We start from the raw sequence: 57,671 nt of genomic DNA, 5'->3' as shown, positions 1-57,671 counted from the left end.
GCTGTCGATCAGCCCGCTGATGACGCTGATTGCCGTGCTGACGCTGCCGCTCAGCGTGCTGGCGATCACCCAGGTCGCCAAACGCTCGCAGAAGCAGTTCGTCCGCCAGCAGGCGGAGCTGGGCAAACTTAACGGCCATGTAGAGGAAATGTATACCGGCCACAAAATCATTAAGGCGTTCGGCCGCGAGAAAACGTCGCTTGAGCAGTTTGACGACATTAATGAGCGGCTGTACACGGCAGGCTGGAAGGCGCAGTTCATTTCCGGCGTCATCATGCCGATCATGAGCTTTATCGGGAACATCGGCTATGTGCTCGTGTCCGTGGTCGGCGGCATCCTCGTCACCAAACGGACGATCGAGATCGGCGATGTGCAGGCCTTCATCCAATATGCGCGGCAGTTTACGATGCCGATCACGCAAACGGCGAACATCGCCAACATCATTCAATCGACGGTCGCTTCGGCGGAACGCGTATTCGAAATTTTGGACGAAGAAGAGGAAGTGCCGGAATCGGCCCGGCCGAAGGTACTCAAAGAGCCGCGCGGCGATGTGGCCTTCAATCACGTGAAGTTCGGATACGATCCTCAGCATCCGCTGATCGAGGATATGAACATTAATGTATCGCAGGGGCAAACGATCGCGATCGTCGGACCTACCGGGGCCGGCAAAACAACGCTGATCAACCTGCTGATGCGGTTTTATGAAGTGGGCGACGGGGCGATTAGCGTGGACGGCGTCAACATCGCGGAGATGAAGCGCGGCGACCTGCGCAGCATGTTCGGCATGGTGCTGCAGGATACGTGGCTGTTCAACGGCACGATCCGCGACAATATCGCCTACGGACGCGAAGGCGCGACCGAGGAGGAAGTGGTGCGGGCAGCCAAAATGGCCTACGCCGATCACTTTATCCGCACGCTGCCGGACGGATATGATACGATCCTGAACGAAGAGGCCTCCAACATCTCGCAGGGTCAGAAACAGCTGCTGACGATCGCGCGGGCGATTTTGGCCGACCCGGCCATTCTCATTTTGGATGAAGCCACGAGCAGCGTCGACACCCGGACCGAGGTGCAGATCCAGAAAGCGATGAACGAACTGATGAAGGGCAGAACAAGCTTTGTCATCGCCCACCGCCTTTCGACGATCAAGGACGCCGATCTGATCCTGGTCATGAATCACGGTTCGGTGATCGAAAAAGGCACGCATGAACAATTGCTGGCTGCAAAAGGCTTCTACGCCGATCTGTACAACAGCCAGTTTACGAAAGGCAGCTTCGAGCCGGAGGCGGTGTAAAAGAGGCAATCATTTAAATATCCTATAAACTAGTAGACGATTCTGGAAATAACGTTAGCATGATGGCAAGTGAAGACATGAGAAAAGGGCAAAACTAGTCTGTTGAAGATCTCGGGTGACAGCATAAAGGAAAAAAAGGGTGCTATTTCAGCCGATACCCCCATGTTGCGTGCAATAGAGGAATTTTATGGCGCTATTTTCACGATTTAGTGGCGAAAGGCCGCTTTTAGACCTGTTCATCGAAAAATAAGACCCAAAAGTTCCCCTATTGGTGATAAATAGGCTCAAATTGGAAAATAAGACCCGAAAGTTCCGCTATTTTATAGGGGCGATACTGAGCACAAGACTAATATAGAACAAAGCGATCCATGACCCCCGTCCGCAGATAAGCCATATTATTTCCGGATCCTTCTACTAGCAAAAGCCGGGCGCACCGCAAAGCAGTGCGTACCGGCTTTTTATAATTTAAGCTGCGGACCTGAAAGGCTTTAGGTGCAGCCCCTTTTTCTTCGTGTTTTCCTCAGGCGGTTTTATGAGCGCCGCGATGACGACTGCGGCCAGGCAGAGCAGGCCGATGACGATGAACGCCGGCTTGAAGCCGCCCAGCATCACGGCGATGAACGAGCCGGATAGCGCGCCGATGCCGAAGCCCTGATAGATGAGACCGTAGTTTTTGCTGTGGTTGGCCAGGCCGAAGAAGTCGCCGACAATCGCCGGAAAGATCGTGATATTGCCGCCGAAGCAAAAGGCGATAGCCGCCACGCAGGCGAAGAACAGACCGAAATTCAGCTGAGCAAAGCTCAGGGTGAACACCGCCGCCGCCGTTACCGCCAGCGCTCCGCCGATCAGGCCCAGCCGGCTTATCTTATCGGACAGCGCGCCCAGCACCAGCCTGCCCGACGTGTTGAACAAAGCGATCAACGCGACCGCGTTGGCCGCGGCGGCCTCGTTAAGCCCGGCAAGCTGAATGCCGATGTCCTTCACGATGCCGATCAGATAAAGCCCGCTCATACAGGCGGTAAAAAAGATCGCGAACAGCATGTAAGCCTCTTTCGTACGCAGCATTTCACCCACGGAGTAATTGCGCGGCTCCATATCTGCGGCCTTGTCCGCGCCGTACGGGCGCGATTCGGCTGCCGGGACGGCGGGCGAATGCTGCGCCTCGCGCACCAGCAAGGAACCGGTGGCAATCAGCGCCATGACGATCAAACCCCAATAAAGAAAAGCTCCGGAAACGCCGGCAGTTTCAAGCAAAGCCCCGTTGACATACTTGAACAGCAGGCTGCCCGTACCGTAAGCCCCGACGGAAACGCCGGAGATAAGACCCTTGCGGCCGGGGAACCATTTCAGCAGATTGGACAGTGAGGTGATATAAGCCGTCCCGTCCGCATAGCCGACCATCACGCCGGCGAGCAGGTACAGCATCGGAAGGGAACTTGCCTGCGAGCTTAACATCAGGCCGAGTCCCAACAAAATGCCTGCCGCCATCGTCAGCCTGCGCAGACCGAAGCGGTCCTGCAGCTTGCCCGCAAACAATGTGGCCAAGGCGAGCGCGAAACTTGTGATGGAGAAGGTTGTAGAAACGGAGCCAAGATCCCACCCGAATTTGTTCGCCAATGGCTGGTTAAACAGACTCCAGGTATAGATGGTGCCGAGACCCATCTGCATAATAATGGTGCCCAATACGATCGGCCACCGCTTTCCGGATTTGCCGTTCATAGCCATTCCTTCTTTCTCTCTCGATTCCGCAAGAGCTCTCTGCACTCTTATTGTAAACGAATACGCGCAGCGCTTGACGGGAACGGGAACGAAATGACGCGAATACGGAATGAATTGCGGCTACAGACGCATGAGCTGCCGGAATTCCTTCGCTTTACCGCGGCTGACCGGCACTTCAAAGTCCAGATCGCGCAGCCGCAGCAAATAGGTATTGTTGAACCACGGAATAATTTCCTTGATTTTGCCGAGATTAACGATGTAGGAGCGGTGACAGCGAAAAAAATGCTCCTGCGGCAGACGTGCCTGGAAGTCGCTGATGCTGAGCGCCATCGTGTATTCCCCGCTCTTCGTCATCACGCTGGTGCTCTTCTCCCGGGCGGCCGCATAATAAATGTCGTCGATTTCCACGACAATAATTTTTTCGTTTTTCCACAGATTGATCTTGCCGAAGGCGCCTCTTCCTTCTCCCGTGCCTCCGCTTCGCGCCGTGTGGGCCGCCTCCAATTTGCCAAGCATATTCTGAATCCGCGACTCGCTGTAAGGCTTGAGAATATAATCAAAGGCCTCCAGTTCGAACGCATCCGCGGCATGCTCCTTGTACGCCGTAGTGAACACGATAAAAGGTCTGGCGGAAAATTTGCTGATCGTCTGAGCCAACAGCAAGCCGTCAATCGAGGGAATATTGATATCCAGAAACAGTACATCAACCTCCCGGTTTTGCAAGAACTTCAACGCCTCCAGCCCGTCCTCGAAGCAGGCTTCGACCGCAATCGCGCTGTAGCGCTCGATCAAGTAAGCCAATTCCCGGCGGGCCAGTTCTTCATCTTCGATGATGATCGCTTTCATCGATAACGTAAAGGATACTTGAGATTTTAGTCATGAGAGGAATTTACGCCTCACTGACAAGCTATATTCCTTTACTTCCTCCCTTCAAAATATTGAAAAGACATTGTTATCGCTTTAAACGAGAACGAATGTTTGGTATAATGGAATGAGATAGATGTTGCTTCCTTGTGTTGACTTCACCTTTCTTTGAAGTGTGGTGACAGGTTTGAAACTTACTTTAACAGCGAAAGTGAAAATACTGCCTAATGAGCAACAAGCGGATTGGTTACGACAAACCCTAGCGCGCATACCGCGAAGCGAGCAACCACTTGTCTGTACTTGTACATAAAGACAAGATCCTCTCGAAGACTTTACTCCACAACATGATGTATCGAGAATAGCGCTATGCTTTTTCGCTCCGGTCGCAAATGGCCCAGTCCGTTATGAGTACCGTCATCGCCAGATACAAGTCGTTACTCAGCAACAAACACCCTTGGACACGGTCCTTTTCAAGAAACCCGAGTACGACCTGGTATGGAATCGGGACTATTCGCTCTCCAAACAAATCATTTCCATCAACACGCTGTATGGTCGGATTAAAGTACCCTACATGACGAAAGGTATGGATTCTTACTTTGACGGATCTTGGTCATACGGCACTGCAAAGTTGGTCCACAAGAAGGGGAAATTCTTCCTCTATATTCCAGTATCCAAAGAAATCGCCGAAATCGAAACAGGAGCCATCCATCAAGTCGTCGGTATTGATCTCGGGATCAACTTTATCGCCACCAGTTATGATTCGCAGGGCAAGTGTACGTTCTTCCACGGTCGACCGATCAAAGATAAGCGATCGAGGTATAAGCATATGCGAAAACAACTGCAACAAGTCGGCACAGCCTCCGCCAGAAGGAAACTAAAGCGGATTGGAGGACGAGAAAACCGTTGGATGTATGATGTCAATCATTGTGTATCGAAGGCACTCGTCCGTAAGTATGGTGCAACCTTGATGGTGGTGGAGAATTTAAAAGGTGTTCGTAGTAAAACAGAAAAGATTCAACTTAACGAACGTTATGAATCGGTATCTTGGTCGTTCTATCAACTAAGAAAGATGATCGAGTACAAAGCCGCATTACATGGAGGAAAAGTGATTGCTGTAGATCCCAAGTACACCTCACAGACCTGCCGAAGTGCGGCCGTAAAAACAAAGGGAACCGGGACAAGAAGAAGCATCACTTCAAATGTAAAGAATGCGGGTATAGCTCAAGTGATGATCGAGTTGCCGCCATGAACCTTCAGCGTATTGGAATGAAGTACATCACTAAAGGGATTGTATAAGGTATACCTATACAATTGGGCAGATGTCAACCTGCCTATAGTAACGCCATGTTAAGGAAGGAGACTTTTTGTCGCATTCACTTCCGGGCAGTTACAAGCTCATGACTTTAGTCATGAGTAATTGATGAGATCTCCTTCTTGAGGTTAAAATAAATCGCCGTTCCTTTGTCCAGCCTGTGGATCCTAAGCCCTTCCCCGTAGATCAGCTTTACTCTGCGGTGTACATTGTAAAGCCCGATCCGGTTGTCTTCCATGGAGCCTTCGTATACCTTACGTATCGTTTCCGGCTCGATGCCGGCGCCCGTGTCGACAATGCCGATACGCACGGTGTCTCCGCGGTCTTTGACCGATATCGTGACCGTACCCTTGCCTTTTCCCTTCAAAATTCCGTGGACGATCGCATTCTCCACCAGCGGCTGAATGATCAGACTCGGAATTCGCACCTGCGTATCGTCGATATCGTAGCGCACCTCCAGCCGGCTGCCGAAACGGGCCTGCTCGATCTCCACATACTGCCGCACCTGCTGCAGCTCCTTGCTGAGATCGATCATCTCGTCCGTCAGCTCTAGATTGTAGCGCATGTATCCGGACAAATTGACGATCAGTTCGCGCGCCTTTTCCGGGTCGACACGGATGGAGGAAGCGATCGCGTTGAGCGCGTTGAACAGGAAATGCGGGTGAATCCGCGTCTGCAGCGCCTTGAGCTCGGCCTTGTTGGCCATCTGCTTAAGGTCCTCAATGCGCGAAACCTCCATTAGCGTGGAGATCATCTGAGACAGTCCAACGGCCATCGCCTGCAGCGAGTAAGTGATTTTATGCGCCTTGGCATAATAAATTTTCAGCGCGCCCGTTACCTCCCCCTTTTCCTTGAGCGGAATAATGATCTGAGACTTGATCCGGGGGTCGATATGGGCGGCCTCATTATTGCGGATCGTAATTTCCCCGTTGGCCAGCGAACTCTTTGTCTCATCGCTCACGATTTCATGCCGGTTCGCATAATGTTCCTCCCCCAAGCCCACGTAAGCGAGAATATACCGGGTATCGGTGAGCGCCACGGCGTCCGCGCCGATTTCGGCCTGGATGATGCGGCAGATCTTCCGCAGCGATTCGGGCGTGATGGAGCGAAAATAAGGCAGCGTCTTGTTGGCGATATCGAGCGCCAGCTTGGCCTGCCTGGCGGCGATCCGCTCCTTCTCTCCTTCCACGCTCTGCACCAGCATCACGATCAATCCCACGCAGACCTGGCTGGCAATCATCGGCAGGGCGATCTGCGAAACGATGTTCAGCCCCAGCGAGTACGGCTCGGCCATCCAGAGAATCAGCAGCATCGTCAGCGCTTCACAGCCCATGCCGGCGGCGATGCCGACCGCCCATTTCCGTTCCGCCGGCGTGCGGACGTATATGATGCTTGCAACAACGCCCGCAATCATGCTCGTTATGAGGCAGGGCAGCGAGGTCACCCCGCCGATGTCGATCAAGAAGCGGTGCGCGCCCGACAGGAGCCCGGTGATCAGGCCGACCGCCGGGCCGAAGAGTATGCCTCCCGCCATGATGGCGATAATCCGCACGTTGACCAGCGAGCCTTCAACGTTGATGCCGCTGTAGGTTCCGAAGATGGCGAACAGACTGAAAATGGCCGTAGCCAGCGCCAGCTCCTGACGGTTGTATTCTTTCTTCTGAAAAAGCTCCTTGAAGCGGGGCAGACGGGTCAGCACAAACAAACACATTTGCAGCAGCGCCGCCCGCTCCAGCAGCTGCAGCAAAATAAACAAAGTGTGTTGCATCATTCATCCCTCCACCCGGAATCGAGACGATCTTGTTTTTACCCTATCAAGGATATGCGTCATATTTCGTGATATATATCACATTTATAGCTGTGCATTTTTGATCTCAGTCAAGGAAATGAATTGCGTTTTATGGCAAATTAAAAATATAACCAACGAGGAAAAGGGGAATGAGCCATGACAAGCTTTACGTTTGAGGATCTGCAGCGGATCAATCGCGTCCGTCTGGGAGACGAGGTGCCGCTGGAGCTGTTTCGGGCGATCCGCTTGATCGGTATGCAGCAGGGTCTGCCATTGGAAGGCAAAGGAACGACGGCGTCGATCGGCCGCAAAATCGGCGAGAGCCTCCCGGTAGGGACGCTGGAGGAATTGTTGGAGTTGTTCGCCAAGCTGCGGATAGGACTGCCGCGCGTTTTGCAGCGGGATGAGCGGCTGATCCGGATTGCGGTAGACGATTGCTTCTGCAAAGGACTGCCTGTGATCGAAGAGAAAAAGGTATGCGACTTGGAGGGGGCAATTCTGGAAGGGGCGCTCGGCCGTATATTGAACCGCAAGGTGAGCGTCCGTGAGACCCAATGCAACGTATCCGGCGACGAGCATTGCGAATATGAGATCAGAATTTACGGGTGAGGACAGGAGGAGTGGGTTGGGTTCCGGGACCGCATGGTAAGAGGGAGCAAGGCGCGGGCGTAGGGGCTAACGGACACTGATGACGCTCAACTGGCGAAAATTCGAGCAGAAAAATTGTAACGGACCGAGGAGACCTTATTTTGGTCAACTCCGCCCCGATCGCCTTATTTCCAGCCCAATAACGCCTTTGGAGTCCGTTACAGCGGGAAATAACCGGGAAATGAGCGAATAAGGTCATCTCAGTCCGTTAGAGGTGGAAGGGGCTGCGGGCGACGGGGGGAGCATCGGATCGGGATCAATTACGCAAGCGCCCGCCTCTTTGTCACCGTTTAGCAAACGCCAAAGGATAACGCCCAATCATAGGTGTTTACAGCGCTCTTCGAAGGTTTCGCCGGAATCGACGTGACCTTGATTGATCGCTTCCCATAAATACAGGGAAGCGATCGATCCATAGGGGGACCATGGCGCGGCCACCTGCTGCAAATATTTGCGGTCGTCCCGGTCCTCCATGGCGTACAGCCATTTGGCGGCCCGCTGCAAGCCGGCATCGCCGAACGACACGACGTCCTCCCGGCCCAAGGCGAAGATCAGGAACATTTCCGCCGACCATTTGCCGATGCCTTTCACGGATACGAGCGCGCCTACGACTTCTTCGTCGCTCATGTCCTCCAGCTTTTCCAGCTGGAGTTCGCCGGATAAAACCTTGCCGCATAAATCGCGGATATAAGCGACCTTGGAGGCGGAGAGGCCGGCGGCTCGTAAGCCGGCGTCCGTTTGCGCCGAGAGAGCGGCCGGGGATAGTTCCCCGGCAAGCTCGATGACCCGGCCGCGGATCGTCGCCGCCGCCCTGACCGAAATTTGCTGGCTGATAATGGAGCGGGCCAGTTCGGCAAAATAAGCTCCCTGCGGTTTGGTCGCCAGGCCGCCGATCAAGGCCGTCAGGCGCCCCATTCGCGGGTCGGCGGCGGCCAGCGCCCGGACGCGGGGGTCTTCGGGGTGAAGCTGGAATTTGGGGGGATTCATCGTTATCGCTCTCCTTTTATTCGGCGGATTCATCCAGCAAGGCAAAATACTCTTCCATCATCTCGTCAAGCCGCCCCTGCAGCGCATCCCGCTCCTGCTGCAGCGCGATCAGACGCGTCGCGTCGCAAGCCGTTTCCGGGTCGAGCATGGCGTTGTCGATCTTCGCCAGCTCGGCTTCCGCGGCGGCGATATCGGCCTCCAGCTTGCGCAGATAGGCCGGATTTGCCCGGGGCTTGCGGGCGGCTTTCACCGCTTCTGCCGAAGCTCTTCCCGAGGCTCCCCCAGAGGCTCCTCGCGAGGCTCCATCTGAAGCCGAAGCCTCATAGGTCCCATCCGCTCTATCGGCGGATTTTGTCCGTTCCGCAGCGTCCGCTTGGGCGGAGAGGGCGGGGGACACCCCGGCCGCTGAAGCCGAAGAGGAGGACGGAGCCGGGGCCGGACCGCCGATGTGAACCTCCGCGGCGGCCGATCTTCGGGACAGTTCCTCCCGGTAATCTTCATAGTTGCCATGGGTAACGTGCATCCGTCCGCCCTCCAGCGCCCAGATCTGACTCGCCACCTTGTTGATGAAGTAGCGGTCGTGGGAGACGACGAGCAGGGTGCCCGCATACTCTTCCAGCGCTTCTTCCAGCGCTTCGCGCGAATCGATGTCGAGATGGTTGGTCGGTTCGTCAAGCACCAGCAAATTCGGCTTGCGATGCATCAGCACGGCCAGCCGCAGCCGGGTCCATTCTCCGCCCGAGAGGCTGCGCACCTTCTTGAACACGTCCGCGCCGTAGAACAGGAAACGGGCCAGCTGATGCCGCGCCTCTCCGGCTTCGATGCCGATCTCGTCGCGGAAATACTGCAGCACCGTTTCCTCGTGATCGGCGGGGGCCGATTGCTGCGCCAGATAACCGGCGTCGATCCGGGTGCCGAGACGGGCTTCCCCCTCCTCCGGCGGCTCAAGGCCGAGCGCGTTTTTGAGCAAGGTGCTTTTGCCGGTCCCGTTCGGTCCGATCAGCACGGCGGCTTCGCCGTAGCGCAGCGTGTGCGTCAGTCCGGAATACAGCCGCCGGGCTCCGCGGACGCAGCCGACCTCTTGCAGCACGACCGCGTCATTGCCGGAACGGTCGGCCTGCTGCAGCTGGAGGCCGATCTTTTTGCGCTCCAGGATCGGCCTTTTCAGCTTCACCATGCGGTCCAGCGCTTTTTGCATCGAAGCGGCGCGCCGGTGGAACGAGGGGTTCGGCGGATTGGAACGGTTGCCCCATTCGATCAGCTGCTTGATCGTTTCCTGCATCTTTTTGATCTTCTTCTGCTGCTCCTGGTAGTCGGCAAATTGCTGGAGCAGGCGGCGTTCTTTTTCTTCCTTGTACGTGCTGTAGTTCCCATAGTAGGTGAAGGCTTCGCCGTCTTCCAATTCGACGATTTTCTCCGCCACCGCGTCGAGAAAATAACGGTCGTGGGAAATAATGACGACGGTTCCGGCAAAAGTCCGGATATACGTTTCCAGCCATTCGATCGCGGCCATGTCCAAATGGTTCGTCGGTTCGTCGAGAAGCAGCAGATCCGGCTGCTGCAGCAGGATGACCGCCAAGCCGACCTTGGTTTTTTCCCCGCCGGAAAGCGAAGAAAAGGGGCGGGAAAACTGCTCCGCCGGGATGCCAAGCCCGCCGGCCACCCGGTCGATGGAGGCGTCGATTTCATAACCTCCTCCGCGCTCGAAGGACTCCTGCAGCTCGCCGTACCGGCGGAGCAAGCTATCCATGTTGCCTGCAGTCTCGGCATGGCCTCCGGCCGCGGACATTTCGTTCTCTAGTTGCTTCATTTCCGCCTGCACCCGGCGTAGCCCGGCAAAAGCCTCCAGCAGCACGCCGCGAACGGTTTCGCCGTTTTGATAATCGGGAATCTGCGCCAGCGCGCCGATGCGGGCGTTTTTGCGGATATGCAGCTGTCCGCGGTCGGGCTGTTCTTTGCCTGTCAGCAGCTTCATCAAGGTTGTTTTGCCCGTGCCGTTGCGGCCGATCAGGCCGACGGTCTCGCCCGTTTTGATTTCAAACGTAACATCGCTTAGCACCATTTCGGCGCCGTAATATTTCTGTATATTTTGACATTGGATCATCATGGGTTATTTAATCTCCTTCGTCCCATGCCGTCCGCTGCCTTAAGCCCGTAAATCCAAAAAAAAGAAGGCAGCAGGAAATCCTGCTGCCTTCGGTACGCACGTTTAACGTGAGGTTAAGGTAGGAGCGGCATTTCGCAATTGGGTATGGATATCGAATCGTTAAAAATGGACAGACCTATCCCGTTAACGGCTGTGCCAAAGATAATGCCAGACATTGCCAATGGCAGCTGGCTAATCCGATTCCATACAAGCTTGCGATCCACTCTACCCACCTCCTTAAATGTTAGTTATGTGAATTATATAATTAATGATCTGAAAAATCAAGGAGGTTACCGAATCCGGATATCGCCGGACGTTGTCCGCACCTTGACGACGTCTTCCGATTGCTGCGGCGACTCGGGGGCCGTGATGCTGCCGGATTTCGTCCTTAGGTCGTAAACTCCCCGGAACTGCGGGTCTATGGACAGCTTTACGCTGCCGGATTGCACAGCGATGTCCAGGCTGTCCGAACGTTGATTTTCCAAAGTGATGTTGCCGGAGGTCGACTTAAGCTTGCCGTTCCCTGTGAAGTCGGTGAATTTGATATTTCCGGAACCCAGCGAAGCCTCGACGGGTCCTTCCACACCGCTCGCCGTAATATTCCCGGAAGTCGCTTTTGCCGTCAAAGCTCCCTGCAGCTCATTGATTTTGATGTTGCCGGAACCTAGCTTGATTTCCGCATTTCCCTGAACCTCAACCCGTTCGGCGGTAATATTCCCGGTGGTGGCGGTAAACTTCAGGGTTTCCGCTTGGACGGCATCGGCGCGGATGTTGCCCGAGGAAACGGAAAGCTCGATATTCTCAGCCTTTAAACCAGCGAAGCTGCCGTTCCCGTCGACCGACTTGTAGCTGATCGCCTTCAGTCCGCTGTCCTTGGCCAGGGCCACGGTAATATGCTGTTTGGTTGATTGGAAATTCATGCTGAAGAAGGACCAGTCCCATGGCTCCTCAAATTCCAGCTTAAGCGTTTGGCCGGATATCGCGGCCGCTTTTATTTTATCGATCGCTTCCTGCTTCATGTTGCCGCTGGCCTCGATATAACCGGCCCCGTCCGGGCTGTCGATAAACTCCACATCTACGTCATATTCGCCTTCGATGTGCAGATTTTCCAGCTCGCCTTCGCCGAAGGTCCATTTTTGCTGGTAGGCGGGCAGCTTCTCGCCGAAGTCAAACCGCTGGTAGGCCATCCCGGCCAGCCCCAGCACGATCAAAAACAATCCAAGCAGCGTCCATCTTTTGCTGTTCACGCCGCATCTCCTCCTTTTGCGATTCGAACGTTCCACTTCCAATATCCGGTGCTCAAGCGCAGCATTCCGATGAATAAATAACGTGAACCGACCGCCAGCAAGATGCCGATCCCTACGCAGGCAACCGCTGCAAAAAGCTTGCCCGGGTTAAACTGGTGATGCACCGCAAATTCCAGTCCGAGGGCGAGCGGGCTGATAATCCCGCCCAGCGCGATGGCCGCAAAACCGGCAAATGCCGACCATAAGGACAGAAGCAGCGGAACGACGATAAGGTTTAAGAAAAAAAGTCCGATGTATACCATCACACCGGCAAACACGCCGCGGCGCTTAACGGCCTTCAAACCCGGTCCGGTATAGGCCGGCGTATTTCCCGCCGGACGATCGTTTCCCGCGCGGGCGGCGGAGTTCGGTTCAGGCGCGTTGGCGCGGCCCGCCGGATCAGGTCCGTACCAATACACATGATCTTGGGGGATGTAGCGGTTGCCGAGCGCTTCTTTGGCCAGTTCCGCGGGTTCGCCCAGCTCCAGCACGATTTCTTCCTCCGTCTTCCCGCTTTGCAGGCCGAATTCGAAGTGAGCTTCGTAATCTTCCAGCAATTCGTTTTGTTCTTCCGGCGGAAGGACGGAGAGATGGGCTCTAAGAAGCGCAATAAATTCATTTTTATTCATAAATGGCTTCCTTTCTCGATTAATGTAGATACGCTCTGGACGAACTGTTTCCACTCGACCACCAGCCTGTTCGTATATATTTCCCCTTCGGGCGTCAACTTGTAATATTTGCGCGGCGGGCCGCCCGTGGATTCCTGCAGGTATGTCGTGCAGTAGCCTTCATGGACCAGTCTTCGCAGCAGAGGATAAAGCGCTCCTTCGGCCACTTCGATATGCTTGGAAACGGACTGGGCGAGCTCGTACCCGTAACGGTCCCGTTGCTGGATGAGCACGAGCACGCAAAGCTCCAAAGCGCCTTTCTTGAATTGGATGCTGATGTCCATACCGGTGTTCGCCTCATTTCAAGATATTTCTCCACTACTGAACAATAATCAGTATCACTGAAAGCATAATATCATACAGTACTGAACAAAGCAAGGTAGTGAACAAAAAACAAAACATCCGCCGAGCCTTTTTCAATTCAAAAAATAAGGATCTCAACGGATGCAAGCGCCATCCTAGCTTTTCATTTGTTCGGGCTGCCGGTGCAGCCGAGGTAAATCCTTGGTTGCGGGTCCCTCGATGACCGCGCCTTTATAATCAAACCGCGAGCCGTGGCAAGGGCAATCCCACGAGCGTTCCGCTTCGTTCCATTTGACCTCGCAGCCCATGTGAGTGCACGTTGTGTCCACAAGATAAAGCTGGCCCTCGTCATCGCGGTAGGCCCCTGCTCTTTTGCCGCGGTGCTTGACGACAGCGCCCTGGCTGGGGACGAGATCCTCGGGTTTCAGGTGGACAAGCTCCACCTTGCCGGTCACCCATTCTTTGGCCACATCGGCGTTTTGCCGGGCCAAATTTTTGATCGTGGGTTCCGCCTTGAACCGCGAGGGTGTAAACAAGCGCTCGTACCGGTTATCTTTTTCCAAAATCAGATCCCGGATCAGGTGCGCGGACACCGTGCTGCTGGTCATGCCCCATTTGGCAAAGCCGGTCGCTACATAAATGTTGCGGCGATCTTCCGTGAGGCGGCCGATATAAGGCACGTCGTCCATCGTGACCAAATCCTGCGTCGACCAGCGGTAGGGGATCGATTTAACGCCCAGCACCGACTGCCCGAATTCCGCCAGCGCCTCGTAACATTTGATCGTGCAGTCGTTTTTTCCGGTTTTGTGCGATTCTCCGCCGGCGATCACCACCGTTTTCCCGTTCAGCTCGGCCGAGCGCAGCGAGCGTTTAGGGTTCCCGCAGTTGATGTACATGCCTCCGGGATACGGCTGCTCGGGCTCGAAGGCGACCGCATAGGACCGCTCGGAATAGAGCCGGGCAAAGTACAACCCTTTGCCGTCGATGAACGGAAAGTGGGAGGCGGAAACAGCGTGGCGGCAGATGACCGTATGCCCATCCTCGGAGGATAGCTTGAGCCGGCCGTCTTCCAAATCTTCGGCTGGATCCCTCATGGTGGTGTTCTCGTAAAAGGTACCGCCGCTTTCGGCCACGAACTCGGCCAAATCGCGCAAGTAATGGAGCGGATGGAACTGCGCCTGGTTCTTCAGCACGATCGCCCCTTTGGCGGACAGCGGCAAGGACAGGGAATCAAGCCATTCGGCAGGCAGATCAAGCTCTTTGTAAGCCTTCCATTCGGCTTCCAGCTTCTGCAGCTGCTCATCCGAATCGGCGTACAGATAAGCATCTTCGCGGCGGAATTGGCAGTCGATTTTCCGCTTTTTCACCGTGTCCGCAATAAAGCCGAGCGCTTCCTCGTTCGCCTCGTAATACAGCCGGGCGCCTTCCTTGCCGAAATGGTTCAACAGTTTGTCGTAAATCAGCCCGTGCTGGGCCGTGATTTTTGCCGTCGTATAGCCGGTCGTTCCGTCGAGAATTTTTCCGGCGTCGATCACGGCGACCTTCAATCCGGCCTGGACCAGCAAATAGGCGGTCGTAATGCCGACGATGCCGGCACCCGCAATGAGCACGTCGGTTTCGATATCTTCTTTTAATGGTTCAAAAGCAGGCAGGGCGGTCGTTTTGCGCCACATGGATTCCGGTTGCTGCGGCAGCCGGCCGGATGGGGAAGTATGGTTTGACATGCCTTGTTCCTCCTTGGGGAAATCATTTTTTTTCATTATTTCCATCACCGGGTAGTTAGAAACTCAACTTTCGCAGCAAAAAATCGGCAGGCAAGCCTGGATGTAGCTGGGCAAGCAGCAATCCATTGCCGGAGTTGACGCTCAATCAAAGACGGACAGTGTGGAAGCGTCAACGATGTAGAGGCGTCACGATCCGGCGGGGCGGTGTATCTACCTTTTGCACCGTAGCCGTTTCGAGCTGCGTCACAAATCGACGCCAGGTGAGGGGGGCTGTCTGGATGGGACCATCTAAAGCGTTCGTGTCTTGGTGTCTCTGCCTGCTGCCTGCCTTTGCACGATTATCCCCTTCGTTAAGGAGCAGGGAGTGGGGTTAGAGCAAGTCAAGGGTTCCAAAAAAAGAGAAGAAAAAACACAAAAAAAGCTGAGGACAAAATGAGGCGGTTCAGGAGAGATTTTCGGCTTGATTAGAGAACGCATGTTTGGTATAATGAAATAAATGGAATTTATGTTCGTATATTCTTGATTCGGGGGCGAGTAAACATGGAGATCAATGCGGGAACGGAACTTCAGCCATTCAGCAGCCGTTTTAACAGCGAGCAGGCCTGCATGGAAGCGCTAATCGCGATGAAGTGGCCAAACGGCTTCGTCTGCCCGCGCTGCACTTACACCCGCTGCAGCCGCCTGACTTCCCGGCACATCCCTTTGTTCGAGTGCGGAAAGTGCAAGCATCAAACATCCCCTTTGGTCGGTACGATTTTTGAAGGAACGCATCTCCCCCTGGTGAAGTGGTTCCAGGCGCTGGAGTTGTTCCTACTCCCTGATGGCATCTCGGCGCTGCGGCTGCGCCAGGTGATCCGGGTCGCCTACAAGACCGCCTGGTCGATGCTGCACAAAATACGTCATGCCGTGGGGGAGTTTGATGCCCGGGAGCTGCTCTCTGGAGACGTGAAAGTGAACAGCGATCAGTATGGGCGTAATCCATCCCGGTGTCAGCTTTCGCATCCGTACGCCTCGGCGGTCGTAGCCGGCTGCACGGTCACGGAGTCGGGCGAGCCGGAGCAGGTCAAAATCCGCCTGGTGCCAAATAAGCGGGGAAGTGAAAAAAGGGCAGACCGTCACGAACTCGCCGCGTTCATCAACGGGCATGTGGATGTCCGTACATCGGTGGTGCAGTTGTTCCCTCAGGCCTTTCGGCTGTATGCGCCCTTGCGGAAAGTAGTGAGAGAGGCGTGGGAATCGCTGAAGAGTACGTATGGAGCCTTGGGACTGAAGCATCTGCAGGCGTATCTGAACGAATACACCGTACGCCGCCGTCTGCGCCTGCCCGGAGCGGAAGAAACGATGCGGCAGAAGTTGCTGCGCATGTGTGTGGCGATTCCGGCGATCCCTTACCGTCGGCTAATCGCGCGCCAACCGAACCAGCCCCTTGCGGCTGCGGCCTGATCGTGACGCTTGAACCGTAGGGGTACTTGATGCAGATCAATTTAATGGGTCCTTGATTCCTATCTGATCTGTTTCACCTCCCCTAAACCTGATTCCTTCTCCTAAGCCCGTCTAAATTATCTCGAGCCTATCTGCTTCTCCACCAAATATTTCTTCTCCCGAGCTTGTCTGTTTCTCTGCTACCTGATCAAACGGGATAATCGTGCAAAGTATTCGGACAGCGAGCCGCCCACCCCACTTTCCTAACCTCAAGCTGACTTTTGCTCTGCGAAAGATTAGATTTGACTGAAACTAAAATAAGACTTATACTAATTCTAAAAATAAAAACAATAGGGATTGATAATAGATGAAAACTTTAAATCTGACGACTCAGCGCAAAGCGGTGTACGATGTAGTGCGCAACGCGAACGATCACCCGACGGCGGCCGAGGTCATGAACCGGCTTGTGGAGCAGGGCTATAACTTCGCCTACGGTACGGTGTACAATTCGCTGCGCTATTTGACCGAAAAGGAATTGATCCGCGAGTTGAAGCTGGGGGAGTCCGCCAGCCGGTACGACGCCAAGATGGATGACCACCAGCATATCTTGTGCGAAGTGTGCGGGCGCGTGGATGAAGTGATGTCCGGGTTGCCCGAGGAATGGAGCAAGACCGTTGCCGAAGAAACTGGGTATGATGTCCATCATGCTCATATCGTATTTGGGGGGGTGTGTCCGTCGTGTCAGCAAAAGAAGCCAAACTGAAAGAGATCGTAAGCACGGTGACGCCGTTTCGCAGACCTGCCGGCCTGGAGGCCGCCGTTCATGAGGAGGAGAAGACGATAGGGCGGGAGGTTTGCCCGATTACCCAGCGGGTTATTCTGATCAGTCCCTTCCCCAGCGATGTTCATGAGCTGGTGCGGGATTTGTCGGAAGGCTGCTTCGACGTTCTGGTGTTCCATCACTGGGAGCAAGGGATTCGCAACGCGATGACCGCGGATTTGCTGATTTTCGATTTGACCTCCTATAAGGAAGGCGAGGAGTCTGCGGCAATCCGGTCCATCGTGCAGCAGGAAACCGGAGACATTCCTTCCCTCCTGCTGATCAAGGAGTCGATGCTGCCGCGCCTGGATCAGGGGCTGATGAATCAGGAACTGCTCGTGCTGCCCGCGCGCCCGATGGAGATCGTCTACCGCGCGCAGCGGATCATCCAAAGCAGCGGTGCGCGCAGGGCAGCCACGCGGCTGCTTCCCGGGAGCTCACCGGCGATCTTCAAGGATTTGTGGATCGACCGCAAGAAGATGGCGGTTTACCGCAACGGGGCTCAAATCGAGCTGACGAAAACGGAATACGAGCTGCTGATTAAGCTGCTGGAGCAAGAGGGCGGAGTTCTGTCCCGCGAAGAGCTGCTGGCGGAAGTGTGGGGAACATCGTTTCTCGGCGGCAGCAACGTGGTCGATGTTCATATCAAAAGCCTGCGCAAAAAGCTGGGCGACCGGGCCGCCAACTCCATGTATATCGCCACCGTGCGGGGCGTGGGCTACCGGTTGGCCGATTAACTTGCGGTTGTTCACCGGACCGTTCATCCATGTTTGGGTGGGCGGTTCTTTTTTTACGAAAGGCACGACGGCCGATAAATGTTTTCTTACGTAGCAGGAAACTTCGTTAAAATCTATAATACATACAGATATACCTACCAAATTTTGATAGAGAGAGGGTCTGTTCATTATGGCAAAGCGTGTTAGGTTAACTTTGCTGATCACGACGGTGCTGGCGGCGATCGTTCCGTGCGTGCTGGATCAAGTGCTGAGGGGCATCTTTGACTCCACTTCCTTGCTGATCGCGGGAATTTCCTTGGCGGTGGCCATCGCGGCCGCCTGGATCACGGTCCAAATGATCGCCGTTCCGCTGGACCGGCTGAGCGAAGCGACACAGCGCATCAGCGAAGGGGACCTTACAAGACGCATCGACTATTTGAACCGGAAAGATGAAATCGGGGTGCTGGCTAACCATTTTCAGCGCATGGTGGACAACCTGAACGGGATGATCGCCAGCGTGCGGGAAACGGCGAACCAGGTTACCTTTTCGGCGGAGCAGCTGTCGGCCGGAGCGGAGCAAACGACCAAGGCGATTGAGCATGTGACCGTGGCCATTCAGGAAATGGCGACCGGCAGCGAGCAGCAGCTGCAGAAGGTTGAAGCCGGCGCGGACGGCGTGGAGGAAATGTCGCGTCAGGTGATCACGATGTCCGAGCATATCCGGGCGGTCACGGAAACGATGGAGCAGACGAACGGCGTTGCCGAGGAAGGGAACGCCTCCGTGCTTAGCGTGGTGGAAAAAATCGAGTATATCCAGCAAACGGTCGATCAATTGGGGACGGTCATCCAAACGCTGGGCGAGCAGACGCAAAATATCGGGGGAATCGTGGAGGTCATTGCGGGGATAGCCCAGCAGACGAATTTGCTGGCGCTGAACGCCTCGATCGAAGCGGCCCGGGCCGGGGAAGAGGGGCGGGGATTTGCGGTCGTCGCCTCCGAGGTACGGAAGCTGGCCGAAGGTTCGGAGCAATCGGCCCAGCAAATTGCGGAGCTGATCGCCGGCATTCAAAACGAAATGGAGCGTGCGGTTCAATCGATGGAGAACGCCAAGCAGGGGGTCGAGGAAGGGATCGTCGCCGTCGACACCTCCGGGCGCTCCTTCTCGCGGATCCGCAAAGCGGTTCGCGGCGCAGCCGCCAAGATGGAAGGCGTGGCCGGAGCGGCCAAGGAACTGGCGGCGGGAGCCGGCAAAGTGACGGAATCGATCAAGGACATCCGGCTGATTTCCGAGGAAGCGGCCGGAAATACGCAGACGATTTCGGCGGCCGCCGAGCAGCAGCTCGCCTCCATCGAGGAAGTAGCTTCTTCTTCCGCCGATTTGACCCGTATGGCGGAGCAGCTTAAGGGGCAGCTGGACAAGTTTACCGTTAGAAAACAATAGAGGCAGTTCAAAAAATCCGCTTTTGATCACGCACAAGTAGAATACCGCGCATTGAAAAAGTTGTCCGAAAGGTCATGCCGGCCTGTAGGGCAGCTTTTTTTCTTTCCCTCCGGCTACATATTATTCCCCGAATGGTACATTCTACATCTTGTTAACGATGAACAGTTGACCGCAGGGAGTTGTGTTGCAGTGAGGGAGAAAGTCAGCCGCGATCTGACGAAAAACACGAAAACCGTCAAAAAAGTATTCCAGGACTGCTCGGACGTCATTTACCGCGAGGTCCAGTTAACGGACTACATTAAGGGCCTGCTCGTCTACATCGAAGGGATCATCAAAGTGGAGGACGTGCAGGAGCATATTCTGCGTCCCGTCATTCAGGGGCTGGCCGGCGTCCTGCCGGACAATCCGTACCCGATTTCGTTCAAGCGGGTTTCCATCAGCCAAACCGATGCGAGCTCCGACTGGGAAAAGGTGATTAATGCCGTCCTGACGTCGAACGTGGCGGTTTTTATCCAAGGGATGGATGAGGCGCTCCTCTTCAACGTGAAGGGCGGTTCGCGCCGGAGCGTGCAGGAGCCGCAGACCGAGGCGGTCATTCGCGGACCGCGCGAAGGCTTTACCGAATCGCTGCGGATCAATACCGCGCTAATCCGCTTCAAAATCAAGACGGAGAAGCTGAAGCTGATCGACATGGTGATCGGCAAGGTGACGAAGACGGATGTAGCCATTGCGTATATCGAAAACATCGCCGAAGAACATCTGATTAACGACGTCAAACAACGGCTCGAGGCGATTGACATCGACGGGATTCTGGAGACGGGATATATCGAGGAATGGATTGAGGATAATCCGTCGTCTCCGTTTCCCCAAATGCAATATACGGAAAGGCCGGATACCGTAGCCGCCCAGCTCCTGGAGGGCAGAGTGGCGATCTTCGTCGACGGTACGCCGTTTGCGCTGATCGCGCCGGTAACTTTGTGGCAGATGCTGCAGGCCAGCGAGGATTATTACGAGCGGTTTTTTATCAGCAACATGATCCGCTGGATTCGTATTTTTTTCCTGTGCGTCGCCTTGTTTCTGCCGGGGTTATATATTGCCGTGACGACGTTCCATCAGGATATGCTGCCGTCGACGCTCATTTTGAGCGTTGCCGCCGCCCGGGAAGCAATCCCGTTTCCCGCCCTCGTCGAGGCTTTCATTATGGAAATCTCGTTTGAGGCGCTGCGCGAAGCCGGCATCCGACTGCCCAAAACGGTGGGACAAGCCGTCAGCATTTTAGGGGCGCTGGTCATCGGCCAGGCCGCGGTTCAGGCGGGGATCGTCTCGGCGCCGATGGTTATCGTGGTGTCGCTCACCGGCATCGCCTCGTTTACGATTCCGCGGTTCAGCTTGGCCGTCACCATCCGCATGCTGCGCTTTCCGATCATGATATTAGCCGGCGCTTTCGGATTGTTCGGCATCGTGGTCGGCGCGGTTTGGATTATCGTGCATCTGACGCAATTAAAATCTTTTGGCGTTCCCTATATGACTGGGGTCGCTCCTTACCGGCCCAGGGATATGAAAGATATCTTCAGCCGCGTCCCGATGTGGAAGATGAAAAAACGGCCGGCCGCCGACGCGGCGGACAATATCCGGAGAATCGGCAAAACCCGGCGGCTGGGCAATGATACCACCGAGGGATGGTGAACAAGGTGAACCGAAAAACACCGTGTTTCCTACTGACGTTGGTGCTGCTTCCCCTTCTGCTGACCGGCTGCTGGGACCGGATTGAAGTGAACGACATCGCTTTTGTGCTCGGATCTTCCATCGATAAGGAAAACGGCCTTATCCGCTCAACGGTTCAGATCGCTCTCCCAAGCCAATTGGGCGGGGCGGGAAGCGAGGGAGGAGGCGGCGGCACATCCGGGAGCAAAACGTTTCTGATGCTGTCCAAGACGGCGCCGACGGTTTATACCGCAAATAAGGAAATGCAGACCAGCCTGTCCCGCGTGCTGAACTATTCCCACCGCCGGGTAACGTTGTACGGCGAAGAATTTGCCCGGACGGGAATCGGCGAGCAGATCGATACGTTCGCCCGTTTTCCGCAAAACCGCCTAACCACCTACATTGTGGTTACCCGCGGCCCCGCATACAAAGTGTTGGGGGCGGACGCCCCGATCGAGCAGGTTCCCGCCGAGATGATCCGGGAAATCGCCAAATCGGGAATGAAATCGGCGATGAGTGTGCAAAAACTGTCCAACCAGCTGCTCACGGAAGGGATCGACCCGGCGATTCCGGCCGTTACCTTGGGGGAAAGCGCCCCGGACAAGGTCGGCGACGGTCAAAGCCTCGTTCGGCTGGATGGGCTGGGCGTCCTCCGTACAGACAAGCTGGTCGGTTTTTTGGACACGGACGATGGAGCGATGGCGCTGCTGGCGATGAACGAGGCGATCGATCCCAAAGTCAGCGTCCGGTATGAAGGCGGCAACCCCGACCAAATGATCACGGTAAGCCTGAACGAAACGAATTCCAAAATCCGGACTCGCCTGAAGAACTCGCAAATTGTCGCGGACATCTATATCCAGGCCAAAGGGCTGCTTGTGGAAAATACGTCGAACGTGAACCTGGAGTCCACCATGATGGGCAAACTGGAAAAGCAATGCAATGACTTTGTGGCGGAACGCGTTCGCGAGGTGGCGAACAAAGTGCTGAAGGAGTACCGTTCGGACATATTCGGAATCGGCAACTCTTTTCACAACGCCTACCCGGCGGAATGGGCAAAAGTGCATAACCGCTGGAACGATGTGCTCCCGGAGGTCGAAGTCCGCGTGCACTCTCACGTTCATCTGGAAAATACCGGCGAATTGATCAATTCGCTTGGCGTAAGGGAGGATCGGCTCCGCAATGATTGATATCGTCTTGCTGCTGCTGATGCTTATGGCCTTCGGCGTATGGCGGGACCAGGAAGCGATGAGGGAGGAGCCCCCCATAAACCGGTGGTTTTCCTACGGCATGATGGCCGTTTCCCTCGGCATCCTGCTCTATACCATGCTGTCGCCTCAGCTCTTTTACCCAAGCGAATGGCTGGGCAAGGTGCTCCGGCCGCTTGTGCCTTTTCCTTAAAGAGATTATGGAAGGAGAGAGCATTAATTACGATGAGAAAAATAACGGAGCGGCAAATCGCGCTGCTTGGCTTGCTGTATATCAACTCCTTGACGTTTTTGCAGACATTTTCGCCAATGGCGGATGTGGCCCGGCAGCATGCCGCGATCTCCTTCGTCTTTGGCTGCGGGGTTTGCGTGTTGTCCCTGTGGCTGCTTTCGGCGGTGCTGAAGCGGTTTCCCGACAAAAATCTGATGCAGGCGGTCGTGGAGAGATTTCCGGGGAGCGGCCGGGTCCTGTTGGGAATGTACCTTCTCTTTTTTCTGTTCATCGCCGCCAGAGATATCCGCATCCTTGCCGATTTTACGAATTCGGTGCTGCTGAACCGGACGCCGATCTTGATTTTGGGGATCATGATCACCGCCACGGCAGTCTATATTTCGCAGGGGGGAATCCGGGCCTTCCTCGGGCTCAGCGAAATCTATGTGCCTATCATGATCTCCGTCCTGACCGCCGTCAGCGTCATCATGCTAAGGAATATACATATCAAGTACATGGTTCCTTACTTTTCCTTCGATTGGATAGGCATCGCCAAGGGCGCATGGTACGCGGTCCCTTATTTGGGGGAAATCATCGCCCTGCCGCTCGTCATTTCGGGAAAGTATTACCGTCCTGCGGGCGTGCTTGCCGGTTTGATCGCCACCTCGGCGCTGCTTCTCGGCACCCTGCTTATGACCGAACTGGTCATGGGTGTGCCGCTGACCGGCAAATTGACGCATTCGGGATACGAGCTTATCCGGCAATTGCAGATCACCGATTTCATGGACCGCTTCGATCTGCTTGTCGTAGGACTATGGTATCCGACGGCGCTGGGCAAAATCGGCTTTGATATCTACGTGCTGTGCTATTTAATGCAGATGGTCGTGCCGAAATTGTCCGGCCGCCTTATGACGGCCCCCGCGGGCGCGCTGGCGTTCGTGTGCTCCATCTGGTTTTTCAAAAACGCCTTGCAGCAATTCAACTTCAATTACGTATGGCCGCTGGTGGCGCTGATCTTCGAACTGGTGCTGCCGATCGTATTGTTCGCCGCGTTATGGCCGCGAAAGGTCAAACCGAAATCGGGCTGACGTGCGGGCCTTGGGATTTACTTCCTCCCCTCGGTCGTATAAGCTGGTAGTAGAAAACAGGCTGATTTTGGGGAGGTAAATATGGCGCGGAGATTGGAAGGGAAAAGGATTGCGTTGACAGGTCCTCGCCGGGCGGAGGAACTGGGGAAGCTGGTGGAAAACCTCGGGGGAATTCCGCTGTACCGGCCGGCCCAAGGAACGGTTCTGCTGGACGACGCGGATCTGCGGAGCGGTATAGCGGCCTGGGTGGAGACTCCGCCGGACTGGTCGATCTTCACCACCGGCATGGGGCTGGAAGCCGTGTTCGAGATGGCCGAGGATATGGGGGCGGCTCAGCAGCTTTGGGAGAACCTGCGCAGGAATGCCATTGCCGCCCGGGGGTACAAGACGGCAAACGCCCTCAAAAAACGGCAGTTGACGCCGCTCGTCCGCGATGACGACGGCAGTACGGAAGGCTTGATCCGGGGACTGGCGGAGCATGATTTCACGGGAAAAAGCGTGATGCTGCAGCTGCACGGCGACCCCGCCCCGCAGCTGACCGCGTGGCTGGAAGAGCAAGGGGCAAGCTGCCGCCAGGTCTTGCCGTATCGCCATATTGCGCCGCCGGAGGAAGCGCTGGAAGAACTGCTTGCCGACATCGTGGAGGGGAAGGTGGACGCCGTGACGTTCACGAGCGGGCCGCAGGTCCGTTTTCTCATGGAGCATGCGGAGAAGAGGGGGCGGCTCGAGGCGCTGATGCAGGCGCTGGAGGGGCCGGTGCTGGCCGTCGCCGTAGGCAAGGTGACGGCGTCCGGGCTGCGGGAGGCCGGGGTTCCGCGCGTGCTGGCCCCCAAGGAAGAGCGAATGGGCAGCATGATCGTCGAATTGGCCCGGTATTATGCCGGAGAAGCCGCGCCGCTGATGCAGTAATGATAAGCAATATCCAAACCTATGACGGAAAGGATGATTGGTTATGAGCGATTTGTTGAAAAAGGCGATTTCTTTAGGTTGGGGCCTTACGATCGTGAGCAAGGAAAAGATCGAAGGGATTGTGGACGATCTGGTGAAGCGCGGCGAACTGGCTCCATCCGAATCGAAACAGCTGGTGGAGAAGCTGATCGACAAAGGCGCCGAGGAACAGGGAAGATTCAAGGAACTCGTTAACGAACAGGTGAGATCCGCGCTTCAAACCATGGGGCTCGCCTCGGCCAAAGAGGTGGAGGAACTGACCCGCAGGGTGGCCGAACTGGAGCTGAAGCTCGCCGAGCTGCAGCAGCCGTAGACCCATGGGCAGCTTTGTCCGTCATAACGGAAGATACCGGGAAATCGCCATGGCGCTGGTGCGCCATGGCTTTGGGTTTATGGCCGAAGAGATCGGGTTAACCCGGCTCATTCGAGGTCCGCTGCGGTGGTGGCGCAAGGCCGGGCCGCTGGAAACGCGAACTTTGGCCGAGCGGATCCGGCTGGTGCTGGAGGAATTGGGCCCGACCTTTATTAAGGCCGGGCAACTGGCCAGCACGCGCTCCGATTTGCTTCCGGAACCGATCGTTCAGGAGCTTGTCAAGCTTCAGGATCAGGTGCCGCCTTTTTCCGCCGAAGAAGCGAAGGCGATTTTGGAGCAGGAGCTGCAGATGCCGGTCGGGGAACTGCTGGCCAGCTTCGACGAGACGCCGCTGGCTGCGGCGTCGATCGGGCAGGTTCACCGGGCGCGGCTGACGAGCGGCGAGCGGGTCGCCGTCAAAATTCAGCGTCCCGGCGTTATTCCGGTCATCGAGCGCGACCTGGACATTCTGAAGCACTTGACGGCGCTGGCGAATAAACGGTGGTCCTGGGTTTCCCAGTATCAAATTCCGCAGATGGTCGAGGAATTTTCCCGGTCGATCCGGGCCGAGCTGGACTACAGCCATGAAGGGCGGAACATGGAGAAAATCCGCCGGCAATTCAAGGAAGGGGAAGGGATCTACATCCCCGGGGTTTATTGGCACTACACAACGTCCAAGGTGCTTACGATGGACTTTGTCGACGGCGTGCATTTGAACCGGCTGAACGGGCGGGCGGAAGTCCGCTTCGACCGGAAGACGATCGCCCAGCGCCTCGTGGATGCCCTGCTGCGGCAAATTTTTGAAGGCGGCTTCTTTCACGCCGACCCCCATCCCGGCAACCTGCTTGTGACGGAGCGGGGGGAGTTGGCGTTTATCGATTTCGGCATGGTCGGCCGGCTCAGCAGCGACATGAAGGACCACCTCTCCTCGCTGGTGATCGCTTTGATGCGGCGCAGCACCGAAGGTATGGTACGGGCGATCCTGCGCATGGGGCTGGTGGATGACGCCTCCGATACGGCGGGGCTGCGCATGGATCTGGAGCGGCTGCGGGACAGGTATTACGATATCCCCTTCGCCGAAATTCAGGTCGGCCAGGCGTTAAACGATCTGTTTGTGACCGCCCGGCGGCACCGGATCACCCTGCCCGCCGATCTCTTGCTGCTCGGGAAGGCGCTGCTTACGGTGGAAGGCGTGGCGCTAAGCCTTGACCCGAACTTGCGCATTCTCGACATGGCCGAGCCGTTCGGGCGCAAGCTGCTGCGGGAGAAATACGGGTCGCGCCGGCTCACGAAGAAGCTGATCGAAGGGGCGGCCGAATTGACCGATTCTGTGGTCGACCTGCCGCAGCAGCTGCGCCGGCTGTCGACGATGCTTGGCAAAGGGAAGATCAAGATGGAGATGGATTTCCCGGAGATGGAGCAGTTTCTCCGCAAGCTGGATCAAATCAGCAACCGTTTGTCCTTCAGCATCGTTCTCCTTTCGTTCAGCATCATCATGGTCGGCTTGATCGTCGGCTCGTCACTGAGCCGGCAGCCGACGATACTGTGGGACGTTCCGGCGATCGAAATCGGCTTCGTCGTGGCGCTGCTGATGTTCCTGTGGCTGCTGTATTCGATCTTCCGCTCGGGGCGGTTTTAGCTCGCCGTGCCGCGGATCGTCTGTTACAATAAGAAGGTTGCCGCCCCGAAACGGCGGCCGTTAAATCGGTTGAACCGGAAAATGGCTGAACAGAAACGGGATGAACCGGCAAAGAACGAATCGGCAAAGAACGAACTGGCAAAAGACGAATTGGCATAGGACAGACCGGCATTGGACGAACTGGAATTAGGTGCGCCGGCGATAGGTTGAAACCGGCGATGCGAGCATGGGGGCTGCCTCCCCCTGGCCTAGTCGGCATCATTCGTTCGGCTTATCCTAGAATATGAGGTGAATTTGTTGACGACTTTTGAAAACCTGGGCATTTCGCCCGCGCTGCTTCGCAGGCTGCGGGAACAAGGCATCGCCAATCCGACCCCGGTGCAGGCGGCGGCGATTCCGGCGCTGCTCGCCGGGGAGGACGCAATCGTGCAGGCGCAGACCGGCACGGGTAAGACGCTCGCTTTTTTGCTGCCGATTTTGGAGAACATCCGTCCGGACAAGCAGGAGGCCCAGGCGCTGATCATCACCCCGACCCGGGAGCTGGCGCTGCAGATTACGGCCGAGGCCCGCAAGCTGGCGCAAGCCCGGGAGGGCTTGTCTTTGCTGGCCGCCTATGGCGGACAGGATGTGGAGCGGCAACTGCGCAAGCTTAAGGGCGGCGCCCAGCTTGTCATCGGAACCCCCGGCCGGCTGCTCGACCACTTGCGGCGCGGCTCGCTGACGCTTGGCGCCGTGCGGATGCTGGTGCTTGATGAAGCGGATCAGATGCTGCATATGGGCTTTTTGGCCGAGGTGGAGGAGATCATTTTGCAGGTGCCGCGCAGCCGTCAGACGATGCTGTTCTCGGCGACGATGCCCGATCGTGTAAAGCGTTTGGCCCGCACGTACATGGATCGTCCGCGGGATATCCGCGTTGCGGAAACGCCGCGCGTGACCTTAGACAGCATTCGGCAGGTTTTGGTGGAATGTACGGACCGGACGAAGCAGGCCGCGCTGATCGAGAAGATCCGCGGGGAGCGCCCGTATTTGGCGGTGATCTTTTGCCGGACGAAGCGGCGGGCGAGCAAGCTGAACGAGGCGCTGCAGGAGGCTGGATTTAAATCGGACGAACTGCACGGCGATCTGTCGCAGGCGAAACGCGAGCAGGTGATGCGCGCCTTCCGCGAGGCCAAGCTGGAGCTGCTGGTGGCTACGGATGTGGCGGCGCGCGGCATCGATGTCGAAGGAGTCACGCATGTGTTCAACTACGACATCCCGCATGACGTGGACAGCTACATCCACCGTATCGGGCGGACCGGCCGCGCCGGGCAGGAGGGCGTGGCGGTCACGTTTGCGGCGCCGAAGGACATCGAGGCGCTGCGCCTGATCGAGCGGGGTATCGACCGCAAGCTGGAGCGGCAGCGCTATGCTGCGGGCGGCGCGGGGAGCGGCGCCGCCCGGGGCTCCGCCGGCGGCCGGCTGGACTCGGCCCCGGTGGAGGAAACGGCGCGCCGCGCGAAGCACGGCGGCGCGAAGCGCGCGCCCGGCCGCCCTGGCCGCGAAGCGGCCGGCGGGCGCGGGCGCTCGGCCGGCGACGGTGGGGCGCCGGCACGGGGAAGCCGCGGCGCGGGGAAACGCCGCGGCGAAAGTGCGCGCACGCAGCGCGGCTCCGGCGGAGGCGCTGCGCGCGCGCAAGGGCAGAGCCGCCGCGGCGGCGGGCACGGGCGCCGGGGACGGTAGCCCGGCGCCATTGGCAACCGGTGCGGCCGGTGCGGCGATCCCGGCGCGCTTTGCGCCAATATGCGATCCGGCGCGCCAGGAGCCGTGCGCCTTGGCCAATCCCGGCGCCGTCGTTATTTTCCATGCAACTAATTTCCTAAGGTTTTCGTTAAAATTATAGATGAATTGCAAAACAAGACTACAAGGTTTGTTGCTTAAAGCTGCTAGCGATCGACCTAATGGGGAGGAACCAGGATGTACAGCAAGAAAGGCACGCTGACGGCAGCGGTCATATTGATGATGGCGGCGGCGCTTTTTGCGGGCTGCGGAGATAAAGAAGCGGACGCGCCGCAAGTTTCGTCACCGGGAACGGAGAATGCCGGGGAGGCAAACGGAGGAGCGGGCGCTGGAGGAAACGCCGCCGCGGGAGGCGAAACCGGGGACAATGGAGCGGTGAATCCTGATGATAACGCGAATAACCCGGCTGATTCCGGAACGGCGGGTTCGGGCGCGGGAAATGGGTCCGGTGCTGAAAATTCGCCTGGCCAAGGCCCGGCCGATTCCGGCGCCGACAACGGCCAAAGCGTGGATACGGCCGCGGCCTCCGATCCGTACAGCACCGCCGTTTTGATTAATAAGCAGTTTGCCTTGCCGGACGACTACGAGCCGAAGGATCTCGTGTATCCTGATGTCCGGTTCACGTTCAAGGAAAAAATCGAAAAGCGGATGATGCGCAAAGAGGCGGCGGAGGCTTTGAAGGAGCTGTTTGCCGGCGCCGAACAAGACGGAATCTATCTCGCCGGCGTATCCGCGTATCGTTCGCACAAAACGCAGACCGCTTTGTTTAACCGGTACGTAGAGAAGGACGGGGAAGAGAAAGCCAAAACCTACAGCGCCGTTCCCGGCCACAGCGAGCACGAGACCGGGCTGGCGATCGACGTTTCCGGCAGCGACGGCAAATGCGCGGCGGAAAGCTGCTTCGGTGATACGAAGGAAGCGGCCTGGCTGGCCGATCATGCAACGGAATACGGCTTTATTATCCGCTATCCGGAAGGCAAAGAGGACATTACCGGGTATAAATACGAGCCATGGCACCTCCGCTATGTCGGTAAAGAGATTGCGGCGGACATCGCCGAACGCGGCATTACGCTGGAAGAGTACTATGATGCCGTGCCGGTATCCGGCCAGCAACAATGAATATACAAGAATAAACGTCAAAACAAAAGGGCGCCTGTCGGCGTCTTTTTCGCATGTTTGAGGGAATATAACGGCTTGATTGGATTTTTCCAATATGAGGATGTATGAATTGTATGGCTGATAGCATTAACGGCCGCCGCCGGCAACCGCTGAATGAATTCCGCTTGAGAGCAGGCCCGCTGAAGGGGTAAAAGTGAATTTAACAGTTGACAAATGATAATGATTATCAGTATCTTTAAAGATAAAGATGAAAAATAAATGAAGTCTTGATGAAGCTGAACATAGATGTTGGAAACTGGCGTGGATGAGCGCAAAATTAACGAATACGGATAAACGCATCTAAGCGCATAAACGCATGAGAAATTAAGGGCTGCATACGGAAAGGAAGAGTGCCATGGTTTCATTAAAAACTTCCCATTTGGATATTGCCTACGAGGACCGCTTGATTGTCGAGGACTTGAATATTTCCATTCCGGAAGGAAAAATTACGGCGCTGGTTGGCGCCAACGGCTCCGGCAAATCCACGGTTTTAAAAACGATGGCCCGGATTTTGCAGCCGAAGGGCGGGACTGTACTGCTGAACGGCAAGTCGATTCATAAACAATCGACTCGGGAAGTCGCCAAGCAGCTGGCCATCCTGCCGCAGAACCCGACGGCGCCGGAGGGGCTGACGGTGTACGAATTGGTGTCGTACGGACGTTTTCCCCATCAAAAAGGCTTCGGCGGGTTAAAGGCGGAGGACCGCAAAATCGTCGAGTGGGCGATCGAAGCGACGCGGATGAACGAATTTGCCGATCGCGCTTTGGAGCATTTGTCCGGCGGGCAGCGTCAGCGGGCCTGGATCGCCATGGCGCTGGCACAGGAGACCGATATTCTGTTCCTCGACGAGCCGACGACCTTCCTCGACATGGCGCATCAACTGGAAGTGCTGCAGCTGTTGGAGGAATTGAACGCGGCATCGCAACGCACGATTGTGATGGTTGTGCATGACTTAAACCATGCCGCACGGTACGCCCATTATATGATCGCAATCAAAAAGGGCCAGGCCGTAGCTTCGGGAACTCCTGAAGAGGTGGTTACTTCCGCCGTGCTGCGCGACGTGTTCGGCATTGAAGCGGATATTGTAACGGACCCGCGCAGCGGGGTGCCGCTGTGTCTTCCTTACGAGCTCTACCGCGCCGCTGCCGAAGGCAAGGTGCGCCCTGCGGCCAAAGACGGGCGGGAGGAACCCGAGCGCAAAGTGGTTTCGTTCCTGTAGTTGAAAACGGCGGGAGAAACAGGGCTGGAGGAAAAAAGAATGCCAATCGATTATGAGCTGCTTGAACAGCAATTGGGAATCGTGACGAAGAAACGCCAAGACGCCCTGCTCACGATGCCGGCAGCCGAGCTGACGGATCGCGAACCTATGGAGTCTTTTCTGAAATTGTACCGGGAGCAGATTAAGGGGCTCGACATCCAGGTGGCGGCGACGTATTTCGCTGCCACCTGGCGGGCGTTGTGCACGGCGATGCAGTATATGCTGTCCGCGGCGCCGGGCCGGCTTTGTTTTTCGCTTGAAAATCTCACTATTCAGGTCGTTCTAGTCAATGATTTTCCGTGGGTTTATTTCGTCTTGAACGATCCGGGCGAAGCACCCTGGCCGCAAGGAGAAAGGAACGCGTGGCGGGAAAACGAGCTGGGCGGATTCTACGCGGAGGCGCTGCGCCCGGTGATGGAGAACATCGCGGCCGTATCCGGGGTGCCGCTGACGCAGCTGTGGGGGCAGATTCCGCTGGGCGTGCAGTATTATATCCGCGCGATCGCCGGCAAGCTGGAGGACGAGGCGCTGCGCTCCCGGCTGATGGAGGATTACGGCTATCTCGCCAAAGAGCTGCCTGCCGCGTGGTTTGGACTGAAGCGGAATCCTTTTAACGTTAAGGAGGTTTTGCTGGACGATCCTTACCGGCCGGGCGAGAAAACGCCGATGAAGCCGACTTGCTGCCTGGCCTACCGGACGGATACCGGGCACGGCTATTGCTACGGCTGCCCGAAGCTGACCAAGCAGGAGAGGGAAGCCAAACGTCTTGAGATCATGGAAAAAATAGCCGCTTCCAAAGCGCAGTAACTTGGCTGCCGCTTTCGGGAGCGGCTTTATTTTGCGTTAACGGACCCCAACTGCCTTATTTGTTTGAAAAGACGGCGTTTTAGGTTACCTAATAATCAGCGCTCGACAGGGAGGGCCGGTAAGCGATCGTGGCAAGAAATATCGGCAGATCAATATCCGCTGTCCGGACGCTTTGCACGATTATCCCATTTGATCCGGAAGCAGAGAGGAATATAAGAGAGGAAGATAATTTCAGGAGAAGAAAATAGGTTTGGGAGAAGCAGACATGTTCGAGATCATTAGTTCGAGATCGTTAGACAGGTTTGTGAGAAGGAGGTTTAGGAGAAGTGATGCAGACATGCCAGGAGGAATGGGGCAAAACACCGGAAAAAATGAAAGGACCGTGATTAGCCCCTACCCTCCACCCCCTGAACAAGAGGGATAATCGTGCAAAGCAGCATGCAGGGATACCAAGACACGAACGCTATCATAATTTATTTTGTCAAGCACTGATCTCGGTTTTGAGTCAAATTATGAATATTAAAAAATTATTTTTTCTTGCAATGTGAAAAATGTCACACTATAATATAAAACATAAGGTGAAACATTTCACAAGATTCCAGTTATTTAAGTGAACACTTTCACATTATATGTCTGAATATGTGGAAAAATAAACAAACATTTCGAGGAGGAAACCATCATGAAAGTAGCAGTTATCGGATGTACGCACGCAGGCACGGCCGCTATCGTCAATATCGCTAAACTATACCCGGAAGCAAACATCACCGTCTACGAACGGAACGACAATATTTCGTTCCTGTCGTGCGGGATCGCATTGTACGTCGGCGGTATGGTGAAGGACCCTCAAGGATTGTTTTACTCCTCGCCGGAGCAGCTGGCGGAGCTGGGGGTCCACACGAAAATGCGCCATGAGGTGGTGGCGGTCGATACGGACGCCAAAACTCTGCAGGCCCGCAATTTGGTCACCGGCGAAGAGTTCGAGGACACGTTCGACAAGTTGGTCGTGACGACCGGATCGTGGCCGATCGTGCCGAAATTCGCGGGCATTGAGCTGGAAAACATTGTGCTTTCGAAAAACTTCAACCATTCCAATACGATTATCGAAAAGGCCAAACAGGCGCAAAATATCGTCGTCGTAGGCGCCGGTTATATCGGCGTGGAGCTTGTGGAAGCTTTTCAATTGAACGGCAAGCAGGTCACTTTGATCGACGCGGAGGAGCGGATTTTGAGCAAATACCTGGATCCGGAGTACACGGACAAAATCGAGCAATCGCTTAGCGAACACGGTATTCGGCTGGCGCTCGGACAGAAGGTAACCCGCTTTGAGGGCGAGGCAGGCAAGGTAACCCGCGTCGTGACCGATCAGGGTAAATACGACGCCGACATGGTGATCATGTGCATTGGCTTCCGTCCGAATACCGGGCTGCTTGAAGGCCAAGTAGATATGCTCGACAATGGGGCGATCATCGTCGACGAATATATGCGCACCAGCAAGCCGGACGTTTATGCGGCTGGCGACAGCTGCGCGGTGTTTTACAACCCGACCGGCAAACACGCCTACATTCCGCTGGCCACGAACGCGGTCCGCATGGGGACGCTGGTCGCCCGCAATCTGGCGGCGCCAACCGTAAAATACCTTGGCACCCAGGGAACCTCGGGCATCAAGATTTACGAGGACAACATCGCGGCAACCGGTTTGACGGAAGCGGCCGCCAAGGATGCGGGGCTTGAGGCTGAGGCGGTGCTTATTAACGACAATTACCGGCCTGAATTCATGCCGACCCATGAACAGGTTACGCTAAAGGTCGTTTTCGAACCGAACACGCGGCGCATCCTGGGCGCGCAAATTATGTCGAAAGCGGATCTGACCCAGTCGATCAACACGATGTCGGTATGCATTCAAAACGGCATGAAGATGGAGGAACTGGCTTTTGTCGACTTCTTCTTCCAGCCGCATTACAACAAGCCGTGGAACTTCCTGAACAGCGCCGGCCTTGGCGTGCTGCCGGAGGTGCCAAGCAAGGAGTCTGTGCACGCTTGACGGGGGCAGAAGAAAGCGAGCCATTAATTTAATCTTCGCCGTTTTCGCCGTTATCGCGAAGCGGCCATAATCGGCCGACGGAAGAAGCCTAGCGGGATCAACCCCCGGAGCTTCGGATGCCGGCCTTTTTTTGCCATTGGCGGGAAGAAGGGGAGAGGGACACCGGTAACGGGAGGAATGCTGGCGGATTAAATGTGAATTTTTTCACCATCCGTGATTTATGTTATTTATTTGGAGGAAGCGGGGACGCTACAATAGACTCGGGCAGTAAAGTGAGACGAATAGAAGGAGACTTGATCATGGCTTACCATAAACCCGCGCAGATTGCCGAAGTGACCGTGGAGAACGGGATAAAAAAGGCGCATAATCCGCTGTTGACCGTGCTGATCCTCGGGTTTCTCGGCGGAGCGTTTATCGCTCTCGGTTTTCTGCTGGATATCCGCGTCATCGCCAGCGCCCCGGAGGAGTGGGGGAGCTTTGCCACATTCATCGGCGCGGCGGTGTTCCCGATCGGCCTTATACTCGTGCTTTTGGCTGGCGGAGAGTTGCTGACGGGGAATATGATGGCCGTTCCCCTGGCCCGGATGGCGGGGCGGATATCGACCGGCGAAGTGTGCAAAAACCTGGTGCTGATCACATTAAGCAACTTTGTCGGAGCGCTGTTTGTCGCTTATTTTTTCGGCCATGTCGTCGGATTGACGGCAAGCGGGCCGTATTTGGATAAACTGGTCGATATGGCGGGGCATAAGCTGGACGACAGCTTCCTGCCGGCGTTTGTTTCCGGGATCGGCTGCAACTGGCTGGTGGCCCTGGCCGTCTGGCTGTCTTACGGGGCCGATAATATGAGCGGCAAAATCCTCGGCATCTGGTTCCCGACGATGGCGTTTGTCGCCATCGGCTTTCAGCACGTCGTGGCCAATATGTTTCTGATTCCGGCGGCGATTTTCGAAGGGTATTACTCCTGGAGCGAATATCTCGGCAATTTCGTCCCGGTTTGGCTCGGCAATTTGACCGGCGGCGGGCTGTTCGTGGCCGGGGCGTATTGGACGGCTTATTTGAAGGATAGGGGAACGAAAGCCGATTCCGGCGCAGGCCAGGGGGCAGGGGCTTCCGTATCCGCTAAGACGGGCAGCAGAACGGCTTAGGATGTAACGGCTTAGGGCGTAAGGGCTTAAGGCGTGAGATTTAGGGTGTAAGATTTAAGGTGTACTCGGAGTAGCTCTATCATTGGCTTGATCCGTATTGGCCGGCATGATCCGTGACGGCATGACAGGCCGCTTCTCATTAAGGGTTTGGTGAGGGGCGGCCTTTTTTGTGTAATTTCATTGGGATAATCCAATTGATTTCGCATAAGTCGCGTTATTTGCTCCAAAAACGTTGATTTCAAATTGTAACGGTTGCCATGGAGCTTATTTCACTGAAATCCGGCGGACGATAGTTTCGATTCGAAAACCTGAGCTTTTCCGGGAAATCTCAAAAATATTAGAAATACAAGTCGTCTTGTACATGAGGTAATGTAACGCTAGCGCATTTTAAGCTCTGGTGAATCTGATCTATTGGAAATATCCAATCAAGGTGTTGCGGCAGTAGACAAAAGCAAAAGCTTTTTTCTACAATAGCTAAGACAGGAGGGGATAGACATGATCCACGAAGAGAACGGGGTGTTTCCGGCGGTGTGCCCGCTGGATTGTCCCGATACTTGCGGCTTGCTGCTTCACAAAGAAAACGGAAAAATCGTGAAGGTGACGGGTAATCCCGATCATCCGGTGACCCAGGGGGCGATTTGCAACAAAGTCCGCAATATGGCGGAGCGGGTCTACCATCCGGAACGGGTGCTCTATCCGCTCAAGCGGGTCGGGGCCAAAGGCGAAGGGAAATTCGCGCGGATTACCTGGGACGAGGCGGTGGCGGAAATCTCCGGGCGATACAAGGAGCTTATCCGCGAGCATGGGCCGGAATCGATTATGCCGTACAGCTTTTACGGCAATATGGGGATTCTCAGCGTCGACGGGATGGACCGGCGCTTCTTCCACCGGCTGGGTACGACGCAGCTGCAGCAGGGGATTTGCAATTCCGCGGGGAACGCGGGCTGGAAATATACGATGGGCTTCGGCGGCGGGACCAGCCCGGAGGAAACGGTAAACGCGAAGCTGATCATTGTTTGGGGCGGCAATCTCGTCAGCACGAACATGCACCAGGTCGCTTTGATCGAAAAAGCCCGCAAGCAAGGGGCGCAGCTGGTCGTGATCGACGTGCACCGCAACCGCACCGGGCAGCGGGCCGACTGGTTTATTCCGCTGTATCCGGGAACGGACAGCGCCTTGGCGCTTGGAATCATGCACGTGCTGTTCGAGCGCGGGCTCGTGAACGAAACATTCCTGGAGCGGTATACGATCGGGCACGCCGAGCTGCGCGAGCATGTGAAGCAGTATACACCGGAGCGCGTTTCGGCGATCACCGGCGTGCCGGCGGAGGACATCGTCAAGCTGGCCGTCTTGTACGGCGAGACTTCGCCGGCTTACATTCACATCGGCAACGGCCTGCAGCACCACGATAACGGCGGCATGAACGTGCGTACGATCAGCTGCCTGCCGGCATTGACCGGCCAGTGGCTTGTGCCCGGCGGCGGTGCGTACAAGTCGAACGGCGCTTACGGGAAAATGAACGCGGCCGCGCTGGAGCGGCCCGATCTGCGGCCGAACCCGGGCGCCCGCACGGTGAGCATGAACCGGCTTGGCGAAGCGCTGCTGACGCTCGATCCGCCGATCCGCGCGCTGTTCGTGTATTGCTCCAACCCGGCGGTGGTCGCGCCGGATACCGGGAAGGTGGAGCGGGGCCTCCGGCGGGAGGATCTGTTTACCGTCGTGCACGACCTGTTCCTGACGGACACGGCCAAATACGCCGACATCGTGCTGCCGGCGACGTCCTCTTTTGAGAATACGGACTTGTACAGCTCTTATTGGCATCATTATGTCCAGCTTCAGGAGCCGGTCATTCCGGCCCGGGGCGAAAGCAAAAGCAACGTCGAGACGTTCAAGCTGCTGGCGGCGGCGATGGGCTTCGAGGAGGAAGCGTTCCGGGACAGCGAGGAGGATATGATCCGGCAAGCCTTGCAGTTCCCGCACAACCCCTATTTGCAAGGCGTTACACTGGAAAAGCTGCAGGAGCAGCGCTTCGTCAAGCTGAACATGGAGCACCAGAAGGATTATTTGGACAACTTAAAGACGCCTTCAGGCAAAATCGAACTGTATTCCGCCGCGATGGAGAGAGCCGGCCTGCCGCCGCTGCCCACTTACGTGCCGCTGCGGGAAGGCTATGACGGCGAACGCCGGCCGGGCGAGGGGGACGCTTACCCGCTGATGTTCATTTCGCCGCCGAACCACAGCTTCCTGAACTCGACGTTCGGCAACGTGGAGAAGCTGACCGCGCTCGAGAAAAGCCCGCTCCTGCAAATCCATCCGCAGGACGCGGCGGAGCGCGGCATTGAAGACGGCGACGAGGTAACGGTGTGGAACGACCGCGGCAGCTACCGGGTAAAAACCTCTGTCACCGACAAAATGCTGCCGGGCATCGTCGTCAGCCAAGGGCTATGGTGGGAGCAGGAAGACGGACGCCGCACGCGGGCCAATGCCCTCACGCCCGACCGGCTTGCCGATCTGGGCGGAGGCGCGGTGTTTTTTTCCACCGTTGTTAATGTAAAGCGGCAATAGATGTACTTGCCTGGCTTGCCCTTTTGAGCGATACTATTGTAATCTGGGCAATGTGCAACCGGTGCGGATTTTCGCCGTAATCCTAGCGTCGATGGAGAGCCCCTGGGGCTCTCCTTTGTTTTATATAGAGAACCGCATGTACAAAAGGGGGGAGTAACGGAATGAAGTGGCTGAGTGCTTATCCGCGCGAGGTTAAAGTTTTTTTGGTGGCCAGTCTGATCAATTCAGCCGGCGGCTCTTTAATGTGGCCGCTAATCACGATGTTTGTGTTCAAAATATTGGGCAGGTCGGTGACGGACGCCGGTCTGGTCATTCTGGTCATGTCCCTGGGCGGCATCGCCGGCCAGCTGTTGGGCGGGGCTTTGTATCACCGGCTTGGGGTCACGCGGCTGATTGTGGGCGGGCTTGGCCTGAACGCGTTGTTTTTGCTGCTCCTGCCTTACGGCAGCGGCAACTGGCATTTGTTTATGCTGCTGATTGCTATGGTCGGCTTTTTTAACGCGATGTCCATGCCGGCGATCCAGGCCTTCATCGGCTTTCGCTTCGCGGAACGGCGGGGCGAGCTGTTTAACGTCATTTATGTGGCGAACAACATCGGCGTTGCCGTAGGTACGGCGCTCAGCGGGTTTTTGGCGCAGATTTCCTACGATTTGAGCTTTATTCTGAACGGGCTGACGTCGGCGGCATTTGCGGTTTTTTTCTGGTTTTATTTGAACAAAGTTCAAAAAAGCCAAGGCGAGCTGCATGTGGAAAAACGCAAAACCGTCGCGGAAGGCCAGAGCGTGTGGACGTTGATGAAGTGTTATCCGGTTTATTTGTTTATGGGCATTGGCTCATTTTTCCTATGGCTGGCCAATTGCATTTGGAACAACGGCGTATCGCCGTTTACGATCTCCCGGGGGATGCCGGAATGGAACTACAGCGTGCTGTGGACGCTGAACGGGGTGCTGATATTTGTCGGGCAGCCTTTCGTGCTCTGGATCAAGCGGACCTTCGCCGGCTCGCCGCAAGCGCAGATGACGGCCAGCGCTGTGTTTTATATGCTTGGTTACGTGACCATTTTAGGTTTTCACACTTATCCTAGCATGGTGCTGGCGATGGTGCTGACGACGATTGGGGAAATGCTCATATCGCCGGCGATTCCGTCGTTTATTTCCGACCAAACGGGCAAAGGCGCTCCTTTTTACCTCGGACTGGTCGGCGGCATGGGGGTTGCGGGCCGGGTGGTCGGGCCTTACGCGATGGGCGTGTTGTTCGACTGGAACGGACTGGTCCCGGTGGCCTGGCTGGCGGTGGTGATTGCGGCGCTGGCGATCGGCGCGTTTCTGATCCATGCGTTTATGAACCGGGAAGGCCGGGAAACGACCGGCATCGCATCGGGAATGTAAAGAGTCCCCCGGGCAGGGGGGCAGAAAATTGGCGAAACGTGTAAAATAAAGAAAAAAACGTGGCGGCACAAAAGGAGGGAAGCGGATGAAAAACGAGGTTTGGACCCGCTTGTCGGAAATGCGCGATGCGCCCACTTTGATGGAGATCGACCGGCTTGTCTGGGATGACCGGAACACGCCGTCCGAGCGGCTCGTCTGGGATTCGCGCGAGCAATTTTTGCAAAGCTGCCCGCCGGGGAGTCAAATCGTGGCCGGAATCGGCGAGCAAGTCTGCGGCTACATCGGCTTTAAACCGCCGACGCCGCTGCCGAGCAACGCCCATGTGCTCGAGTTGAACATCGCCATCCATCCGGAATGCCAGCGGATGGGAATCGGGCGCGCGTTGATGGAGGCGCTGCTGGCGTTCGCCGCGCAGCGGGGCGTACGCAAATTGTGCCTGCGCGTGCTGGCCAGCAATCCCGGGGCCGTGGCTTTTTACGAAAGCTGCGGATTTGTGGAGCAGGGACGGCTCATCGGCGAGTTTTTTATAGGTGGACAGTATGTGGACGATATCTTAATGTGGCGCAAGGTATAGTGGCGACAGGCGTCTGGAAACCGGAAGCTGCCCCGCGCCCCGGGCGGGTGCTTGGGCAATCTGCTCCGGCACCGGCGGGCAGCGCTTGTTACCGCGGCAGGCGCGGACGAACCTCCAGGGCGTAAATGTCCTCTTCCAAGGTGACCATGCGCTCGTTCAACACCTGGCGGCAGTCGGCCAGCGCCTGATTGTATACATACGGCCCGATGCGGGTCAGGAAAAAATCGAGCACCCCGTCCGCCGCAAGCTCACCCAGCGTTTCGCCGCGTTCCTCCTCGAAAAATTGCTGAATTTGGGGGATGACCAGGTTTCGCTGCTCTTTTGTCAGATGGATGGGCTTTAAAGGCATGGTTATGTCGCTTCCTTTCGAGTAATGACGTGATATTTGCTTTTATCTTAACAGAAAACAACCGTCAAAACAGGCGAATGCGCCGAGCCATTGAACAATTGCGGAGATATCGGTATATTTAGAAGAAGAAAATCGGGGATAGTATACAGATACTTATGAAATGGAAAGGTTGATACCTGTGGTAAACAACAGCACCCCTCCCAATTTTATTAAAAACATTATCTCGGAAGATCTGAAAAGCGGCAAAGTGCAAACCGTGGTGACGCGTTTTCCTCCAGAACCGAACGGTTACTTGCACATCGGACATGCCAAAGCGATCTGGATCAATTTTACCCTGGCCGACGAGTTCGGGGGACGGACGCATCTGCGGTTCGACGATACGAACCCGGTCAAGGAGGACGTCGAATACGTCAATTCGATCAAGGAAGACGTGAAGTGGCTGGGCTTCGAATGGGAAGAGCTGCATTTCGCTTCCGACTATTTTGAGGAAATTTACAACCGCGCCGTACTGCTGATCAAAAAGGGCAAGGCTTACGTGGACGATCTCAGCGCCGAGCAAATCCGCGAGATGCGCGGCACGCTCACGGAGCCGGGGCAAAACAGCCCTTACCGCGACCGTTCGGTGGAGGAGAACCTCGATCTGTTCGCGCGGATGCGGGCCGGTGAATTCAAGGACGGCGAAAAGGTGCTGCGCGCCAAAATCGACATGGCTTCGCCGAACATCAACCTGCGCGACCCGGTCATTTACCGCATCGTGCATGCGTCTCATCACAATACCGGGGACAAATGGTGCATTTATCCGATGTATGCGTTCGCTCATCCGCTGGAGGACGCGATCGAAGGCGTGACCCATTCGCTGTGCTCGCTGGAGTTCGAGGATCAGCGTCCGTTCTATGACTGGACGATCGCCGAAACGGAAATGCCGAAGGTGCCGCATCAATACGAGTTCGGACGGCTGAATCTGCTGCAGACGGTCACGAGCAAGCGGAAGCTGAAAATGCTGGTGGACGAAGGGTATGTGGACGGCTGGGACGATCCGCGCATGCCGACGATTTCGGGATTGCGCCGCCGCGGGGTGACGCCGGAAGCAATCAAGGCGTTCGTTTACGAAACCGGGATTTCCAAGGCTTACGGCAGCATTGATCCGAAAACGCTGGAGCACTTCATCCGTGAGGATCTGAAGCTCAGAGCGCCGCGCACGATGGCGGTGCTTGACCCGCTTAAGGTGGTCATTACGAACTACCCGGAAGGGCAAACCGAAATGCTGGAAGCCGAAAACAACAGTGAAAACCCGGACATGGGCAATCGCCAAATTCCTTTCTCGCGGGAAATTTACATCGAACGCGAGGACTTTATGGAGAACCCGCCAAGCAAATATTTCCGCTTGTTCCCGGGCAACGAAGTGCGGCTGAAGCATGCGTATTTCATCAAATGCCACGACGTAATTAAAGACGCGGACGGCAACGTAGTGGAGATACACTGCACGTATGATCCGGAAACGAAAAGCGGCAGCGGGTTTACCGGCCGCAAGGTGAAAGGCACGATCCACTGGGTGGATGCAAGCAGCGCGGTACCGGCCGAGTTCCGCCTGTACGAGCCGCTGATCATGGACGAGGAAGCGGATGAGGACACCATCGAGGAGAAGTCGTTCCTCGATTTGGTTAACCCGAACTCGCTCAAGGTGGTGCAAGGCTATGTCGAGCCGGGCTTGAAGGATGCGAAGCCGCAAGATAAATTCCAGTTTTTCCGGCATGGCTACTTCAACGTCGATACAAAATATTCGGAGCCGGGCAAGCCGGTGTTCAACCTGATCGTCTCGCTGAAGAGCTCGTTCCAATTGCCGAAGTAATGCGGGCGGCAGGGGGCGGTAGGCGGTAACGGGGAAGCCGGGGAACCGGCGTTTCAAGAAATGCTGCGCAGTAGGTTCCTCGCGGCCTGGCGGCCATAATCGCACAACGTTCTGATTGGAAACATCCAATGGAACTGGAAGATTAGTGGTGAATACAGCGGCTTGATTGGATATTTCCAATAGGTGGGGCTCAGCAGGGCGCAAAACGGGCGATATAAGTGAAGTCTATTGGATTTTTTTCAATCGGCGTATCGGTCGTATCGGCTCTAAGGCAGTTTCGGCAATTATTGGATAGTGCCAATGGAAGCGGCCAACATGCAATTAGTAAATACCGGAATTCAACGAAAAGGCGGTCTCTCCCCGGATACAACCGGGAGGGCCGTCTTTTTCTTCTTTGTAGCATGAGTGGGTGAAATAGGCGCGTCTTGCTTTGGCACGTTACTTTGGGTGGAACGACGGCTGGAATGGATGGATGATAGATGAATGATAGATGATAGGTGAATGATGAATGATGAATGGTGGGTGAATGATGGATCAACTGCAAAAGTGCATTTCATATTCTACAAATTTCCGTATTTTGAGCGGCTGAAATGCAAAAGTGCATTTGAATTGGGGCTATAGGATAAAAAAGTAACTTTGGAGCGGAAATGAACTGCACTTATGCATTTGGGCCGCCCGTTTTGAGGGCTATCGACAAAAATCGCATGCACCTTTGCATTTCGCGGGATTTGGAGCAAGTTGCGGCAACTTGCCGTAACTGGCCGTAATTTACGTAACTTCCCGTAACTTCCCGTAACTTCACGTACTTCCGCAGCATCAGTCCCGTCCCTCACACCGAGCTGCGCTCGATGAAGCGGAAGCCGAGCTCCTCGCTGGCCGGGCCGGGGCGCTGGCCGGCCAGCTGGCTGCGGACGAGAGCAAAGGCGCGGGCGCCGATTTCGGACAGCCGATTATCGATCGTCGTAATGCCCAGCACGGCGGAGATCGGCTGATTGTCGAAGCCGATGACGGCGAAATCGCCGGGCACCTCAAGCCCCCGGCTGCGAGCGGCCAGGATGAAGCCGGCGGCAACCTGGTCCCCGGTGATCAGCAGGGCATCGGGACGCTCCGGCATGGCCAGCAGATGTTCGACAAGCGCGGCGCCGTCCCCGATGTCGTAACAGCTGTCCAGCACCCATTCCTGGCGGGGGCTGCCGCCCAAAGCCAGCAGCGTGTCGTTGTACGCCGCAAGCCGGCGGCGCAGGCTGGGACTGTTGCGGCGGCGTCCCGCGGTGAATCCGATCCGGCGGCGTCCTTTGTCCCATAGATAGGTGATCGCCTTCTGAAAGATGGCGTAATGGTCGATGTAGACGGACGACAGCGGCCGGTCCCGAACGGCTTCACATAACGCGATCGGACCGTAGGCGGCGTAGGCCTCCACCTCGTCCAGCGGCAGCGACCGGGAACAGATGACCAGCCCGTCGATTTGCTTGTTGCGCAGCATCTCCAGCACCTTCCGCTCCTCATCGTGCCGGTAATCCGTCTGGCAGAGCATCAGTTGGTAGTTGTGAAGCAGCGCCTCCTGCGCCATCCCCTCCATCATCCGGGCGAAATAGTAGAGATTGATGCGGGGCAGGACGACGCCGATCGTCCGGGTCGTGCCTTTGATCAAATGAACGGCGTTCATATTGCGCGAATAGTTCAGCTTGCGGATCGCTTCCTCAACAGCTTTCCGCTTGGCTTCGCTCACGTAAGGATGATCGTTCAGGACGCGGGAGACGGTCGTAATGGAGACGCCGGCCGCCTCGGCGATTTGCTTGATGTTCGGCAAGCGGGCCAACTCCTTTCCAGTTTGCAGGGCGGTACACCCGGGCAAAAGCCGGTTTTGCAAACGCCGCAAAGCTTTCAAGCAGACGCAAAATCCCAAAGAAACGCTTGCTCTGGTATGCATTTCATATTTTACAATAATGATGCATCCAGAAAAACAATGCATTCCATCCGGCGTAACCTCGGCGGAGGGCGTGACGCTTGGAAGGCATTGTTTTTTCCTGTCCAAGGTTATCGATATTAGTACCGTTCCATGATCGGCGAATAGCCGTTTTTGTGGATACGATACCACATGGCCGCATAACCGAGCGCGCCAATGAGGGACAACCCCATCCCGGTACGATACATGACGCCGCCGCCGAGGTTCTGGTACAACCAGCCCCCGAAGAAACCGGCAATCAACGCGGCGAGTCCGCTGAGCGCAACCGTATAAACCGCTTGTCCGGCGGAACGCAGCGGGCGGGGCAGCAGCAAGGCAATCAGCTTGATGCCGACATAGAAGAAACCGCCGAACGTGACCGAGTGCAGCAATTGAATCAGCATGATCTGCGCCGGCTGGGTCGCATCGGACATCAAGTTCCATCTTAACGCGAACAGCAGGCTGACCGCTGTGATACAGCCGAGCAAAAACGTGATTTTTCGCTTAAAGTAGCGGTTCAGCACGGAAAAAGCGAGTACTTCAAAAGCCGTGGACAGAAAAACAGCGCCCCCGACCTGCAGGCGGGAACCGCCCAGTTCCGTGATGAACAGCGGGAGGAAAATGCCGTTGATCGCGTTTGGGATAGCCACCAGCAGGCCGAATACGGTAAAAGCGACGAAATATTTATGCTGCAGCGTCCGCGCGATTTCAACCGTTCGCAGCCACGGCGTATTCGACGTTTGGCGGATGGATGGCAGCAGCAGCGCGGACCCGATTGCCAGCATCAGGCAAATGCTGAACAGCAAAGAGATGCCGTTATGACCCACGGCGTCAATGATCGGCCCGGCCCCCAGCGCGACTAAGCTCCAGCCGAGCGAACCCCATATCCGGAAAATGCCGTATTTCCGCTCGCTGCCTTCCATGTAGCTTAAAACCAGGCCATTGCTATGCGAGAGAAGCGGGCTATGAAAAAAATAAAGCAAAATCATCGTCAGATATAGCATATGAAACGTATTCGCTTTAAACACCAAATGGCCCATGACGAGCAAGCCGAGCATCATAGCGATCAGAGCGGCCCGCGGATTTTGGCGCAGATCGCTGATGTATCTCCAAAACGGGTGAGCAAGCAAAGAGATGACAGGCCCGATCGCCATCAGGCTTCCGATCTCCAGCTTGTCCATGCCGATGTCCTGCAAATATAATTGAAAAAAGGCGGCGAAAATGACCATCGTTCCGTAAACGAAAAAGTTAAGCAGCCCAAGCGGCATCCATGAGGAGGGCGAATATCGTTGTTTGTCCCGCAAATGCGCCATTCCTTTCTGTCCGAGTCGGTAACGAAACCGGGAAGAGTTAACTATGTTCTCAATGTAACACAGAGGTGAAAAGGGATACAAACCAAGTTTTATGAAATTTTCCAATATTTTTAAAAGGGGAGCTGTTCGTGGAGACAACGGCCATTGTTCTGGCGGGGGGAAGATCCAGCCGGATGGGCGAAAACAAAGCGCTCATGAAGCTGGGGGGAATCACCGTTATAGAAAAAATCATCCGTGAGCTGGAGCCGGTCGCCGCCCGCATCGTGGTCGTGGCGGACGACAAAGAGGCGTACCGGCCTTTCGGCAAAGAGGTTGTGACCGATATGTACAAAAGCGCGGGTCCGCTGGCCGGATTGCACGCCGGCCTGGCTAACTCCGCTTCAACCTGGAATATCGCGGTGGCGTGCGATACGCCGTTTGCCAACCGCGGTTTGTTCCAGGCGCTGCTCCGGCAGGCCCGGCAGTCGGAGGCCAAAGCCGGACGGGAAGGCGGAGCCCTCGCTACCGAAGCGGTGATCGCCCGCACGGGCGAGCGGGTTCACCCGCTGCTGGCGGTATACCGGCGCAGCGTGCTGCCGGGACTGGAGCGGGAGCTTCGCCTCGGACGCTACAAAATGACCGCGTGGCTGGACGGGCTGCGGACCGAATATGCCGGCGGGGAGACGCTCGCCGCCGCTGCGGGCCTACCGCAGGAATGGCTGGCCTTCAATATGAACCGGCCGGAGGATTATGAAAAAGCCAAAGCTTGGCTCGAAAAAATGAAAGGCCCGCTTTAACCGCCAATTTGCGACATGCGGCGCACGGTTGGCGTATGGCTTTGCTGTTTTTTCTCCAGCGCCAGCGCCATTTCATGGTTTTTCGGCTTGCCGCCCAGCGCTTTCAGGAACATCGCGCGAATGCCTTCCCGGTCGCCGGCGGCGGCCAGCGGGCGGACATGCAGCTCGTCCGACCAGTACAGGCAAGCTTTAATGTGGCCGTCCGCGGTCAGACGCAGGCGGTTGCAGTTGTCGCAAAAATGTTCGCTGACCGGATGGATCAGGCCAAACGTGCCGGCCGCGCCGACAACCCGCTTGCTTTCGGCCGGACCGTTTCCTCTTGGGCCGGCCACGTCCTCCGTTTCCCAGCCGGCTTCCCGGCATACTTCGTCAACGGTAGACAGCGGCAAATAGGTGCTGCGCCAGGAATCGGTCGCGCTGCCGATCGGCATATATTCGATGAACCGAACATGCAGCGGCTTATCCAGCGTCAAAGCGATAAAATCACGGATTTCATCGTCATTGACCCCTTTCATCAGCACGACATTCAGTTTGATGGGGTCGAAGCCGAATTCAACGGCCGCCTGCAGCCCTTCCAGCACCCTCCGGACTTCTCCCCCGCGCGTGATCATCGCGAAGCGGTCCTGGCGCAGCGAGTCCAGGCTGATGTTGACCCGGTTCAGGCCTGCTTGTTTGAGCGCGGCCGCCTTGCCGGCCAGAAACATCCCGTTCGTCGTCATGGCGATATCTTCAATGCCCGGGATTCCCGAAAGCATGGCGATTAATTTGTCCAAATCTTTGCGAACCAGGGGCTCGCCCCCGGTTATCCGGAGTTTGCGAAGACCCATCGGAGCAAGCGCCGAAACGGTTTCGGCAATTTCCTCATAGCTCATTATTTCATCGTGCGGTTGAAAAACCACTCCTTCTGCCGGCATGCAATAGACACAGCGGAGGTTGCAGCGGTCGGTCACGGAAATCCGGAGATAATCGTGTTCCCGGCCGAAGGAATCAAGAAGCTGCTCCATACGGGGCGCCTCCTTTCTTTTTGGTGCTTCAAATTTAATATATATCTCGAGGATCAGTCAATGCGTTGGCACACATTGTTCAAGTATATTTTACGGCGCAGGACGATAGAATGTTATTAAAAACAAGTGTAAAAAAAATCACATAAAGCGCTTACATTGGCTGTTATAATGAAAGTAAGCGATACGTGACCCCCTTAATCATGTGTCGGTATATGCGATTGAGATGATTTCCGGCATAGAAGGAAGTCATCTTTTTTTGAAAATGCGAGTTCAAAAAGTCAGGTTTTCAGGACCGAGAAGATTGGATGAAGCTAGGGACTGAGTAGCGGAGCGTACGTTTTGGGTACGTGAGCAACGGAAGGCCCGGCTGAATTCAAGATTCGACGTCGAGTCCGCTTCTTGACCTGCTTCGTGATCAAAAGATGACTTTTTGAACAACCTCTTAAGAAGAAATATTGGCAAGGAGATGACCTACCGATGGCAATGGCATATCCACCGTTTGTTTTTACGCAGGAACAGGTTCAGTGGCTGGAGCGGCGCGGGTGGGGGTACCGGGTGTTGATGGATTTTTTGAGCCGTCCGCCGCGGATGTCGCTGATCGCCCATTTGGCGATATAAAGCGGAACTGATCGGCCTCATTCCGGCGAGCCGGGGCGGGCACAAATTGATCGGCTATCTGAAAAGCATACCCGAACAGCAATTTCGCCAGGTTTGCGTCAGGGAGGCGGCGGAATACGAACGCCTGTTTACGGGCCGTGACGCCGTAATGACCTCCTGCGAAAGCCTGTTTCGCTGCAGGACGGAAGGAGCCGACGCGGCTGTCTGCATCTCCGAGGTGCGGAAGATCTATATGGAAAACGGTATTGTATTCAATAAATTAAACGGGGAACGCGACGATCACATTGCGTTGGAGCTGGAGTTCATGGCCGTGCTGGCCGAAGGTATGCTCGGCAAGAGCAGCCTGCCGCACACCTGTCTGACGCTGGCGGACGCGCAGATCGGTTTTCTGGAATCCCATTTGCTGAAATGGGCCCGGCCGTTTGCGAACGAACTGATGCTGGTCTCGTCCAGTCCGTTATATACGGGGCTGGCGGAGCTGCTGGATGAATTTCTCGATCATGATCTGCGGCAGCTCCGGCAATGGCGGGATACGCAGGCGCGGCCTATATAAGTCGAGCTAAAGAAATCCGGGACGGGCAGCGATCGCAAGAATATGTCACAGCTAGCCGGCCATTTTCCGGAACGTAAACGGCCCTGAACAACCCATCAAACGCGCGGGCCGGCCGCAGGGCCGTTTATGTGCCGACCGATCCCGGTATTTTTCCTCCTCTAGCGTCCTTCTTTTTAAAAAACCCCCCCTCCAAATTTCTCATCTCTATAATATTTAACTCTTGTCAGTAGGAAGAAAAGCAAGCTTCATGTAAAATAGAAGCAGCATCATTAGAGAGAAAAAAAGGGGTACTGGCATGAGACGGGGACTTCAAATCATTATTATCGTGGCGATTCTTTTTGCTTTTTACTATTTCGGATTTGGCGTCTTCGGGAAATTCGGGGGTACGTTGGTCAGTATATTTCAGACGCTCACGGTCATCACAATCGGTCTGGCGATATTTATGGAAAACCGGAATCCGTCCAGTACGGTGGCCTGGATTCTGGTGCTGGCCCTGCTGCCGGTAGTGGGGCTGCTGCTTTATTTTTTGCTGGGACAAAACTATTTCAAACGGCGCAAGTTCGATAAAAAGGCCGAGCAAAACCAGCTTAGCTATGAACGGATCCACTTTAACGGCCATTTGCTGCCCCGGGATCTGTCGCAATTCAGCCCGAGCCAGCAGCGGCTGCTGCAATTGGCGCAGCGGCTGGCCCGCACGCCTTTTTCCATGGCCAGCCGCACCAGGGTGCTGACGAACGGGGAGGAGACGTTTTCGACGCTGCTGAAAGAATTGAAAAAAGCGCGGCATCATATTCATATGGAATACTATATTTACCGTGCGGACGACATCGGCCGGGAAATCCAGAAAACGCTGATCCAAAAAGCCCGGGAAGGCGTCGAAGTGCGGTTCATGTTCGATGCGGTCGGCAGCATCGGTCTGCCGAAATCGTTTATCAAGGAGCTGCGGGACGCCGGGGTCAAGGTCGGCATTTACGGGCAGATGCGCTTTTTGGCGCTGTCCAGCCGGGTCAATTACCGCAACCACCGGAAAATCGTCGTGATCGACGGCAACACCGGGTTTATCGGCGGGCTTAACGTCGGGGACGAATATTTGAGCCGCAGCAAAACGTACGGTTTTTGGCGCGATACGCATATGCTGGTCAAAGGCGAGGCCGTCCGGTCGCTGCAGATTATTTTTTTGCAGGATTGGCAGTACGTGACCGGGGAAGAAATTATCGACCTCGCTTATTTGTCGCCGGAGCTGGAGCAGGGCTGCAGCGGCGCGGTGCAGATCGTGCCGAGCGGACCGGACAACGAGAGCCGGACGCTGAAAAACATCTTTTTCGCCATGATCACTTCGGCCAAAAAATCGGTCTGGCTGGCGACGCCGTATTTTATTCCGGATGAGGACATTTTGACCGCGCTGCGGGTGGCCGGGCTGTCAGGTATCGACGTCAGGATTTTGTTCCCGGCGAAGCCGGACAAATGGCTGCCGTTTCTGGCGTCGCATTCGTATTTTCCGTCGCTGCTGGAAGTCGGCGTGAAGATCTACGAATATGAAAAGGGCTTCCTGCATTCCAAGCTGCTGATTGTGGACGGCGAAGTGGCCACCGTCGGCACGGCCAATATGGACATGCGCAGCTTTCATTTGAATTTTGAGGTGAACGCGCTGCTCGTGCAAAGCGACAGCATCGCCAAAATCGTGGAAAATTTCGAACGCGACCTGTTGTCGACGAAACTGATCGACCGGGCAAGCTTCATGAACAAAAAAATCGTGGTCCGTTTCGCGGAATCCGCGGCCCGGCTGCTGTCGCCGCTGCTGTAGCCGGCGTCTGGACCAGGGCCGGAGCGCCGGGGGGAAGGGCTGAATGCAGAGGCTAAATGTAAAGGCTAAATGCAGAGGCTAAATGCTAAATGCTAAATGCTAAATGCTAAATGCTAAATGCTAAATGCTAGAGGCTAACCCGCTCACCGGCCGGATGACCGAAGAAAACAAAACGAACTGAGTTCACGAAAGCAAATCGCGGCAAAGGAGGCGGATTATGGAGAATACGTCCGAACGCAAAACCGAGCATATCCGCTTATGCCTGGAAGAACAGGTCAATGCGGAGGGGATCCGCACGGGATTTGAAAAATATGTGTTTCGGCATAACGCGCTGCCGGAGCTCAATTTTGACGAGATCAGCCTGAAAACGACGTTTTTGGGCGCGCCGATTCGGACGCCGCTGTTGATCAGCTCGATGACCGGAGGCAGCAAGCTGGCCGGGGAAATCAACATGCGCCTGGCCGAGGCGGCGGAGCGGCGCGGTTGGACGATGGGCGTCGGCTCGATCCGGGCCGCCGTGGAAAGGGACGAGCTGGCGCCCACGTTTGCGGTGCGGCGGTTCGCCCCGTCCATTCCGGTCATCGCCAATTTGGGCGCGGTGCAGCTGAATTACGGCTACGGCCCGGAGGACTGCAGAAGGGCGGTGGATATCGCCGGGGCGGACATGCTGGTGCTTCATCTGAACGGCTTGCAGGAGGTGTTCCAGCCGGAGGGAAACACGTCCTTCGGCGGGCTGCTGTCGCGCATCGAGCAGGTGTGCAAGGCGCTGCCGGTGCCGGTCGGCGTGAAGGAGGTCGGCTGGGGGATCGACGGCGGTACGGCAAAACGGCTGCGCGGCGCGGGCGTCGCTTTTATCGACGTCGCCGGCGCGGGCGGAACAAGCTGGAGCCAGGTCGAGAAGTTCCGCAGCGGCGATCTTGTCCGCCGCGCGGCGGCGGAAGCATTCGCGGATTGGGGCATCCCCACCGCCGAATGCATCCGCGAAGTGCGGGCGGCGGTCCCGGACGCCGCCCTGATCGGCAGCGGGGGCCTGAACACCGGCGTGGACGCGGCCAAAGCGCTGGCGCTTGGCGCGGACCTAGCCGGGTTCGGCCGGGCGCTGCTGGAACCGGCGGTGCATTCGGAGGAGCGGCTCGACGCGCTCCTGGAGCGCGTCGAGTTCGAACTGCGCACCGCCATGTTCGGCATCGGCGCCGGGAGCATACCGGCGCTGCGGAACACGGCGCGGCTCGTGCGCCGGGAGTAGGCGCACCGGCGCGCTGGATAGCCCCGCCGTGCTGGAGCGCTAGATGGCCGCGCTGTGCTGTGAGCGCTGGCTGGCCGCGCCGTGCTGGAGCGCTAGATGGCCGCGCCGTGCTGGAGCGCTAGATGGGCCGCGCTGTTGGAGTGCTGGCTGGCTCCGCCGCGCTTAAGGCCGGCCTGCTCGGGGCCGATTGGGGTGGCGCTCCTGGTGCAGGCGGGGTTGGGCGCCCCAGGTTTAGGTTAGGAGGCCAACGCTTCGTCACAAGTCGGGCCAGCTAGCCTATGGGCTAACGTCCCTAGGGGCTCGTCTGACCCCAAAGTTGGGGGGATAGCCCCAAGCCAGAGCCTTCCTTTTAAAAATCTCGCGATTAGCGGTAATTTTTGTCGCTATTTTAATGTGAGAAGCCAAAAACCTCTGAATAACGGTAAAATTTTCACCTATTTTATTGCGAAGGGGCTGAAATCCGCACTTTTCCGGTAGCCCCTACCCAATAACGACATAAAAGTCCGCTATTTTTCTCGTGCTGCATTTTGGCGCGTAATAGAGCCCTTTTTTACCGCTATTTTTGGCGCGATGGCCATTTCCCGTAAAAGGTGCCCGGATATCTAACGGTTGCAGCAGCGGCTATTTTCCAAAAAAAGACCTTTTCTAAATTTATACGAAAAATAACTCAACGCGTTAAAGTGTGGAAGCGCGTCGAAACAAAAAGGGGGGGTGTTTGATTCTTTTTTTCCATAATATGGGTTTATACTGAATTCAGTTCATGAAGTTCAACTTCATAGCCCATCTGTTTGATTTTTCGAATCCAGTACTCGATGGTTTTTTCACGTTTACCCAAATAGTCTGCGCCCAGTTCCTCGTAAGGCACTTTATCTCGTAGGACGACGTAGATGATCCGTAAGAGTAAATGTGAAACCGCTATAATGGCTTTTTGTTTACCCATTCGTTTGACTAGCCTGTAATATAAAGCGGATATCCGGGAGTCTTTGACCCTTATGGCGGCCCAACCGCATTGACAAAGTACGGATTTTAGTCCCTTATTTCCGCGTTGGTTCTTTTTTCGTTTTTTTTACCGTTACTTTCATGGTTGGCTGGGCATACCCCGGCCCATGAAGAAAGGTGAGCATCGGATGGAAAATGTGACATATCTGTACCCAATTCGGCCACGATGCTCGCCGCTGCATCATGTTTGATCCCAGGAATAGTGTCCAGCAACTCCATTTCCAAGCGATAAGGCATAGTCAGTTGTTCAATTTCTGTTTCCAGTTCTTGAATCTCCTGTTCTAGATACGCAATATGCTCCAGATGTCTTCGAATCATTTTCCGATGATGAAGGCGTAAACGGCCGTTTAGCGCCTCAATAAGTTCGGGAACTTTGCGTTTCAGAGACGACTTCACCATGTCACGAACCTGCCGTTCATTAAGCACTTCACCGTTGACAATGGATTCAAGTAACAATCGGCCGGAAACCCCAAAGACGTCTGACATAAAGGTGGTGAGTTTCAGATTGGCATCTTGCAATATCTTGTGAATCCGGTTCTTCTCTTGGGTCACATTCTGCAGGAGTTTCCGGCGGTATCGAGTGAGGTCACGCAAGTCGCGAATATCTACGCTCGGGACAAAACTTTGCTCGATTAATCCGCTTCGGTGTAACCGGGCGATCCACTCGGCATCGCTATAGTCGGTTTTTTTGCCTGGAACATTCTTGATGCGGGCCGGATTGGCGAGGGTCAACTTACAAGAATCCTCCAGAATGTTCCATACCGGCTTCCAGTATACCCCGGTGCTTTCCATGGCCACATGGGTACATTGTTGATCTTCGAGCCAGTCTTTTAAACGAAGTAGTTCCTTGGTGGTCGTTCCGAATGTCTCGATTTCTTTTGACGGTCTCTTGTCGAGCGGACCGTACAGAAGGCAGGCCACGATATTATCCTGATGGACATCTATACCTGCACATCGTTCCAAAATCGCATCCAAAACGAACAACTCCTTTCTGGATGTTTTAAGCAGATCATGCAACCTTGTATAAAGATGACACTTTATACTCGTACTCGTGGTAACAATCGGCGATTCTCGTGGTTGCAATTGGTCCGATTCTAACACGGAGTGTTTCTCCAAAATGTAATCGACCTATGATCCACCTATAATTATTACCTCATAAAGTGAGTGCGTGTACAACCCATATTTTTCATATATGGCGGTGGCCGCCAGGCCATATTTGATTCTAACGGTTGCGAACGCCGTTATTAGCCTGGATCCGAGCAAAAATTACCGATTTTCAATGAAATAAGCAGCATGGCAACCGTTACAATTTGAAATCAACGTTCATGGAACAAATAGCGCTTGTGGCAACCGTTAGAATATTTGTGTGTGGCTAGAAAATGTATCTTGTTAGAAAACAGATTTGATGCAACGCTAGTGCGTGGCAGCGGTTAGTTCCCTATTTTTCATTGCATCTCCGTAAATTACCTATTATATTGAAGGGGAATATCGGCCTGCGGGACGGCACCCCTCCATGAAATGGCGTATATGGCGCAAACAGGCGACTGGCCGGCCAATTAACAGGAATCGAAAACCGGAATTCCCGGCTTTTCGTCTTTTTCTTTAGCACAAGGAGGAGCGATGATGAAACCATCATTGTGGGCATGGAATACAAGAACGGTGGTGGCGACCGGCATTGGGGCCGCATTGTACGGGGCGGCCAGTTGGATCAACGTCCCGATCGTGCCGGATACCCAGCTTCGGCCGGCCATCGCGCTGCTGGCGATACTCGGGGCGTTGTACGGGCCGGTCGTCGGCTTTATCGCCGGGTTTATCGGACATGTATTCAACGACCTGATTACGAGCGGCGCCGTTTGGTGGAGCTGGGCGCTGGGTTCGGGCATTACGGCGGCCTTTATGGGGTTGGTTTACATGTTCAAGGACTTCAACGCTAGAGAAGGGCGGATGAATAAAAGCCACTTGGTCCCGTTTGCCGTTTGCGGAATCGTGGGGATTTTCGTTTCCCTGACCTTTTCCGGCTTGTTCGATATCCTCGTCATGGGCGAGCCGCACGATAAAATCGTCGTGGAAGCCGTAACGGCAGGGCTCGCCAATGCCGCGGTGTTTCTCATTCTCGGTTTGCCGTCCGTATGGGCCTATGCCAAACGCAACCGGAGCAACCCGAATTTGAGCGTGGACAGAATACAAAACAAATGATAAGGCAGGGGACTTCATGGTTCAATTGATTCCTATGAGCGAAGCCGATTACCGCGGCTTCCGCAGCCGGTCGGTCCGCGATTACGCGGAGGACAAGGTGGCCGCCGGAACGTGGACGGCCGAGGACGCGCCGGCGCAGGCGGAAGCGGCGTTCCGCCGCTTTCTTCCGGACGGCGCAAATACGAAGGACGCCTACCTGTACCTTGTCCGGGACGCTTCGCGCGGGGAGGCGGTCGGGCATCTGTGGTTTAACGTCATGGAACAGGAAAAAGGGCGGATCGCTTTTATTTTGGATATTTTGATCTACGAGGAGCATCAAGGCCAAGGCTACGGCAAAAGGACGATGGCCGCGCTGGAAGAAGAGGTTCGCCGGCTGGGCCTGGACACCATTTCGCTGCACGTCTTTGGCCACAATCAAAGAGCCTTCGAATTGTACCGGAAGATGGGGTACGAAGTGACGGACATCCAGATGACCAAAGTTTTGGCGGGGGAACCCGAGGCCTGACGGACGGTAACGAGTTTGGGCGAAGGGAAAACGGTCAGCGAACTAAAGGCAACTAGGCAAGCGTCCGGCTGACAGGTTTGACCGGTACACCTGACCGGAGCGCCTAAACGCCGGATTCAACCGGCAGCCACGGCCCGGAGCCTTGTCCCGACAGATCGACTGCCAGGCCCAACCGGCAGGCCGTACGGCTGGACGGAGTATGCCGCCAAACCGCTGGTTTTCGGGATGTCCTTGAAATATCTCCGGCGTATCGGTACTATGGTTGAAGGAAGATGAGCAATTACATGAATGAGGAGTTGTCATAAATATGGCTTTAAAGGCTGGCATTGTGGGCCTACCGAACACCCTGCGAGAGATTTAATCCGCGCGCCAAATAACAGCTATGTCGCTCCCGTTCATGACCTCTATTTCATAAACCATTTCTCTAATAATTTCTTTCGTCTTTAAACGATCTCCAGATAATAAATCCTTAATGCTTGCCTTGGCTCTTCTAATCAGTTTTGTTTCTGCTTCATCTTCTAATTTTTCTGAACTCGATGCCTCTAACAATTTGTGGAGTTCTGCACGTTGCCTTTCTACCTTTTGGGTAGCTGCTTTGAGATCGTGTGCGGTTATAAGATCATCATTAAATGCATCTATTTGTTTTTGCATGTTTTTATCCAAACGGGCTAACTTTGCTTTAATTTCATCTTCGTTAATTGATTGGGATTTTGGTTTTGATAAAACTAGATTTAAAGTACCAGGAGAAGCTTCTGCCATCTTCTTTATTCTATTTAGTATTGCTGCTTCTATACCATCTCGACTGATGTAGTGGTGAAAACATTTTGCTCTTTTTAAATACCCGTCGCAGAGGTATTTGTAATGAATATTTTCTTGGTTTAATTTTTTTGAATAACTCCTGCTCATTTTTCCGTTCATTTTACTTTTGCAATGACCGCAAACAACAAGACCTGATAATAAATACCGGTCATCAGTAGTGTGTCTTCCTAATCTTCTTCTTGCTTGAAAAAGTTGTCCTAGTTTCTTGAAAGTTTCTTCATCTAAAATTGCGGAGTGATGGTTCTCGATATAGATCCATTCGTTTTCGGGTCTTGTTATTATTCTCGATCCATCTTTATAAGTTTTATTGTAAACAAAATCACCTATTAAGGTTTCGCGTTGAAATAATTCCCTAAACGTTTTTTCGTGCCATTCGTTACCCTCTTTGGTTTTGATATTGTCGACAAAGTTCCAACGTTTAATTATTTGTCGTAAAGGCGTCCCGGAAAGAAGTTCATTGGCCGCTTTAATAATTTCAGTTGATTCATCAATATTTATCACATATTCACCATTAATGATGTCATATCCAAAGCAAGGACGAGAGATAACCTTGGTGGTATTTCTCGCAATGGAAGTCATGTTATCACGTACTCGTTCTGAGTTGCGCTCCCTTTCAAACTCCGCCACCATTCCAAGCATTTGCAAAACCAACCTGCCGGCAGGTGTTGAGGTATCGAAACCTTCTGTAGCCGAAACATAATTGAAGCCGTGTTTATTGAAAAATTCGTTAAGAGATAAAATATCAAACAGTTTTCTTGAAAGCCTGTCCAATTTTGTTGTTAAAATAATTCCACCCTGTTTGTCCTTTTTTACACGATCCAACATCCGAGTTAATTCAGGGCGATTAAGGTCCTTTGCGCTATAACCATCATCAATAAAGAAAATCGGTTCATCCCATCCCATGGCCTTACAATATGCCGTCATTCTCTCCATCTGTTCACTAAGAGAGTTCCCCCTTTCTGCTTGTTCGTCGGTGCTTACACGTGGATAACCAAAAACCTGCATATAAAATCCCCCTATCAAAAAATTAAATCTGTAATTGTCACTCCAAGAGCTTCCGCTAATTTCTGAACGTTGCCCATTCGAGGCTCTTTTTTACCATCTTCCCAACACCCTATATCCTTCTTTTCAACCCCAATGATTATTGCGAGTTCTTCTTGGCTTACCCCTCTTTCTTCTCTGATTCGTTTCAGGTTCTCGCTTAGTTTTATTTCTTTCATAACTATTCCACCCTTTTTTATAATGAGTTATTGAGTTTGAAATGCCCCATATAAACACCACAAATGGTTATTTCATTAGGTAGCGCTTTAATCGATTTGTATTTTTCGTTTTCTGGCACCAAGTTAATAACGGGCGACCCCTCGCTCCACTTCATTCGTTTTAATGTCCCTTCTTCATCGCCATTAATCAACGCAACTACAACTTGTCCATTAAAATCAGCCCAACTACTTTTCTTGATGTAAACAATGTCTCCATCTTCGATTCCAATTCCACTCATGCTATCCCCCTTTACTCTCAAAGCAAAATCGGGCTGTATTTTGTTGGGCATTGGGTAATAAACGTAATCCTCAATATTTTGTTCTGCGAGCAATCCATCCCCAGCACAAACATTTCCAACTATAGGGATTAGGTTGGAATTATATATATTGTTTTTAGATTGAAATGTAGGGTCGATTTCGGCCTTACTGACTTTCAGATAATCAGCAATTTTTTGAATACTCCCAGGAGTGGCTAAAGTTTTTTCATTAAGGTAGTCAGAAATAACACTAGTGGAAAGTTCCGTACCTTCGGCTAATTCTTTTTGAGTAAGTCCTTTTCTTTTTAAGATTGCTCTTAAATTAAAAGCAATACCTTTCATTAGTTCCTTTTCCACTTCCGTGTATTTCTTTCTTGCCACTTTGTTTATCCTCCTAAAAAAATCATTATATATCCGTTATAAACCAATTTAATTCTGATTTCAAGTAAAAAATTTCGATAAAAACGTATTGACAATTCGATATTAACGGATTACGATGGAATCACACCGACAGAAAGGAGTTGATCAGATGTATCAAATCACACTGCGAGCAGCAAGAGTAAACAGAGGAATGACGTTGGAGAAAGTGGCAAAGGAGGTTAAAAGAAGCGCCAAAACAATAAGCAAATATGAAGAAGATTCAACTAAGATTCCTCGGGGATTATTTTTGTTGCTTGTGAAATTGTATGATGTTCCCGAATCGATGGTTTATTGCGGCAAAGAATCCGTTTTTATCGGATTTAATCGAAATTACAGAAAGAAAAGAAATGTGTCATGAGAAAGAATGAAATCAAAAAGGAAGTCAGGATTGTATCCGAGTCGGTAGTTGATCGTAATGGAAAAGTCATCGGAGAAAAGCCGGAGGATTTTCCATCATTGACCAACAAGGCTAAGGAACTGATTGCTTATTTAGAAACAGGTCGAATTTACAAAGTTATTTAATAACTAACCACAAGGAGGAAACAAATGAACAAACAAATTATCGCCAATGAATTAAAAAGGCGTGCTGGTTTTCCATTTTACAACTTTGGAGTTAGGCAAACAAGAGTACTTTGGTCGGAAGTTAGCAAATGGGTTGAAGAAAATTGCAAGTTTTCGGAGAAGGCTATTTAACCAAAAAGGAGAGATTGAAATGAGTAAAACAGTTGAACTACAAATTAAAAAAGTGGTTGATGATTTGTTCA

Annotated in this window: 49 protein-coding genes and 1 pseudogene (1 of these 50 running past the window's edge); 33 read left to right on the top strand and 17 right to left on the bottom strand. The window is 54.8% G+C overall.

Going from position 1 to position 57,671, the window contains the following annotated elements:
* Positions 1-1,294, top strand: partial view of an ABC transporter ATP-binding protein gene (locus NYE69_RS00250; protein WP_036619125.1) — the 3' portion only. It extends 635 nt beyond the left edge of the window; the window shows 1,294 of its 1,929 coding nt (coding positions 636-1,929); its start codon lies beyond the left edge, outside the window; the stop codon is at positions 1,292-1,294.
* 465 nt (positions 1,295-1,759) lie between these two features.
* Here the strand turns inward: NYE69_RS00250 and NYE69_RS00245 are convergent, their stop codons facing one another.
* Together NYE69_RS00245 and NYE69_RS00240 are read right to left on the bottom strand one after the other, a co-directional pair.
* The gene (locus tag NYE69_RS00245) at positions 1,760-3,013 is read right to left on the bottom strand and encodes an L-lactate MFS transporter (RefSeq protein ID WP_213509692.1); all 1,254 of its coding nucleotides are present in this window, start codon (positions 3,011-3,013) and stop codon (positions 1,760-1,762) included.
* Between the two features lie 120 nt (positions 3,014-3,133).
* Positions 3,134-3,859: a LytR/AlgR family response regulator transcription factor gene (locus NYE69_RS00240; RefSeq protein ID WP_036619127.1), complete on the bottom strand. Its 726-nt coding sequence runs from the start codon at positions 3,857-3,859 to the stop codon at positions 3,134-3,136.
* A 205-nt stretch (positions 3,860-4,064) separates the two neighbouring features.
* On the opposite strand from NYE69_RS00240, the pseudogene NYE69_RS00235 reads away from it, so the two are divergent.
* Positions 4,065-5,173: pseudogene (locus NYE69_RS00235) on the top strand (RNA-guided endonuclease TnpB family protein).
* A gap of 107 nt (positions 5,174-5,280) precedes the next feature.
* Here NYE69_RS00235 and NYE69_RS00230 read toward each other — a convergent pair.
* Entirely contained in the window at positions 5,281-6,957 is a 1,677-nt protein-coding gene (locus NYE69_RS00230) for a sensor histidine kinase (RefSeq protein WP_155619341.1), read from the bottom strand.
* Positions 6,958-7,134: 177 nt separating this feature from the next.
* Between NYE69_RS00230 and NYE69_RS00225 the strand changes: the two genes are divergently transcribed.
* Positions 7,135-7,587 (top strand): V4R domain-containing protein, encoded by a 453-nt coding sequence (locus NYE69_RS00225; RefSeq protein WP_036619129.1) that lies wholly within the window; start codon positions 7,135-7,137, stop codon positions 7,585-7,587.
* A 357-nt stretch (positions 7,588-7,944) separates the two neighbouring features.
* Here the strand turns inward: NYE69_RS00225 and NYE69_RS00220 are convergent, their stop codons facing one another.
* The 6 genes from NYE69_RS00220 to NYE69_RS00195 all read right to left on the bottom strand — a co-directional run bounded on the left by NYE69_RS00220 (position 7,945) and on the right by NYE69_RS00195 (position 14,737).
* Positions 7,945-8,610 carry a DNA-3-methyladenine glycosylase family protein gene (locus NYE69_RS00220; RefSeq protein WP_124332434.1) on the bottom strand — a complete coding sequence of 222 codons (666 nt, stop codon included), beginning with the start codon at positions 8,608-8,610 and terminating at the stop codon, positions 7,945-7,947.
* Between the two features lie 16 nt (positions 8,611-8,626).
* Positions 8,627-10,717 carry a ribosomal protection-like ABC-F family protein gene (abc-f, locus tag NYE69_RS00215; RefSeq protein WP_036619131.1) on the bottom strand — a complete coding sequence of 697 codons (2,091 nt, stop codon included), beginning with the start codon at positions 10,715-10,717 and terminating at the stop codon, positions 8,627-8,629.
* Between the two features lie 329 nt (positions 10,718-11,046).
* Positions 11,047-12,003, bottom strand: coding sequence for a DUF4097 family beta strand repeat-containing protein (locus NYE69_RS00210; RefSeq protein WP_036619133.1), 957 nt, complete (start codon positions 12,001-12,003; stop codon positions 11,047-11,049).
* Positions 12,000-12,671 (bottom strand): DUF1700 domain-containing protein, encoded by a 672-nt coding sequence (locus NYE69_RS00205; RefSeq protein ID WP_036619135.1) that lies wholly within the window; start codon positions 12,669-12,671, stop codon positions 12,000-12,002. The genes NYE69_RS00210 and NYE69_RS00205 overlap by 4 nt, the downstream gene beginning before the upstream one ends.
* Positions 12,668-12,994: a PadR family transcriptional regulator gene (locus NYE69_RS00200; protein ID WP_036619136.1), complete on the bottom strand. Its 327-nt coding sequence runs from the start codon at positions 12,992-12,994 to the stop codon at positions 12,668-12,670. Before NYE69_RS00200 ends, NYE69_RS00205 begins: the two co-directional genes overlap by 4 nt.
* A gap of 174 nt (positions 12,995-13,168) precedes the next feature.
* Positions 13,169-14,737 carry an FAD-dependent oxidoreductase gene (locus NYE69_RS00195; RefSeq protein WP_270620186.1) on the bottom strand — a complete coding sequence of 523 codons (1,569 nt, stop codon included), beginning with the start codon at positions 14,735-14,737 and terminating at the stop codon, positions 13,169-13,171.
* A gap of 540 nt (positions 14,738-15,277) precedes the next feature.
* On the opposite strand from NYE69_RS00195, the gene NYE69_RS00190 reads away from it, so the two are divergent.
* The 20 genes from NYE69_RS00190 to NYE69_RS00095 all read left to right on the top strand — a co-directional run bounded on the left by NYE69_RS00190 (position 15,278) and on the right by NYE69_RS00095 (position 38,995).
* Positions 15,278-16,180 carry a transposase gene (locus tag NYE69_RS00190; protein WP_213509693.1) on the top strand — a complete coding sequence of 301 codons (903 nt, stop codon included), beginning with the start codon at positions 15,278-15,280 and terminating at the stop codon, positions 16,178-16,180.
* Positions 16,181-16,526: 346 nt separating this feature from the next.
* Positions 16,527-16,922, top strand: a complete 396-nt coding sequence (locus NYE69_RS00185; protein WP_036619143.1) for a Fur family transcriptional regulator — start codon at positions 16,527-16,529, stop codon at positions 16,920-16,922.
* On the top strand, positions 16,898-17,716 hold the full coding sequence (locus NYE69_RS00180) for a response regulator transcription factor (RefSeq protein ID WP_082207634.1): 819 nt from the start codon (positions 16,898-16,900) through the stop codon (positions 17,714-17,716). Before NYE69_RS00185 ends, NYE69_RS00180 begins: the two co-directional genes overlap by 25 nt.
* Before the next feature lie 169 nt (positions 17,717-17,885).
* Complete coding sequence (locus tag NYE69_RS00175; protein ID WP_036619147.1) at positions 17,886-19,136, top strand: methyl-accepting chemotaxis protein; 1,251 nt, start codon at positions 17,886-17,888, stop codon at positions 19,134-19,136.
* 189 nt (positions 19,137-19,325) lie between these two features.
* The gene (locus NYE69_RS00170; RefSeq protein WP_240534083.1) at positions 19,326-20,822 is read left to right on the top strand and encodes a spore germination protein; all 1,497 of its coding nucleotides are present in this window, start codon (positions 19,326-19,328) and stop codon (positions 20,820-20,822) included.
* Between the two features lie 5 nt (positions 20,823-20,827).
* Positions 20,828-22,027, top strand: a complete 1,200-nt coding sequence (locus NYE69_RS00165) for a Ger(x)C family spore germination protein (protein WP_036627402.1) — start codon at positions 20,828-20,830, stop codon at positions 22,025-22,027.
* The gene (locus NYE69_RS00160) at positions 22,020-22,238 is read left to right on the top strand and encodes a hypothetical protein (protein WP_036619150.1); all 219 of its coding nucleotides are present in this window, start codon (positions 22,020-22,022) and stop codon (positions 22,236-22,238) included. Before NYE69_RS00165 ends, NYE69_RS00160 begins: the two co-directional genes overlap by 8 nt.
* A 32-nt stretch (positions 22,239-22,270) precedes the next feature.
* Entirely contained in the window at positions 22,271-23,344 is a 1,074-nt protein-coding gene (locus tag NYE69_RS00155) for a GerAB/ArcD/ProY family transporter (protein ID WP_036619152.1), read from the top strand.
* An 81-nt stretch (positions 23,345-23,425) separates the two neighbouring features.
* Positions 23,426-24,253 carry a uroporphyrinogen-III synthase gene (locus NYE69_RS00150; RefSeq protein ID WP_036619154.1) on the top strand — a complete coding sequence of 276 codons (828 nt, stop codon included), beginning with the start codon at positions 23,426-23,428 and terminating at the stop codon, positions 24,251-24,253.
* Between the two features lie 43 nt (positions 24,254-24,296).
* Positions 24,297-24,605 carry a phasin family protein gene (locus tag NYE69_RS00145; RefSeq protein ID WP_036619157.1) on the top strand — a complete coding sequence of 103 codons (309 nt, stop codon included), beginning with the start codon at positions 24,297-24,299 and terminating at the stop codon, positions 24,603-24,605.
* A 4-nt stretch (positions 24,606-24,609) separates the two neighbouring features.
* Entirely contained in the window at positions 24,610-26,283 is a 1,674-nt protein-coding gene (locus NYE69_RS00140; RefSeq protein ID WP_155619344.1) for an ABC1 kinase family protein, read from the top strand.
* Between the two features lie 297 nt (positions 26,284-26,580).
* Positions 26,581-28,002, top strand: a complete 1,422-nt coding sequence (locus NYE69_RS00135) for a DEAD/DEAH box helicase (protein WP_115311328.1) — start codon at positions 26,581-26,583, stop codon at positions 28,000-28,002.
* A gap of 234 nt (positions 28,003-28,236) precedes the next feature.
* A complete protein-coding gene (locus tag NYE69_RS00130) occupies positions 28,237-29,178 on the top strand; it encodes a M15 family metallopeptidase (RefSeq protein WP_036619162.1) in 942 nt (313 codons plus the stop codon).
* Positions 29,179-29,572: 394 nt separating this feature from the next.
* Positions 29,573-30,436 (top strand): ABC transporter ATP-binding protein, encoded by an 864-nt coding sequence (locus NYE69_RS00125; RefSeq protein ID WP_036619164.1) that lies wholly within the window; start codon positions 29,573-29,575, stop codon positions 30,434-30,436.
* A gap of 39 nt (positions 30,437-30,475) precedes the next feature.
* Entirely contained in the window at positions 30,476-31,282 is an 807-nt protein-coding gene (locus tag NYE69_RS00120) for a hypothetical protein (protein ID WP_036627405.1), read from the top strand.
* Between the two features lie 679 nt (positions 31,283-31,961).
* Positions 31,962-33,323, top strand: a complete 1,362-nt coding sequence (locus NYE69_RS00115) for an FAD-dependent oxidoreductase (protein WP_124332441.1) — start codon at positions 31,962-31,964, stop codon at positions 33,321-33,323.
* A gap of 299 nt (positions 33,324-33,622) precedes the next feature.
* The gene (locus NYE69_RS00110) at positions 33,623-34,468 is read left to right on the top strand and encodes a formate/nitrite transporter family protein (RefSeq protein WP_036619166.1); all 846 of its coding nucleotides are present in this window, start codon (positions 33,623-33,625) and stop codon (positions 34,466-34,468) included.
* A gap of 495 nt (positions 34,469-34,963) precedes the next feature.
* On the top strand, positions 34,964-37,033 hold the full coding sequence (locus NYE69_RS00105; protein ID WP_124332443.1) for a molybdopterin-containing oxidoreductase family protein: 2,070 nt from the start codon (positions 34,964-34,966) through the stop codon (positions 37,031-37,033).
* A 161-nt stretch (positions 37,034-37,194) separates the two neighbouring features.
* Positions 37,195-38,421, top strand: a complete 1,227-nt coding sequence (locus tag NYE69_RS00100; protein WP_036619168.1) for an MFS transporter — start codon at positions 37,195-37,197, stop codon at positions 38,419-38,421.
* Positions 38,422-38,506: 85 nt separating this feature from the next.
* A complete protein-coding gene (locus NYE69_RS00095; RefSeq protein ID WP_036619169.1) occupies positions 38,507-38,995 on the top strand; it encodes a GNAT family N-acetyltransferase in 489 nt (162 codons plus the stop codon).
* Between the two features lie 88 nt (positions 38,996-39,083).
* Here the strand turns inward: NYE69_RS00095 and NYE69_RS00090 are convergent, their stop codons facing one another.
* Positions 39,084-39,344, bottom strand: a complete 261-nt coding sequence (locus NYE69_RS00090; protein WP_036619170.1) for a DUF2164 domain-containing protein — start codon at positions 39,342-39,344, stop codon at positions 39,084-39,086.
* A gap of 160 nt (positions 39,345-39,504) precedes the next feature.
* Between NYE69_RS00090 and NYE69_RS00085 the strand changes: the two genes are divergently transcribed.
* Entirely contained in the window at positions 39,505-41,193 is a 1,689-nt protein-coding gene (locus NYE69_RS00085; RefSeq protein WP_036619172.1) for a glutamine--tRNA ligase/YqeY domain fusion protein, read from the top strand.
* Between the two features lie 829 nt (positions 41,194-42,022).
* Here the strand turns inward: NYE69_RS00085 and NYE69_RS00080 are convergent.
* Positions 42,023-43,003 (bottom strand): LacI family DNA-binding transcriptional regulator, encoded by a 981-nt coding sequence (locus NYE69_RS00080; protein WP_036619173.1) that lies wholly within the window; start codon positions 43,001-43,003, stop codon positions 42,023-42,025.
* A 236-nt stretch (positions 43,004-43,239) separates the two neighbouring features.
* Positions 43,240-44,451 carry an MFS transporter gene (locus NYE69_RS00075; protein WP_115311329.1) on the bottom strand — a complete coding sequence of 404 codons (1,212 nt, stop codon included), beginning with the start codon at positions 44,449-44,451 and terminating at the stop codon, positions 43,240-43,242.
* Positions 44,452-44,579: 128 nt separating this feature from the next.
* On the opposite strand from NYE69_RS00075, the gene mobA reads away from it, so the two are divergent.
* Positions 44,580-45,227 (top strand): molybdenum cofactor guanylyltransferase, encoded by a 648-nt coding sequence (gene mobA / locus NYE69_RS00070; protein WP_124332446.1) that lies wholly within the window; start codon positions 44,580-44,582, stop codon positions 45,225-45,227.
* Here the strand turns inward: mobA and moaA are convergent.
* Positions 45,224-46,231, bottom strand: coding sequence for a GTP 3',8-cyclase MoaA (gene moaA, locus NYE69_RS00065; protein WP_036619179.1), 1,008 nt, complete (start codon positions 46,229-46,231; stop codon positions 45,224-45,226). The two genes, mobA and moaA, sit on opposite strands and share 4 nt — an antisense overlap.
* Positions 46,232-46,708: 477 nt before the next feature.
* Here moaA and NYE69_RS00060 point away from each other — a divergent pair, with 477 nt between their 5' ends.
* The 4 genes from NYE69_RS00060 to fni all read left to right on the top strand — a co-directional run bounded on the left by NYE69_RS00060 (position 46,709) and on the right by fni (position 50,452).
* A complete protein-coding gene (locus NYE69_RS00060) occupies positions 46,709-46,849 on the top strand; it encodes a hypothetical protein (protein ID WP_230877241.1) in 141 nt (46 codons plus the stop codon).
* Positions 46,850-46,895: 46 nt separating this feature from the next.
* Positions 46,896-47,402, top strand: a complete 507-nt coding sequence (locus NYE69_RS00055; RefSeq protein WP_230877242.1) for a TorD/DmsD family molecular chaperone — start codon at positions 46,896-46,898, stop codon at positions 47,400-47,402.
* A 295-nt stretch (positions 47,403-47,697) separates the two neighbouring features.
* Positions 47,698-49,206, top strand: coding sequence for a cardiolipin synthase (gene cls / locus NYE69_RS00050; RefSeq protein WP_036619181.1), 1,509 nt, complete (start codon positions 47,698-47,700; stop codon positions 49,204-49,206).
* A 217-nt stretch (positions 49,207-49,423) separates the two neighbouring features.
* A complete protein-coding gene (gene fni, locus NYE69_RS00045) occupies positions 49,424-50,452 on the top strand; it encodes a type 2 isopentenyl-diphosphate Delta-isomerase (protein WP_036619182.1) in 1,029 nt (342 codons plus the stop codon).
* A 1,026-nt stretch (positions 50,453-51,478) separates the two neighbouring features.
* Here the strand turns inward: fni and NYE69_RS00040 are convergent.
* Positions 51,479-52,426: an IS110 family transposase gene (locus NYE69_RS00040; protein ID WP_249732660.1), complete on the bottom strand. Its 948-nt coding sequence runs from the start codon at positions 52,424-52,426 to the stop codon at positions 51,479-51,481.
* A gap of 648 nt (positions 52,427-53,074) precedes the next feature.
* Here NYE69_RS00040 and NYE69_RS00035 point away from each other — a divergent pair.
* Entirely contained in the window at positions 53,075-53,647 is a 573-nt protein-coding gene (locus NYE69_RS00035) for an ECF-type riboflavin transporter substrate-binding protein (RefSeq protein ID WP_036619183.1), read from the top strand.
* 16 nt (positions 53,648-53,663) lie between these two features.
* A complete protein-coding gene (locus NYE69_RS00030; RefSeq protein WP_036619184.1) occupies positions 53,664-54,152 on the top strand; it encodes a GNAT family N-acetyltransferase in 489 nt (162 codons plus the stop codon).
* Positions 54,153-54,509: 357 nt separating this feature from the next.
* On the opposite strand, the gene NYE69_RS00025 is transcribed toward NYE69_RS00030, so the two are convergent.
* Genes NYE69_RS00025 through NYE69_RS00015 form a run of 3 tightly spaced genes read right to left on the bottom strand, consistent with a single transcriptional unit; the run spans position 54,510 to position 56,868 of the window.
* Entirely contained in the window at positions 54,510-55,976 is a 1,467-nt protein-coding gene (locus tag NYE69_RS00025) for a recombinase family protein (protein ID WP_340922453.1), read from the bottom strand.
* A 14-nt stretch (positions 55,977-55,990) separates the two neighbouring features.
* A complete protein-coding gene (locus NYE69_RS00020) occupies positions 55,991-56,191 on the bottom strand; it encodes a helix-turn-helix domain-containing protein (RefSeq protein WP_128630338.1) in 201 nt (66 codons plus the stop codon).
* A 17-nt stretch (positions 56,192-56,208) separates the two neighbouring features.
* Entirely contained in the window at positions 56,209-56,868 is a 660-nt protein-coding gene (locus NYE69_RS00015; protein WP_128630337.1) for a LexA family protein, read from the bottom strand.
* Between the two features lie 148 nt (positions 56,869-57,016).
* On the opposite strand from NYE69_RS00015, the gene NYE69_RS00010 reads away from it, so the two are divergent.
* Complete coding sequence (locus tag NYE69_RS00010; RefSeq protein WP_128630336.1) at positions 57,017-57,265, top strand: helix-turn-helix domain-containing protein; 249 nt, start codon at positions 57,017-57,019, stop codon at positions 57,263-57,265.
* A complete protein-coding gene (locus tag NYE69_RS00005; protein ID WP_178075771.1) occupies positions 57,262-57,429 on the top strand; it encodes a hypothetical protein in 168 nt (55 codons plus the stop codon). Before NYE69_RS00010 ends, NYE69_RS00005 begins: the two co-directional genes overlap by 4 nt.
* Positions 57,430-57,671 lie beyond the last annotated feature (242 nt).

Source organism: Paenibacillus sp. FSL R5-0527 (assembly GCF_038008055.1).
In the GTDB taxonomy this organism is placed as follows: domain Bacteria; phylum Bacillota; class Bacilli; order Paenibacillales; family Paenibacillaceae; genus Fontibacillus; species Fontibacillus macerans.
This window is presented reverse-complemented; position numbering and strand designations above follow the sequence as displayed.

Coding starts and splice junctions, on each gene's coding strand:
- NYE69_RS00245 (WP_213509692.1), bottom strand. CDS start 3,013: ATGAACGGCAAATCCGGAAAGCGGTGGCCGATCGTATTGGGCACCATT.
- NYE69_RS00060 (WP_230877241.1), top strand. CDS start 46,709: ATGGCAATGGCATATCCACCGTTTGTTTTTACGCAGGAACAGGTTCAG.
- NYE69_RS00140 (WP_155619344.1), top strand. CDS start 24,610: ATGGGCAGCTTTGTCCGTCATAACGGAAGATACCGGGAAATCGCCATG.
- fni (WP_036619182.1), top strand. CDS start 49,424: ATGGAGAATACGTCCGAACGCAAAACCGAGCATATCCGCTTATGCCTG.
- NYE69_RS00095 (WP_036619169.1), top strand. CDS start 38,507: ATGAAAAACGAGGTTTGGACCCGCTTGTCGGAAATGCGCGATGCGCCC.
- abc-f (WP_036619131.1), bottom strand. CDS start 10,717: ATGATGATCCAATGTCAAAATATACAGAAATATTACGGCGCCGAAATG.
- NYE69_RS00105 (WP_124332443.1), top strand. CDS start 34,964: ATGATCCACGAAGAGAACGGGGTGTTTCCGGCGGTGTGCCCGCTGGAT.
- NYE69_RS00035 (WP_036619183.1), top strand. CDS start 53,075: ATGAAACCATCATTGTGGGCATGGAATACAAGAACGGTGGTGGCGACC.
- NYE69_RS00115 (WP_124332441.1), top strand. CDS start 31,962: ATGAAAGTAGCAGTTATCGGATGTACGCACGCAGGCACGGCCGCTATC.
- NYE69_RS00005 (WP_178075771.1), top strand. CDS start 57,262: ATGAGAAAGAATGAAATCAAAAAGGAAGTCAGGATTGTATCCGAGTCG.
- NYE69_RS00125 (WP_036619164.1), top strand. CDS start 29,573: ATGGTTTCATTAAAAACTTCCCATTTGGATATTGCCTACGAGGACCGC.
- NYE69_RS00185 (WP_036619143.1), top strand. CDS start 16,527: ATGAAAACTTTAAATCTGACGACTCAGCGCAAAGCGGTGTACGATGTA.
- NYE69_RS00160 (WP_036619150.1), top strand. CDS start 22,020: ATGATTGATATCGTCTTGCTGCTGCTGATGCTTATGGCCTTCGGCGTA.
- NYE69_RS00020 (WP_128630338.1), bottom strand. CDS start 56,191: ATGAAAGAAATAAAACTAAGCGAGAACCTGAAACGAATCAGAGAAGAA.
- NYE69_RS00145 (WP_036619157.1), top strand. CDS start 24,297: ATGAGCGATTTGTTGAAAAAGGCGATTTCTTTAGGTTGGGGCCTTACG.
- NYE69_RS00220 (WP_124332434.1), bottom strand. CDS start 8,610: ATGAATCCCCCCAAATTCCAGCTTCACCCCGAAGACCCCCGCGTCCGG.
- NYE69_RS00195 (WP_270620186.1), bottom strand. CDS start 14,737: ATGTCAAACCATACTTCCCCATCCGGCCGGCTGCCGCAGCAACCGGAA.
- NYE69_RS00120 (WP_036627405.1), top strand. CDS start 30,476: ATGCCAATCGATTATGAGCTGCTTGAACAGCAATTGGGAATCGTGACG.
- NYE69_RS00085 (WP_036619172.1), top strand. CDS start 39,505: ATGGAAAGGTTGATACCTGTGGTAAACAACAGCACCCCTCCCAATTTT.
- NYE69_RS00130 (WP_036619162.1), top strand. CDS start 28,237: ATGTACAGCAAGAAAGGCACGCTGACGGCAGCGGTCATATTGATGATG.
- NYE69_RS00225 (WP_036619129.1), top strand. CDS start 7,135: ATGACAAGCTTTACGTTTGAGGATCTGCAGCGGATCAATCGCGTCCGT.
- NYE69_RS00110 (WP_036619166.1), top strand. CDS start 33,623: ATGGCTTACCATAAACCCGCGCAGATTGCCGAAGTGACCGTGGAGAAC.
- NYE69_RS00010 (WP_128630336.1), top strand. CDS start 57,017: ATGTATCAAATCACACTGCGAGCAGCAAGAGTAAACAGAGGAATGACG.
- NYE69_RS00200 (WP_036619136.1), bottom strand. CDS start 12,994: ATGGACATCAGCATCCAATTCAAGAAAGGCGCTTTGGAGCTTTGCGTG.
- cls (WP_036619181.1), top strand. CDS start 47,698: ATGAGACGGGGACTTCAAATCATTATTATCGTGGCGATTCTTTTTGCT.
- NYE69_RS00090 (WP_036619170.1), bottom strand. CDS start 39,344: ATGCCTTTAAAGCCCATCCATCTGACAAAAGAGCAGCGAAACCTGGTC.
- NYE69_RS00075 (WP_115311329.1), bottom strand. CDS start 44,451: ATGGCGCATTTGCGGGACAAACAACGATATTCGCCCTCCTCATGGATG.
- NYE69_RS00030 (WP_036619184.1), top strand. CDS start 53,664: ATGGTTCAATTGATTCCTATGAGCGAAGCCGATTACCGCGGCTTCCGC.
- NYE69_RS00230 (WP_155619341.1), bottom strand. CDS start 6,957: ATGCAACACACTTTGTTTATTTTGCTGCAGCTGCTGGAGCGGGCGGCG.
- NYE69_RS00150 (WP_036619154.1), top strand. CDS start 23,426: ATGGCGCGGAGATTGGAAGGGAAAAGGATTGCGTTGACAGGTCCTCGC.
- NYE69_RS00240 (WP_036619127.1), bottom strand. CDS start 3,859: ATGAAAGCGATCATCATCGAAGATGAAGAACTGGCCCGCCGGGAATTG.
- NYE69_RS00190 (WP_213509693.1), top strand. CDS start 15,278: ATGGAGATCAATGCGGGAACGGAACTTCAGCCATTCAGCAGCCGTTTT.
- moaA (WP_036619179.1), bottom strand. CDS start 46,231: ATGGAGCAGCTTCTTGATTCCTTCGGCCGGGAACACGATTATCTCCGG.
- NYE69_RS00175 (WP_036619147.1), top strand. CDS start 17,886: ATGGCAAAGCGTGTTAGGTTAACTTTGCTGATCACGACGGTGCTGGCG.
- NYE69_RS00205 (WP_036619135.1), bottom strand. CDS start 12,671: ATGAATAAAAATGAATTTATTGCGCTTCTTAGAGCCCATCTCTCCGTC.
- NYE69_RS00025 (WP_340922453.1), bottom strand. CDS start 55,976: ATGCAGGTTTTTGGTTATCCACGTGTAAGCACCGACGAACAAGCAGAA.
- NYE69_RS00100 (WP_036619168.1), top strand. CDS start 37,195: ATGAAGTGGCTGAGTGCTTATCCGCGCGAGGTTAAAGTTTTTTTGGTG.
- NYE69_RS00155 (WP_036619152.1), top strand. CDS start 22,271: ATGAGAAAAATAACGGAGCGGCAAATCGCGCTGCTTGGCTTGCTGTAT.